The 56,514-nt window shown below is 73.3% G+C and carries 49 protein-coding genes, 1 tRNA gene and 1 pseudogene (1 of these 51 running past the window's edge); 27 read left to right on the forward strand and 24 right to left on the reverse strand.

What is annotated here, in order from left to right:
- A protein-coding gene (locus ABZ497_RS02315) for a TetR family transcriptional regulator (RefSeq protein ID WP_359802885.1) crosses the window boundary here: on the reverse strand, nucleotides 1–422 show its 5' portion. 208 nt of this gene lie to the left of the window's left edge; 422 of the gene's 630 nt are visible here — the first part of the coding sequence; its start codon is at nucleotides 420–422; its stop codon lies off the left edge, out of view.
- Nucleotides 423–533: 111 nt separating this feature from the next.
- Here ABZ497_RS02315 and ABZ497_RS02320 point away from each other — a divergent pair, with 111 nt between their 5' ends.
- The 3 genes from ABZ497_RS02320 (at nucleotide 534) to ABZ497_RS02330 (ending at nucleotide 2,161) form a co-directional block, all read left to right on the forward strand.
- A complete protein-coding gene (locus ABZ497_RS02320; protein WP_329487454.1) occupies nucleotides 534–689 on the forward strand; it encodes a hypothetical protein in 156 nt (51 codons plus the stop codon).
- Between the two features lie 41 nt (nucleotides 690–730).
- Entirely contained in the window at nucleotides 731–1,018 is a 288-nt protein-coding gene (locus ABZ497_RS02325; RefSeq protein WP_329487455.1) for a DUF4190 domain-containing protein, read from the forward strand.
- Between the two features lie 264 nt (nucleotides 1,019–1,282).
- Nucleotides 1,283–2,161 (forward strand): metallophosphoesterase, encoded by an 879-nt coding sequence (locus tag ABZ497_RS02330; RefSeq protein WP_359802886.1) that lies wholly within the window; start codon nucleotides 1,283–1,285, stop codon nucleotides 2,159–2,161.
- A 275-nt stretch (nucleotides 2,162–2,436) separates the two neighbouring features.
- Here ABZ497_RS02330 and ABZ497_RS02335 read toward each other — a convergent pair whose 3' ends face one another.
- From ABZ497_RS02335 to ABZ497_RS02365, 7 genes are all read right to left on the reverse strand, one after another.
- On the reverse strand, nucleotides 2,437–5,028 hold the full coding sequence (locus ABZ497_RS02335) for an ABC transporter permease (protein WP_359802888.1): 2,592 nt from the start codon (nucleotides 5,026–5,028) through the stop codon (nucleotides 2,437–2,439).
- Nucleotides 5,025–5,780: an ABC transporter ATP-binding protein gene (locus tag ABZ497_RS02340; RefSeq protein ID WP_359802890.1), complete on the reverse strand. Its 756-nt coding sequence runs from the start codon at nucleotides 5,778–5,780 to the stop codon at nucleotides 5,025–5,027. Before ABZ497_RS02340 ends, ABZ497_RS02335 begins: the two co-directional genes overlap by 4 nt.
- Nucleotides 5,777–6,055: an SHOCT domain-containing protein gene (locus ABZ497_RS02345; RefSeq protein WP_329487459.1), complete on the reverse strand. Its 279-nt coding sequence runs from the start codon at nucleotides 6,053–6,055 to the stop codon at nucleotides 5,777–5,779. Before ABZ497_RS02345 ends, ABZ497_RS02340 begins: the two co-directional genes overlap by 4 nt.
- Before the next feature lie 306 nt (nucleotides 6,056–6,361).
- Nucleotides 6,362–7,039: a response regulator transcription factor gene (locus tag ABZ497_RS02350; protein WP_359802891.1), complete on the reverse strand. Its 678-nt coding sequence runs from the start codon at nucleotides 7,037–7,039 to the stop codon at nucleotides 6,362–6,364.
- Nucleotides 7,036–8,235 (reverse strand): sensor histidine kinase, encoded by a 1,200-nt coding sequence (locus ABZ497_RS02355; RefSeq protein ID WP_359802893.1) that lies wholly within the window; start codon nucleotides 8,233–8,235, stop codon nucleotides 7,036–7,038. Before ABZ497_RS02355 ends, ABZ497_RS02350 begins: the two co-directional genes overlap by 4 nt.
- Nucleotides 8,236–8,488: 253 nt before the next feature.
- Entirely contained in the window at nucleotides 8,489–11,023 is a 2,535-nt protein-coding gene (locus ABZ497_RS02360; protein ID WP_359802895.1) for an ATP-dependent Clp protease ATP-binding subunit, read from the reverse strand.
- A gap of 87 nt (nucleotides 11,024–11,110) precedes the next feature.
- Nucleotides 11,111–11,857: a VIT family protein gene (locus ABZ497_RS02365; RefSeq protein WP_359802896.1), complete on the reverse strand. Its 747-nt coding sequence runs from the start codon at nucleotides 11,855–11,857 to the stop codon at nucleotides 11,111–11,113.
- Between the two features lie 121 nt (nucleotides 11,858–11,978).
- Between ABZ497_RS02365 and ABZ497_RS02370 the strand changes: the two are divergent.
- Nucleotides 11,979–12,098: pseudogene (locus ABZ497_RS02370) on the forward strand (IS5/IS1182 family transposase); the annotation flags it as partial.
- 175 nt (nucleotides 12,099–12,273) lie between these two features.
- Nucleotides 12,274–12,486 (forward strand): helix-turn-helix domain-containing protein, encoded by a 213-nt coding sequence (locus ABZ497_RS02375; RefSeq protein WP_359802897.1) that lies wholly within the window; start codon nucleotides 12,274–12,276, stop codon nucleotides 12,484–12,486.
- A 125-nt stretch (nucleotides 12,487–12,611) separates the two neighbouring features.
- Here the strand turns inward: ABZ497_RS02375 and ABZ497_RS02380 are convergent.
- A tRNA-Val gene (locus tag ABZ497_RS02380) sits at nucleotides 12,612–12,686 on the reverse strand.
- 210 nt (nucleotides 12,687–12,896) lie between these two features.
- Between ABZ497_RS02380 and ABZ497_RS02385 the strand changes: the two genes are divergently transcribed.
- Nucleotides 12,897–14,216: a hypothetical protein gene (locus ABZ497_RS02385; protein ID WP_329487464.1), complete on the forward strand. Its 1,320-nt coding sequence runs from the start codon at nucleotides 12,897–12,899 to the stop codon at nucleotides 14,214–14,216.
- A 116-nt stretch (nucleotides 14,217–14,332) separates the two neighbouring features.
- Nucleotides 14,333–14,554 (forward strand): zinc ribbon domain-containing protein, encoded by a 222-nt coding sequence (locus ABZ497_RS02390; RefSeq protein ID WP_329487465.1) that lies wholly within the window; start codon nucleotides 14,333–14,335, stop codon nucleotides 14,552–14,554.
- A 72-nt stretch (nucleotides 14,555–14,626) separates the two neighbouring features.
- Here ABZ497_RS02390 and ABZ497_RS02395 read toward each other — a convergent pair whose 3' ends face one another.
- The 3 genes from ABZ497_RS02395 to ABZ497_RS02405 form a co-directional block, all read right to left on the reverse strand.
- Nucleotides 14,627–15,640 carry an HAD family hydrolase gene (locus ABZ497_RS02395; protein ID WP_359802899.1) on the reverse strand — a complete coding sequence of 338 codons (1,014 nt, stop codon included), beginning with the start codon at nucleotides 15,638–15,640 and terminating at the stop codon, nucleotides 14,627–14,629.
- A 5-nt stretch (nucleotides 15,641–15,645) separates the two neighbouring features.
- Nucleotides 15,646–18,180, reverse strand: coding sequence for a phosphoribosyltransferase (locus ABZ497_RS02400; protein WP_359802901.1), 2,535 nt, complete (start codon nucleotides 18,178–18,180; stop codon nucleotides 15,646–15,648).
- Nucleotides 18,181–18,321: 141 nt separating this feature from the next.
- Nucleotides 18,322–19,668, reverse strand: coding sequence for an HpcH/HpaI aldolase/citrate lyase family protein (locus ABZ497_RS02405; protein WP_359802902.1), 1,347 nt, complete (start codon nucleotides 19,666–19,668; stop codon nucleotides 18,322–18,324).
- 469 nt (nucleotides 19,669–20,137) lie between these two features.
- Here ABZ497_RS02405 and ABZ497_RS02410 point away from each other — a divergent pair, with 469 nt between their 5' ends.
- Nucleotides 20,138–21,247, forward strand: a complete 1,110-nt coding sequence (locus ABZ497_RS02410) for a TerD family protein (protein WP_359802903.1) — start codon at nucleotides 20,138–20,140, stop codon at nucleotides 21,245–21,247.
- Nucleotides 21,248–21,263: 16 nt separating this feature from the next.
- On the opposite strand, the gene ABZ497_RS02415 is transcribed toward ABZ497_RS02410, so the two are convergent.
- Nucleotides 21,264–22,004, reverse strand: coding sequence for a Tellurium resistance (locus ABZ497_RS02415; RefSeq protein ID WP_329487470.1), 741 nt, complete (start codon nucleotides 22,002–22,004; stop codon nucleotides 21,264–21,266).
- A 397-nt stretch (nucleotides 22,005–22,401) separates the two neighbouring features.
- On the opposite strand from ABZ497_RS02415, the gene ABZ497_RS02420 reads away from it, so the two are divergent.
- A complete protein-coding gene (locus ABZ497_RS02420; protein ID WP_329487471.1) occupies nucleotides 22,402–23,541 on the forward strand; it encodes a DUF2637 domain-containing protein in 1,140 nt (379 codons plus the stop codon).
- 117 nt (nucleotides 23,542–23,658) lie between these two features.
- On the opposite strand, the gene ABZ497_RS02425 is transcribed toward ABZ497_RS02420, so the two are convergent.
- The 5 genes from ABZ497_RS02425 to ABZ497_RS02445 all read right to left on the reverse strand — a co-directional run bounded on the left by ABZ497_RS02425 (nucleotide 23,659) and on the right by ABZ497_RS02445 (nucleotide 27,688).
- Nucleotides 23,659–24,768 carry a DUF475 domain-containing protein gene (locus tag ABZ497_RS02425; protein ID WP_359802904.1) on the reverse strand — a complete coding sequence of 370 codons (1,110 nt, stop codon included), beginning with the start codon at nucleotides 24,766–24,768 and terminating at the stop codon, nucleotides 23,659–23,661.
- A gap of 72 nt (nucleotides 24,769–24,840) precedes the next feature.
- Nucleotides 24,841–25,416 carry a TerD family protein gene (locus ABZ497_RS02430; RefSeq protein ID WP_329487473.1) on the reverse strand — a complete coding sequence of 192 codons (576 nt, stop codon included), beginning with the start codon at nucleotides 25,414–25,416 and terminating at the stop codon, nucleotides 24,841–24,843.
- A 327-nt stretch (nucleotides 25,417–25,743) separates the two neighbouring features.
- On the reverse strand, nucleotides 25,744–26,319 hold the full coding sequence (locus tag ABZ497_RS02435) for a TerD family protein (RefSeq protein WP_329487474.1): 576 nt from the start codon (nucleotides 26,317–26,319) through the stop codon (nucleotides 25,744–25,746).
- 235 nt (nucleotides 26,320–26,554) lie between these two features.
- Nucleotides 26,555–27,013 (reverse strand): peroxiredoxin, encoded by a 459-nt coding sequence (locus tag ABZ497_RS02440; protein ID WP_329487475.1) that lies wholly within the window; start codon nucleotides 27,011–27,013, stop codon nucleotides 26,555–26,557.
- A gap of 240 nt (nucleotides 27,014–27,253) precedes the next feature.
- Nucleotides 27,254–27,688, reverse strand: coding sequence for a DUF3052 domain-containing protein (locus ABZ497_RS02445; RefSeq protein WP_359802906.1), 435 nt, complete (start codon nucleotides 27,686–27,688; stop codon nucleotides 27,254–27,256).
- 516 nt (nucleotides 27,689–28,204) lie between these two features.
- On the opposite strand from ABZ497_RS02445, the gene aceE reads away from it, so the two are divergent.
- Nucleotides 28,205–30,955 carry a pyruvate dehydrogenase (acetyl-transferring), homodimeric type gene (aceE, locus tag ABZ497_RS02450; protein ID WP_359802907.1) on the forward strand — a complete coding sequence of 917 codons (2,751 nt, stop codon included), beginning with the start codon at nucleotides 28,205–28,207 and terminating at the stop codon, nucleotides 30,953–30,955.
- A 183-nt stretch (nucleotides 30,956–31,138) separates the two neighbouring features.
- On the forward strand, nucleotides 31,139–31,585 hold the full coding sequence (locus tag ABZ497_RS02455) for a nitroreductase/quinone reductase family protein (protein WP_352289703.1): 447 nt from the start codon (nucleotides 31,139–31,141) through the stop codon (nucleotides 31,583–31,585).
- An 81-nt stretch (nucleotides 31,586–31,666) separates the two neighbouring features.
- On the opposite strand, the gene ABZ497_RS02460 is transcribed toward ABZ497_RS02455, so the two are convergent.
- Nucleotides 31,667–33,271, reverse strand: coding sequence for an MFS transporter (locus tag ABZ497_RS02460; protein ID WP_329487479.1), 1,605 nt, complete (start codon nucleotides 33,269–33,271; stop codon nucleotides 31,667–31,669).
- Between the two features lie 220 nt (nucleotides 33,272–33,491).
- Between ABZ497_RS02460 and ABZ497_RS02465 the strand changes: the two genes are divergently transcribed.
- From ABZ497_RS02465 to ABZ497_RS02505, 9 genes are all read left to right on the forward strand, one after another.
- Complete coding sequence (locus ABZ497_RS02465) at nucleotides 33,492–34,181, forward strand: TetR family transcriptional regulator (protein WP_359802909.1); 690 nt, start codon at nucleotides 33,492–33,494, stop codon at nucleotides 34,179–34,181.
- Nucleotides 34,182–34,291: 110 nt separating this feature from the next.
- Nucleotides 34,292–35,593, forward strand: a complete 1,302-nt coding sequence (locus ABZ497_RS02470) for a sensor histidine kinase (RefSeq protein ID WP_359802910.1) — start codon at nucleotides 34,292–34,294, stop codon at nucleotides 35,591–35,593.
- Nucleotides 35,590–36,264, forward strand: a complete 675-nt coding sequence (locus tag ABZ497_RS02475; RefSeq protein WP_352289714.1) for a response regulator transcription factor — start codon at nucleotides 35,590–35,592, stop codon at nucleotides 36,262–36,264. The genes ABZ497_RS02470 and ABZ497_RS02475 overlap by 4 nt, the downstream gene beginning before the upstream one ends.
- 143 nt (nucleotides 36,265–36,407) lie before the next feature.
- A complete protein-coding gene (locus ABZ497_RS02480) occupies nucleotides 36,408–37,556 on the forward strand; it encodes an alpha/beta hydrolase (protein ID WP_359802911.1) in 1,149 nt (382 codons plus the stop codon).
- Between the two features lie 28 nt (nucleotides 37,557–37,584).
- On the forward strand, nucleotides 37,585–38,811 hold the full coding sequence (locus tag ABZ497_RS02485) for an acyltransferase (protein ID WP_359802913.1): 1,227 nt from the start codon (nucleotides 37,585–37,587) through the stop codon (nucleotides 38,809–38,811).
- A gap of 220 nt (nucleotides 38,812–39,031) precedes the next feature.
- Nucleotides 39,032–40,981: a galactose oxidase early set domain-containing protein gene (locus ABZ497_RS02490; protein ID WP_359802915.1), complete on the forward strand. Its 1,950-nt coding sequence runs from the start codon at nucleotides 39,032–39,034 to the stop codon at nucleotides 40,979–40,981.
- Between the two features lie 36 nt (nucleotides 40,982–41,017).
- A complete protein-coding gene (locus ABZ497_RS02495; protein ID WP_359802917.1) occupies nucleotides 41,018–43,309 on the forward strand; it encodes a Dyp-type peroxidase in 2,292 nt (763 codons plus the stop codon).
- 72 nt (nucleotides 43,310–43,381) lie between these two features.
- The gene (locus tag ABZ497_RS02500; protein ID WP_329487489.1) at nucleotides 43,382–43,729 is read left to right on the forward strand and encodes an MmcQ/YjbR family DNA-binding protein; all 348 of its coding nucleotides are present in this window, start codon (nucleotides 43,382–43,384) and stop codon (nucleotides 43,727–43,729) included.
- A 157-nt stretch (nucleotides 43,730–43,886) separates the two neighbouring features.
- Complete coding sequence (locus ABZ497_RS02505) at nucleotides 43,887–45,098, forward strand: alpha/beta hydrolase (RefSeq protein WP_359802919.1); 1,212 nt, start codon at nucleotides 43,887–43,889, stop codon at nucleotides 45,096–45,098.
- A gap of 22 nt (nucleotides 45,099–45,120) precedes the next feature.
- On the opposite strand, the gene ABZ497_RS02510 is transcribed toward ABZ497_RS02505, so the two are convergent.
- A complete protein-coding gene (locus ABZ497_RS02510) occupies nucleotides 45,121–46,092 on the reverse strand; it encodes a YafY family protein (protein WP_359802920.1) in 972 nt (323 codons plus the stop codon).
- A gap of 101 nt (nucleotides 46,093–46,193) precedes the next feature.
- Here ABZ497_RS02510 and ABZ497_RS02515 point away from each other — a divergent pair, with 101 nt between their 5' ends.
- Nucleotides 46,194–46,772: a TIGR03086 family metal-binding protein gene (locus ABZ497_RS02515; RefSeq protein WP_352289733.1), complete on the forward strand. Its 579-nt coding sequence runs from the start codon at nucleotides 46,194–46,196 to the stop codon at nucleotides 46,770–46,772.
- Nucleotides 46,773–46,822: 50 nt separating this feature from the next.
- Here the strand turns inward: ABZ497_RS02515 and ABZ497_RS02520 are convergent, their stop codons facing one another.
- Entirely contained in the window at nucleotides 46,823–47,332 is a 510-nt protein-coding gene (locus ABZ497_RS02520; protein WP_359802922.1) for a MerR family transcriptional regulator, read from the reverse strand.
- A gap of 120 nt (nucleotides 47,333–47,452) precedes the next feature.
- On the opposite strand from ABZ497_RS02520, the gene ABZ497_RS02525 reads away from it, so the two are divergent.
- Nucleotides 47,453–48,286, forward strand: a complete 834-nt coding sequence (locus tag ABZ497_RS02525; RefSeq protein ID WP_329487495.1) for a serine hydrolase domain-containing protein — start codon at nucleotides 47,453–47,455, stop codon at nucleotides 48,284–48,286.
- A gap of 41 nt (nucleotides 48,287–48,327) precedes the next feature.
- Here ABZ497_RS02525 and ABZ497_RS02530 read toward each other — a convergent pair whose 3' ends face one another.
- Nucleotides 48,328–49,104: a pirin family protein gene (locus ABZ497_RS02530; RefSeq protein ID WP_359802923.1), complete on the reverse strand. Its 777-nt coding sequence runs from the start codon at nucleotides 49,102–49,104 to the stop codon at nucleotides 48,328–48,330.
- A gap of 297 nt (nucleotides 49,105–49,401) precedes the next feature.
- Here ABZ497_RS02530 and ABZ497_RS02535 point away from each other — a divergent pair, with 297 nt between their 5' ends.
- The 5 genes from ABZ497_RS02535 to fabF all read left to right on the forward strand — a co-directional run bounded on the left by ABZ497_RS02535 (nucleotide 49,402) and on the right by fabF (nucleotide 54,396).
- On the forward strand, nucleotides 49,402–50,598 hold the full coding sequence (locus tag ABZ497_RS02535; RefSeq protein WP_329492090.1) for a helix-turn-helix domain-containing protein: 1,197 nt from the start codon (nucleotides 49,402–49,404) through the stop codon (nucleotides 50,596–50,598).
- 90 nt (nucleotides 50,599–50,688) lie between these two features.
- Nucleotides 50,689–51,639: an ACP S-malonyltransferase gene (locus tag ABZ497_RS02540; RefSeq protein ID WP_329487498.1), complete on the forward strand. Its 951-nt coding sequence runs from the start codon at nucleotides 50,689–50,691 to the stop codon at nucleotides 51,637–51,639.
- Nucleotides 51,636–52,667 (forward strand): beta-ketoacyl-ACP synthase III, encoded by a 1,032-nt coding sequence (locus ABZ497_RS02545; RefSeq protein ID WP_359802924.1) that lies wholly within the window; start codon nucleotides 51,636–51,638, stop codon nucleotides 52,665–52,667. The genes ABZ497_RS02540 and ABZ497_RS02545 overlap by 4 nt, the downstream gene beginning before the upstream one ends.
- Before the next feature lie 80 nt (nucleotides 52,668–52,747).
- Nucleotides 52,748–52,990: an acyl carrier protein gene (locus ABZ497_RS02550; RefSeq protein WP_329487501.1), complete on the forward strand. Its 243-nt coding sequence runs from the start codon at nucleotides 52,748–52,750 to the stop codon at nucleotides 52,988–52,990.
- A gap of 140 nt (nucleotides 52,991–53,130) precedes the next feature.
- On the forward strand, nucleotides 53,131–54,396 hold the full coding sequence (fabF, locus tag ABZ497_RS02555; RefSeq protein ID WP_359802926.1) for a beta-ketoacyl-ACP synthase II: 1,266 nt from the start codon (nucleotides 53,131–53,133) through the stop codon (nucleotides 54,394–54,396).
- A gap of 128 nt (nucleotides 54,397–54,524) precedes the next feature.
- Here fabF and ABZ497_RS02560 read toward each other — a convergent pair whose 3' ends face one another.
- Entirely contained in the window at nucleotides 54,525–55,019 is a 495-nt protein-coding gene (locus ABZ497_RS02560) for a DUF3145 domain-containing protein (RefSeq protein ID WP_329487504.1), read from the reverse strand.
- A gap of 355 nt (nucleotides 55,020–55,374) precedes the next feature.
- Nucleotides 55,375–56,400: an NADP-dependent oxidoreductase gene (locus ABZ497_RS02565; protein WP_359802928.1), complete on the reverse strand. Its 1,026-nt coding sequence runs from the start codon at nucleotides 56,398–56,400 to the stop codon at nucleotides 55,375–55,377.
- Nucleotides 56,401–56,514: the final 114 nt, after the last annotated feature.

The raw sequence follows: 56,514 nt of genomic DNA on the forward strand, positions 1-56,514 counted from the left end.
GCCGCACCCACCTCCGTGGCGAAGCGACCGAGTTCGACGTCGATCGCCTCCCGCACCTGCCGCACTCCCCCGTGCCGCTCGCGCGCCAGGAAGCGGACGTGCGGCCGATGGTCACGCACATGCTGCTCGATGACGTCCACCGTCCGGTCGATCAGCTCGTCGGACCCGCCCGCACCGGCGAGTACGGAACGGATCATCACATGGAGGCTGGCGAGCGACTCCTCGACCAGGGCCACCCCGAGGGCGGCGAGGTCCGGGAAGTGCCGGTAGAAGGCGGCCGGCGAGAGCCCCGCCTCCCGGGTGACCTCGCGAACGCCGACGCTCGCGAGGTTCTGATCGGCCAGCAGGTGCAGCCCCGCGTCCAGCAACGCGCGCCGACTCTGCTGCTTCTGGGCCTGCCTGGCCCCAACGGTGTGACTCACGCCATTCAGTAAACAATCGTTTGCCGAAAATGGCCAGCCCGCGTAGAGTGACAGAGGATTCAGCGAACACTTGTAAACCCAAGGCGGTGGAAGCCGCCGGAAGGGACCGCCATGATCCTGCTCACCGCCCTGGTCGCCATGGGCGTCCTCATCGGCGCCGCCGCGCACACCACGCTCCCGGTCTTCCTCACCGCCGCCGCTGCCATCGCCGCCTGGCTGCTCGCGTTCGGCGCCCGCGAGGGCATCGCCCGCCTGCGTCAGCGCTGACCCCCTCGCCACACCACCGTCCCGGAAGGACACCCGCCGTCATGAACACCGCCACCGCCACCAGCACCGGCGCCGCTGTTCGGCGCCACCGCACCGCCGAGGCCGACAACCTGGCCGTCGCCTCCTTCCTGCTCGGCCTGCCGGGCCTGCTGCTCTTCAACATCGTTCTCGGCCCCCTGGCCATCACCCTCGGCACGCTCGCCCTCGTCCGGGGCACCCACCGCCGTGGGCGCGCCCTGCTCGGCATCGTCCTCGGCGTCGCCGCGCTGGTCGTCCTCGCCGTCACCACCGCCACCAGCCACGGCGTGCTCTGGCAGATCGGCGACTGACCTCGGCGCCGGTCACGGCGCCCTGACAGCCCAGCGGCTCCGGCGCCCTGGCGGCCCCCTCGGCCCTCGAACGCCCTGGATGCCCTGGCCGCCCTGGCCGCTCCGGTCACTCCGGTCACTCCGGTCACTCCGGTCACTCCGGTCACCCTCGTCCCAACGGCGGAACCGAGCCGCTCGAACGACTGATCCAGCCAACCTGCGGCGCGAAGCCCGTCCGTCCCCGTACTGTGGCGGCATCGGCCGGGTGGCGACATGGGGGCTGGAGTGACGACCGAGTACCAGAGTGACGCGCAGTCGGGGCGGACGGGAGGCCCCGGACGGGCCGGCCGGCTGCTCGCCGTCAGCGATCTGCACGTCTCCTACCAGGAGAACCGCGACCTGGTGGCGAAGCTGCAACCCGACTCGCCCGACGACTGGCTGATCGTCGCCGGTGACATCGCCGAGATCAGCACCACCATCGAGTGGTCCCTGAGCCTGCTCGCCGAGCGCTTCGCCCGGGTCATCTGGGCTCCCGGCAACCACGAGCTCTGGACCCACCCCGACGACCCGGTGCAGCTGCGGGGTGTCGCCCGCTACGAGTACCTGGTGGACCTCTGCCGCCGACTCGGTGTCGTCACCCCCGAGGACCCGTACCCGGTCTGGGAGGGCGTCGGCGGACCGGTCGCCATCGCGCCGCTGTTCCTGCTGTACGACTACACCTTCCGGGCTCCCGGTACGACCACCAAGAAGGAGTCCCTGGAAGCCGCGTACAACAGCGGTGTGGTCTGCTCGGACGAGCGGATGCTCCACCCGGACCCGTTCCCCGACCGCGACTCCTGGTGCCGCGAGCGCGTCCGGCTCACCGAGAAGCGCCTGGCGGCCTGCGACCCGGAGCTGCCGCTGGTCCTGGTCAACCACTACCCGCTGGTCCGCCAGCCCACCGAGATCCTCTGGTACCCGGAGTTCGCCCAGTGGTGCGGCACCGAGCTGACGGCGGACTGGCACCGGCGCTTCAACACCGCCGCGATGATCTACGGGCACCTGCACATCCCTCGGGTGACCAACTACGACGGCGTCCGCTTCGAGGAGGTCTCGCTGGGCTACCCCCGCGAGTGGCGCCGCCGCGGCCTGCCGGACCCGCTGCTGCGTCAGGTGTTCCCCTAGCTCGACCGAGCGCCGGACCCGGCCGGGCTGGATCCGCCCGGCCGGGCACCGGGGCGACCCCGGTGCCCGCTGGACGGAACGCCGGTCGGGCCGGGGTGACCGAGCCGGCGCCGGCTCGGACCGGTGGCCGGGGGGCCAGGTGGGCCGGGTGGGCCAGGTGGGCCCACGGCGCGTGACGCCCCGTCGGCTCACCCACCCTGCGCTCACCCCGCTGCCGCCTCGGCGGCCGTCACCTCGTCGTCCTGTCACCCCGTGCCGCCTCATGCCGCACCTCCTCATTCCGTCGCGATCGCCCTGAGGATGTCGAGCCGCGCCGCCCGGCCTGCCGGGCGCAGGCCCGCGACCGCGCCCGCCGCCAGTCCGGCCACCAGCACCACCGCGAGCTGTCCCGGCGGGATCGCGAACGAGCCCGTCCCGGCACTGTCCGAGGCCCGCACCAGCGCCCAGCCGAGGAACGCCCCGAGACCGAGCCCGCCGACCGTCCCGAAAGCCGCCACCAGGACGGACTCCCAGCGCACCATGCCCCGCAGCTGCGCCCTGGTCTGGCCGACCGCCCGGAGCAGCCCCAGCTCCCTGGTCCGCTCGTGCACGGCGAGGGTCAGGGTGTTGGCGATGCCGAGCAGGGCGATCAGCACCGCCAGGGCCAGCAGCGCGTAGACCACCGAGAGCATCATGTCGACCCCGCCGGCCGCGCTCGCCGCGTACTGCGCCCGGTCCTGCACCTGTGGGTTCCCGAAGGGGGCGGCGGCCTTCTCGACGGCGGCACGGCCCGCAGCGAGCGGCACGGAGGCCTTGAGCCCGACGGCGACCATGGTGTCCGCGTCCTGTCCGCGGTGCGGCGCCCAGGCCTGGCGGGTGATCAGGTAGTCCCCGGCCAGACCGCTCTCGTCGTACAGGGCGCGGATCGTGAAGGGGCCGCTCACGCCGTCCGTGAAGGCGACGGTCACGCTCTGGCCGAGCCGCCAGCCGCGCTGCTCCGCCTCGCTGCGAACCACCGCCAGGCCATCGGTGCCGAGCGCGTCGAGGGCGCCGTCGACGCGGCCGAGGTCGACGATCCCGGCCAGTCGCGCCGGGTCGGTGACGTCCAGGACCCGCCCGTGACCGTTGATCCGCGCCACGCCCCGGCCGAGGCCCACCGTCTGCCGCACCTCCGGCAGTTGGGCGAGCGCGTCCGCCAGCTTGGGGCTGACCCCGCTGCCGCCCGCACCGAAGGAGGGCGCGGTGACGGCGAGGTCACCGGCGAAGGACGAGCTCACCGTGGAATCCAGGGTGGCCTTGACCGAGGCGCCGAACACCGTGAACAGCGTGACCACCGCGACGCCGATCATCAGGGCACTCGCCGTGGCCGCCGTGCGGCGCGGGTTGCGGGCCGCGTTGCGCCGGGCGAGCGTGCCGGAAACCCCGCGCAGCCGTGGCAGCGGCGCGCCCAGCGCCCGGACGGCGAGTGCCGCGGCGACCGGACCGAGCACCACCACACCGGCCAGGACGGCCAGCCCACCCCCGGTGGTCAGGGCGACCGACGGCCCGTCCGTCGCGCCGAGAACGGTGACCGGGACACCCACCGCGACCAGCAGCCCGCCGAGCCCGACCCGAGCCCTGCCGGACCACCCCTCGGCCGCCCGATCCACTCCCGTCTCGCGCAGCGCCGCCAGCGGCGCGGTGCGCCCGGCCCGGACGGCCGGCAGGAGCGCCGAGCCGACCGCGACCAGCGTGCCCACGAGCAGCGGCAGCACGACCGCGGCCGTACTGATCACCATGCCGCCCGTCGGCAGCGAGAAGCCGAGTGCCGAGAACAGTGCCTTGAGCCCTGCGGCCACGCCGATCCCGGCGAGCAGCCCGCCGAGCGAGGCGAGCGCACCGACGACCAGCGCCTCCGCCAGGGTCGCCCCCAGCACTTGGCCCCGCACCGCCCCGAGCGCCCGCAGCAGGGCGTTCTCCCTCGTCCGCTGGGCGACCACGATCGCGAAGGTGTTGTGGATGGTGAAGGTCGCGACCAGCAGGGCGATCCCGGCGAAGACCAGCAGCAGGGTGGTGAACATCGTCAGGAACCGCCCCGAGACCATCGCGGTGCTCTCCTGGGTGGCCGCCGTACCGGTGATCGCCTCCACCCCGCCGGGCAGCTCCGGGGCGATCCTCCTCACCAGCTTCTGCTGGGAGATCCCGTCCGCCGCCCGGACCTGGATCGAGCCGGCCTGACCGGCGCCCTTGGGAGTGAGGTGGCGTTCGGCGTCGGCCAGCGTGAGTGCGGTGAAGGTGCTCGGGCCCATCCCGTCCGCGCTGTCCCCGAAGGTGGCGATGCCGACGACGGTGACGGTCACCGGGTCGGGGGTGCGCAGCACGGTGGTGGAGCCGATGTGCAGCCCGCCGGCCTTCGCCGCACCGCGGTTGACCACGGCCTCGCCGGGCGCCTGCGGCGGGTGTCCCTCGGCGAGCCGGTAGGGGTTGAGCCGGCTGTCGGTGAGCCAGTTCCCGGCCAGGGTAGGCGGCCCCTGCCCGCCGACCGGCTTGCCGTCACTGCCGACCAGCTGGCCGGCGCCCTGGACCGACGCCTCGGCGGCGGCCACCCCGGGGACGGCCCGCAGCCGCTCGGTGAGCGCCGTGTCGACGGGTGCCCGGACACCTCCGGGCGTCCCGGGGGAGTCCAGGACGTCGGCGCTGCGGACCACCACGTCGGTGCCGGCGTTGGCGTCGGCGAACAGCGTGTCGAAGTTGGAGCGCAGGGTGTCGCCAAGCACCATCGTCCCGGCCAGGAAGGCGACCCCGAGCAGGATCGAGAGGAAGGTGCCGACCAGGCGCCGCTTGTGCGCTCCCAGCGAGCGCAGGCTGAGCCGGGCGGCAGCGGTCGCGGCGGCCGTCGTGGAACTCATGACCGCCCCCGTTCGAAGGCCTTCATCCGGTCCAGCACCCGGTCGGCGTTCGGCTGTTCCATCCGGTCGACCAGCCGGCCGTCGGCGAGGAACAGGGCCTGGTCGGCGTACCCCGCCGCGGTCGGGTCGTGGGTGACCATGACGACGGCCTGCCCCATCTCGTCGACCGCCCGGCGCAGCAGGCCGAGCACCTCGCCGCCGGTGCGGGAGTCGAGGTTGCCGGTCGGCTCGTCGGCGAAGACCACCTGGGGCCGCCCGGCGAGCGCCCGGGCCACGGCGACGCGCTGCTGCTGGCCACCGGAGAGTTCGCTCGGGCGGTGGTGCAGCCGGTCGCCGAGGCCGACGATGTCGATCAGCGCGTCCAGCCAGCCCCGGTCGGGTGCGGCGCCGGCCAGGTCGAGCGGAAGGGTGATGTTCTCCCGGACGGTCAGTGTGGGTACCAGGTTGAACGCCTGGAAGACGAAGCCGATCCGCTCCCGGCGCAGCAGGGTGAGGCGCCGGTCGCCGAGCGGGCCGAGCTCGGTACCGCCGATGTAGGCCCGGCCCGCGGTGAGGGTGTCGAGGCCCGCCGCGCAGTGCATCAGGGTGGACTTGCCCGAACCGGACGGCCCCATGATCGCGGTGAACCCCCCGGCCGGGAAGTCGACCGTGACGTGGTCCAGCGCCCGGACCACGGTGTCGCCGACGCCGTAGACCTTCACGGCGTCGACGACCCGCGCGGCGGTGTCGCGTACGACATCGAGTGTGCTCACTTCCCCGCGCCCCCTCGGCCCTGCTCGCGCCCGCGCCGGCTCTCGGTGAGGACGGCCCGCTTGGCGCGGTACTCCTCCGCGTCGATGGCGCCCTCGGCGTACCGGCGGCCGAGGACGGCCAGCGGGTGGTCCGCCCCGGCACCGCAGCCGCGGCGCCAGACCGTCCGGCGCAGCACGACGATCACAAGGAACACCACGGCGGCCCAGGCGAGCGGGATCAGCAGGATCCAGGGACCGGGCCAATGCCCGTCGTGGTCGGCCAGCAGCGTGTACATGGTGGTTCATCTCCTCGGCGGTGGGCTTCAGCCGCTTCGGGGTGCGTCCCGAAACACCTAGAGCGTCCCGCCGGGGAGCCTGCTCCCGCGTCCTCCGGGCAGCGGCCGTTGAAGTACTCCCGCGGGAGTACGGACGGCCCGGCAGCCGCGCGTGGGAAGTAGCGGACAGGCACGGGGTAGGGGTGTACGACGTGCCGGCCCAGGGCGTGCGGGACGGCCCAGGGCATACGAGAGGCCCGGGGCGTACGAGAAGGCCCGGGCCGGGACGTCGTCCAGACCCGTGCCCCCACCCGCCGGAAGCCGCGCTCAGCCCAGCCAGCCGGGCCGGACCAGCCCCGACTCGTAGGCCAGCACGACGAGTTGCGCCCGGTCCCGCACACCGAGCTTCACCATCGCCCGGCTGACGTGCGTCTTGGCGGTCAGCGGGCTGACCACCAGTCGGCGGGCGATGTCCGCGTTGGACAGCCCCAGACCCACCAGCGCCAGCACCTCCCGCTCCCGCTCGGTGAGCGCCGAGACGTCCGAGAGCCCCGCCGGGGTCTGCTCCGGCGCCTTGGAGCGGGCGGCGAACTCGCCGATCAGACGGCGCGTCACCCCCGGCGAGAGCAGCGCGTCCCCCGCGGCCGCGACCCGGACGGCACGCAGCAGCTCGGCCGGCTCGGTGTCCTTGACCAGGAAGCCGGCCGCCCCCGATCGCAGGGCCTCGAAGACGTACTCGTCCAGCTCGAAGGTGGTCAGCACGACCACCCGCACCTCGGTCAGGGCCGGATCGGCGGCGATCCGCCGGGTCGCCTCCAGCCCGTCCGTGCGAGGCATCCGGATGTCCATCAGGACGACGTCCGGGCGGAGTTCGCGGGCGAGCCGGACGGCGGCGTCGCCGTCGTCCGCCTCACCGACCACCGTGAGGTCGTCCTGCTGGTCGAGCAGCGCCCGGAAGCCCGCCCGCACCAGCAACTGGTCGTCCGCCAGCAGTACCCGGATCACTCGTCCTCCGCACCGGTCGTGGGCAGCGTCGCCCGGACCCGGAATCCGCCGCCGACCAGCGGCCCCGCCGTGATGGCGCCGCCGAACGCGGCGGCCCGCTCCCGCATGCCGATGAGCCCGCTGCCGGTGCCACCCGCGTCGCCGAGCGCGGCCGGACCGGGGTCGTCGACCGTGACGACCAGCGCGGTCGGGTCCGACCAGTCCAGACCGACCGTGGCCCGCCGGGCCACCGAGTGCCGGATCACGTTGGTCAACGCCTCCTGGACGATCCGGAACGCCGTGAGGTCGACGCCGGCGGCCGGTGCGCGCCGGTCACCCGTCTCGCGCACCTCGACGGCCAGCCCGGCCCGCTGCGCCTGCTCGGTCAGCTCGTCGAGCCGGGCCAGCCCGGGCGCCGGACCGCGCGGCGCGGCCGTACCCGGCCCGCGCAGCGTCCCCAGCACCTGGCGGACCTCGCCGAGGGCCTCCTTGCTGGTCGCCTTGATCGTCGTGAGCGCCGTACGGGCCTGCTCCGGCCTGCTGTCGATCAGTTCCAGCGCGACCCCGGCCTGGACCGTGATCAGCGACAGGCTGTGCGCCAGGATGTCGTGCAACTCGCGCGCCATCCGCAGCCGTTCCTCGTCCGCCCGGCGCTGCTCCTGCTGCTGGCGGTACTCGCGGTGGGCGGCGAGCTGCTCCCGCCGGAACCGGACGATCTCGGCCACCGACAGCACCAGCAGCAGCCAGGCCACCAGCCCGAGCTCCTGCCACCAGGCGATCTGCTGCGGCTCCGTACGCAGCCAGTCGGCCGGCACCACGAAGGTGATCAGCACATGGGCGAGGTAGACCCCGCCGAGGCCCGCCCAGGCGGCCTGCCGGTGCCCGGAGGCGACCGCCACGCAGCAGGCGATCACCCAGCTGGCGAAGACCGGCCCGTACGGATAGCCGGCGGCCAGGTACAGCACCGTGACGGCCGAGCTGCCCGTCACCGCCGCCACCGGCCACCGGCGGCGCAGCACCAGCAACGCGGGCCCGAGGAGCAGCAGCAGGTAGCCGAACGGGTCCAGCTGGACCCGTCCGCTCTGGTGGCCGGCGGCCGCCGTGGACCCCACCACCTGCACCGCCGCGACGACCAGCGCGGTGGCGACCGGCCAGCCGGCCTTCGCCGCCCGCACCCACGGCGGGCGCCAGGGCTCGGCCCGCCCGCCCTCGGGCATGGCGGACCCCGGCCGGGGATGCTCTCCCGCCCCAGGGGGCATTCCCGACACGGGCGGCACCTCCGACGACGACGGCCCGGGGTGCGCCCGCGACGGCTTGGGTGTACGCGGCGTCATGCCCGGAAGGCTAGACCCCGGGCCCGGCCCACCGCGTCACCCCGGGGTGGCGTTCGGGCGTACTCCAGCGGGAGTACGCCCGAACCTCGCTGACCGGTCCGACCTGGTCCGCACCGGCAAAGCCGACCGCACCGCGCTACTGCGGATCGGCGGCCTTCGCCCAGGCGTCCTCCGCCTTCGCCGACGGCTCCGGCCGGACCAGCGCCACCACCAGCTCGCCCGCGTCCACCTCCGCGATCAGCGTGTCCCCCTCCCGGACCGTGCCGTCCAGCAGCAGGTTGGAGATCCGGTTGTCCAGCTCGGACTGGATGGTGCGGCGCAGCGGCCGCGCCCCGAACTCCGGCTGGTAGCCCCGGTTGACCAGCCACTCCTTGGCCCCGTCGGTGATCTCCAGGTCGATGTTCTGCGCCTTCAGCCGGCGCCGGCTCCGCTCCAGCATCAGGTCGACCACCTTGAGGAGGTCCTTGCGGGAGAGCGCGTGGAAGACGATCACCTCGTCGATCCGGTTGAGGAACTCCGGCCGGAAGTGCGTCCGCAGGTCCCCCATCAGGTCGTCCCTGATCTCGTCCACGTCGCCCGCGTGCTCCAGGATCCGCTGCGAGCCGATGTTGCTGGTCATGATCACCACGGTGTTGCGGAAGTCGACCGTACGCCCCTGGGCGTCCGTCAGCCGCCCGTCGTCCAGCACCTGGAGCAGCAGGTTGAAGACGTCCGGATGCGCCTTCTCCACCTCGTCGAAGAGCAGCACGCTGTACGGCTTGCGGCGGACCGCCTCGGTGAGCTGCCCCGCCTCGTCGTAGCCGACGTACCCGGGCGGCGAGCCGACCAGCCGGGAGACGGTGTGCTTCTCCTGGAACTCGCTCATGTCGAAGCGGATCATGCGGTCCGGGTCACCGAACAGCAGCTCGGCCAGCGCCTTCGCGAGTTCGGTCTTGCCGACGCCGGTCGGCCCGAGGAACAGGAAGGACCCGGTCGGCCGCTCCGGGTCGCCCATCCCGGCCCGGCCGCGCCGCACCGCCTGGGCGACCGCCGTGACGGCCTGGTCCTGCCCGATCACCTTCCGGTGCAGGTGCTCCTCCAGCTGGAGCAGCCGCTCGCGCTCGGTCGCGTTCAGCTCCGCGACCGGGATGCCCGTCCGGCCCGAGAGCACCTGCGCGATGTCCTCCGCGGTGACCGCGACGACCTCCTCGCGCGACTCCCTGACCGCGGCCAGCTCGTCCTCGGTCTGCCGCAGCTCGGTCTTGAGGTTGGCGGCCCGCACGAACTCCTCGTCCGCGACGGCCTCCTCCAGCTCCCGGCGCAGCTTGGTGATCCGGTCCTGCACCGGCATCGCCTCGGTGGAGCCGCTCAGGCTGCGCAGCCGCACCCGCGCACCGGCCTGGTCCAGCAGGTCGATCGCCTTGTCGGGCAGGAAGCGGTCGCTCACGTAGCGGTCGGAGAGGCTCGCGGCGGCGTCCAGCGCCTCGTCGGTGAACCGCACCTGGTGGTGCGCCTCGTAGGCGTCACGCAGCCCGTGCAGGATCTCGACCGTCTCCTCGACGCTCGGCTCCGGCACCAGCACCGGCTGGAAGCGGCGCTCCAACGCGGCGTCCTTCTCCACGTGCTTGCGGTACTCGTCGAGGGTGGTGGCGCCCACCACGCTCAGTTCGCCGCGGGCCAGCGCCGGCTTGAGGATGTTGCCCGCGTCCATCGAACCCTCGCCGCCACCGCCCGCGCCGACCACGGTGTGCAGCTCGTCCAGGAAGAGGATCACGCTCTTCTCGGCCGCCGTGACCTCGTCGATCACGCTCTTCAGCCGTTCCTCGAACTCGCCCCGGTACTTGGAACCCGCCACCAGCCCGGTGAGGTCGAGGGCGACCACCCGCTTCTCGCGCAGGCTCTGCGGCACGTCCCCGGAGACGATCCGCTGCGCCAGACCCTCCACGATGGCGGTCTTGCCGACGCCGGGTTCGCCGATCAGCACCGGGTTGTTCTTGGTCCGGCGGGAGAGGATCTCGACGGTCTGCTCGATCTCCTCGGCCCGGCCGACCACCGGATCCAGCCTGCCCGCCCGCGCCTCCTCGGTCAGGTCCCGGCCGTACTCGTCCAGCGTGGGCGTCTGGCTCGGGCGCGCGCCGGTGCCGCTGCGCTCACCACCCGTCCCGCGCCCTTCCATCACCGTGCGCAGCGCCTCCGGCGAGGGCGCCGCGTTGCGCAGCGCCGTGCCGGCGCCGGAGCGCTCCTCGTCCAGCAGCGCGCTGAGGATGTGCTCCGGCCCGATGTACGACGCGCCGGCCTCTTGGGAACGGGCGTGCGCGGCGAGCAGCGCGCGCTTGGCGGACGGCGTGAGCGCCGGGCGGCCGCCCGGCGTCTGCGCCCTGCCCCCGGACGGCAGTTCCCCGCCCAGGTCCTCGGCGAGCTGCTCGGGGTCGATGCCGGCACGCTCCAGCATCCGCCGCGAGGCCTCCACCTTGGTGGCGGCCCAGACCAGATGAGCGGTGTCGAGGTCGCTGCTCCCGTCCTCGGTGGCGCGTCGCGCGGCGAGCGCCAGCAACTCCTGCGAGGACTCGCTCAGCAGCCGCCCGATCGGCACCCGCTGCACGGCGGGCGGGGAGGCCGTCGGACTCATGCCGAAGAACCGGCTGAGCAGGTCGGAGAACGGATCGCTCGATCCGAACGGGGGCATGGTCACCGTGGTTCACCTCTCCCAAGCAGTCTGCGCTCACACAAACACAGGCTCCCTGGCCCCGCACCCGCTCGGACGCCGGTCAGGTGCCGGTCAGCCGCCCGTCACGCGGTCGAGCAGGACACCGCCGCTGTAGGTGACGACCATCGCCAGCGAGCCGCCCGCCACGTTCCGCAGCACTGCCCGCAGCGGCCCCGCGCCGCCCAGCCGGGCGCTCACCCAGCCCGACGCGGTGAGCGCCAGCAGGACGGCCGCCACCGTCACGCCCAGCCGCCAGGACTCCGGCGGCAACAGCACGGCGAGCAACGGCACCAGCGCCCCCAGCGTGAACGCGGCGGCGCTGGCGAACGCCGCCTGCCAGGGGTTGGTGAGCGCCTCCGGGTCGATCCCCAGCTCGGTGTGCGCGTGCGCCGCCAGCGCGTCCCGCTCGGTGAGCTCCACGGCCACCCGACGGGCCAGGCCGTCGTCGAGCCCGGCGCCCCGGAAGAAGTCGGTCAACTCGTCCAGCTCCCCCTCCGGATCCTCCGCCAGCTCGCGCCGCTCCTTCGCCAACGCGGCCTGCTCGGTGTCCCGTTGCGTGCTGACCGAGACGTACTCCCCGGCCGCCATCGACATCGCCCCGGCCAGCAGACCCGCCACCCCCGCCACCACCAGCGCCGTCCGCGAACCCGACGCCCCGGCGACACCGGTCACGATTCCCGCCGTCGAGACCACACCGTCATTGGCCCCGAGAACGGCCGCCCGCAACCAGTTCAGCCGCGACGACAGCTCGGCCCGAGTCTCACCCTGCGCCGGCCCGTCGGCCTCCCCGGCCACCTCGGCCGAAGTCTGTCCGCCCATCAGCGATCACCTCCGATCATGCCCCGGGGCTACCCGCTCCTCCGATGATCAATCCGCCCACCCGCCCGCTCCCCGCAAACGCCTGCGGCCCAGACCAGAACAACCGTCCCGACCTGGGCCGACGATCGTCCGGGCCCACCCCGAGTCGTCCGGACTGGCCGCGAGAGCCGGACTCGGCCACTCCCGGGGCGGGTTGAGCAGCAAGGTCCATGCCGCTGTCGACTCCGCGGGCCGACCGGTGGATCGCGACATCTGCACCGGCGACCAGAAAGGCCTTGGCAGGGACTCCACGATGACGTCGCTTCCCTCTGAAGCCGCGCTGGTGGAGGAGTACTCCGTCGCCCGCACCACGGTGAAGCGCGCGCTCGATGTTCTGGCTGTTCTGGCTGCCAAGGGCCTGATCCGATCGCAGCCCGGTGTCAGTCGGGTTGTCGCGGGCGCCGAGCCCAAGGTGCCCCGGTGCTCGACCAACTCACCGCGATCGCTCAGACACTCGACTCGCCCAGAGGACCGGTGCCGCTCGGGAAACTGTCCGGCGCGCGCTCGCGCAGCTGGAAGGGGCCGGCGTTCTCGATGTACGCCATGGGAAGGGCGGGCGAGTCCGGACTCTTCCCGCCAACCTCACCTGATCACGTGGCCCAGGACACCCAGCGCGAGGCGCTCGGGAACATGGACCGGCTGCTCTAGCGTCGTCACTGATGCCGGTCTGAGATGTCAAATGCCCCGGACCATGATCGGTCCGGGGCATCTCTGCTGGTGGGCGCGGACGGTTTCGAACCGCCGACATCTGCTTTGTAAGAGCAGCGCTCTACCACTGAGCTACGCGCCCCCCGTCGCGGCCCGGTGGGGGCACGACGACTGCCTAGAGTACCTGGTCCCGGGGGGTGGTGTGGTGCGGGTGCTCGGGGAGTGGGACGGGTGGGGGTGCCGGTGTGGTGGGGCGATCGGGAACAATGGGCAGTGGATCAGCGGTCGGAACAGGGAGCGCGCAGTGAGGGTGGCCGACGGGAGTGGGTGGGGGCGGCGGCCGGGGAGTGCGGTGGCCGAGGCCCTGGTGTTGCCGCTGGTGATCGCGGGCGCGCTGGGCGCCGCCGGGGCGGCGTCGTTCGGTACGGGCGGGGGCTGGTGGGGCCGGCGCGGCGGCGAGGGGGTGCGGGCGGACGCGAAGGCGGCCCGGGACGCGGCGCAGCAGGCGTTCTACGAGTTGGACTCCACCCAGCGCGAGGTGCGGCTGGCGGTGGAGACGGTGCGCGCGGCGGAGGACGGCGCGACGGCGCAGCGGGCGGCGGCGGATTTCGAGGCGATCTCCGGCCGGGTGGACCAGGTGACCGTGAACTACCTGGCGGCGCTGGACGCGCACGATCTGGATGCCGAGGAGCTGGAGTCCGGTGCCGCGGCGCGGGCCCGGCACCAGTTGCAGGACGTGAAGGGGCAGCTCGGGTCGGCGCAGGCTGAGCTGGACGGCTTCCTGCAGCGGTTGCAGCCGGTGCTGCAGCACGCCGAGTCGCAGCTGATGCGGGTGACCCCGGCGGTGGAGGGGGCGAAGCGGTCGTTGCTGACCGCGACCACCACGCTGGAGGCGGTGCGCGGCGCGGGGCTGAAGGCGGACGACCTGGCGGCCCGGTTGGCGGAGCTGAGCCCGGAGTTGGGCCGCCTGAACGAGGGCGCGGGCCGGCACGGGGTGGCGGCGACGCTGCAGCGCGCGGAGCGGGTGAAGGAGCGGGCCGACGCGATCACGGCGGACGCGGAGCACCTGCCGGAGCGGGCCCGGGAGATCGACCGGCGGGTGGCCAGCCTGCGGACCCGGATCCAGGCGCTGGAGACCAAGGCCGGCACGGTGGAGCCGGCCCTGAGCGAGCTGCGGCGGCGGTTCGCCACGGCGTGCTGGCAGGACCTCCAGCGGGTGCCGGACCAGGTGGCGGAGGCGGGGCGGGCGGCGGAGCAGAAGCTCGCCGAGGCGGCGCGGGCGCGCGACGAGCAGCGCTGGCCGGACGCGACCGGCGCGCTCGGCACGGTGCGCGCGCTGCTGGACACCGCGGACGGCTCGGTGGTCGCCGTGAACGAGCGGCTGCGGCAGCTGAACGAGGTGCAGCACGATCCGAACCGGGAGATCGAGCGGACCCGCTTCGCGCTCCGGGACGCCCAGCGGCTCGCGATGGCGGGGCGGCAGGCGCCGGACCCGCGGCACGCGGCTCCGCTGGACGCGGCGGTCGGCCGGCTGGACCGGGCGGTCGAGGCGCTGGAGACGGCCGGCCGGCACCCCGACTACTGGCACTTCCTGACCGAGCTGGCGGCGGTGCGGGAGACGGCGGCGCAGGTGGTGGAGCTGATCCGCGAGGACCTGGGCGGCCACCGGTAGCGCGAGCCGCCCCCGGCCACCCGGCCGGCGGCCTGGCGACCCCGCCGACCCCGCCGACCCCCACCGATCGTGCGGGCCCCCTGCACCGCCGGCCCGCGCCGGGCTACCCTGCGGGTATGCCACGCTACGACTTCCGCTGCCGCTCCTGCGGGGCCACCTTCGAACTCCGCCGCACGATGGCGCAGGCCAACGACCCCGCGGTCTGCCCCCAGGGGCACGAGGACACCGTGAAGCTGCTGTCGGCCGTCGCCGTCACCGGCGGCGCGTCCGGCGGCGCCGCGCAGCAGGCCCCGTCCGGGGGCGGGGGCGGCTGCTGCGGCGGCGGTTGCTGCGGCTGACCTGAGCGCGGAACGGCCGGCGGGCACGGGGAGCGGCTGACCTGAGCGCGGACCGGCCGGCGGCGCCGGGCCTCAGCCCTTGGCCACGGACTCCAGCGAGCCGGCCTCCGGCCCGCCGTCCGAGTCGGCGGTCCGCAAGATCTCCGCACCGACGGTCCGCGGGTCCTCCGTACCGACGGTCCGCGGGTCCTCCGTACCGACGGCCCGCGGAACCTCCGGGCCCGCAGCCGCACCCACACCCACACCCACACCTGCCCCGCCCCGGACACGGGCCAGGAACTGACGGATGATCTCCTCCCCCGCCGCCACGCCCACCTGGTCGAGCGCGGTGACCCCGGGGGCCGTCCAGCCGCTGTCGGCGAGTTCGCCGTGCCCGGGGCGCCAGGCGGCGTCGGCGGCCAGCAGCAGGTCCGCGTCGAGCAGCGAGTCGCCGGCGGCCAGCACGGTGGCGCCGCCGACGCGCCGCTCGACCTCGGCCAGCGCCGCGCTCTTGCTCAGCGGCGCCGGGACGGCGTAGACCTTGCGGCCCTGCAGCGAGACCGTCCACCCGCGCTCGGCGCACCAACCGGTGAGTTCGTCGAGCCAGCCGGCCGGCAGCTCGGCGCGTTCGACGACCAGGTAGGCGAAGAGCTCGTCGGCGACCCGGCGCTTGTGGGTCCACTCCGGGTCCGCGCAGAGCGCCAGGTGTTCGACCACCTCGGCCAGCGGCACCGACGCGGTGGCCAGCCGGCCGGCCACCTCGGCCTGCCAGTCCTCGTCCGGGACGCCGTCGACGAGCAGCCGGCCGCCGTTGCTGCAGATCGCGTAGGCGGGGATCCAACCGGGCGTCGGGCCGGGCAGGTTGACCCGTTCGTACTGCGTCCTGGTCCGGGTGGTGGCGGGGACGAGCAGGGCTTCGCGGGCGAGTTCGACGAGCAGCCCGGCGGCCTGCTCGGTCATGAACGAGAGCGCCTTGCCGTCGTGCACCTCGACGGAGAGCAACCGCGGTGCGAGCCGGTCGGGCACGTCCAGGGCGAGGGCGCGGTTGCTGTAGATCAGGGTGCGGTCGAGGTCGCTCGCGACCAGGAAACCACTGGGGCTGCTCATCGGGTTCAGGACTCCTTCACCAGGACGGCCGTGCCGGAGGCGCCGGTCGCTCCCCGGCTGTAGCGGGGGTGGATCAGGCCGACGCACGAGTACGGCAGGTCGTCGACCTCCTCGACGGGGATGCCGCGCTGGGCGGCGAGCAGACGGACGTGGTCGAGGTCGGCGCCGGTGCCGCGGCGGGCCAGCACCCGCCAGGGGACACGGCGCAGCATGACCCGGGTGGTCTCGCCGACGCCGGGCTTCACCAGGTTGACGTTGTCGATGCCGTACTCGGTGCTGATCCGCTCGACGGCGGCCCAGCCGGCCCAGTCGGGGGTGCGGTCCTCGGCGGCGAGCCGGTCGGCCGCCGTCCGCACCTCGTCGAGGACCTCGGCGAAGTGGTCGGCGACGGTGTCCAGGAAGGCGCCGGAGACGTCCCCGCCGGCCAGTTCGGTGTAGTGCTTGGCGCCGTGGAAGTCGTCCGGGCCGATCAGGTCGGTGCGCAGCACGGTGCGGGAGACCAGGCCGGAGACGGTCGAGTTGAGGCAGGCGGAGGGGATGAGGAAGTCGTCCCGGGTGCCGTAGGTGCGCACGCAGCGGCCGGGGTCGGCCAGGACGGCCAGTTCGGGGTCGAAGGCGGTGCCGGCCAGGGCCTCGGCGAGTTCGCGGGTGATCGCGCCCTTGCCGGTCCAGCCGTCCACGAACACCACGTCGGGGGCGTGGTGGTGGGCGTCCAGGTAGCGGACGGCGACCGGGTCCAGGCCGCGGCCGCGGATGATCGAGACCGCGTAGTGCGGGGTGTCCAGGTCGTGTGCGAAGGCCAGCCAGCGGCGGATCAGGACGCCCACCGGGGTGCCGGCCCGGGCCAGCGAGGCGAGCACCAGGCCGCGGCCGCGCTCGCGGAGCAGCGTCTCCGCGACGGTGCCGACGGCGAGCGCGATCCGGCGGGCGGAGATCCGCAGGGCCTGGTGGAACAGCTCCTGGTACTCGGGGCTGGGCTGGTACTCCACCGGCAGGGACTCCGCGTAGTGGGCGCCGCCGTTCTGGACGGCCTCCTCGCGCTCCTCGGTCGGGGCCTCCAGCGGGACGTCGGAGAGGTCCTTGAGCAGCCAGGAGACCTCGTCGGCGCGGTAGGAGGAGAACTCCGGGCCGTGCAGCGGCGCGGGCAGCGCGCTCCGCTCCGGCCGGACGGCCGGGACCGGCCGGTGCGAGGGCAGCACGGCGAGCACCACCCGGTCGGTGACCTGCCGCAGCTGGGCGAGCAGGGAGCCTTCGCCGTCGTGCAGTTCGGGGGTGTCGGCCACGTCGTCGACCACCAGCACCACCGCGTCGAAGCGGCGGGCCGGGTCGGCGCCGGGGGCGACGTTGTAGACGAAGCGCTCGCGTGACCCGCCGTCCTGCGGATCGTCGTGGGCGGGGAAGGAGAGTCGGGTGCGGATGGCGTAGCCCGGGTCGTCCACCGCGAGGACGGGCGAGCGGGTGGTGGTGGAGTAGCGGACCCGCTCCTCGCCGTCGGGGAGGTGGTCCGCGAGGGCGCCGGCGAGGCGCAGCGGCGCGTACATCAGCTCCTCGCAGCCGAGGACCAGCACCCGGCCGGAGCCGGCCGCGCCGGACTCCCGGCCCTCGCCCGCCGCCGGGCCCTCTCCCGCCACTGGGCCCTCTCCCGCCGCTGGGCCGGTGTCGCCCGGCTCCAGCGCGGCGGCCAGCTGGGACGCCAACTGCGGGAGCGCCTCTTCGAGTTGTGCCCGGTGCGCGGCGCTGAAGCCGTGCCGTCCGCCGTCCGGCAGGCCCGCGGGCCAGTCGAGGGCGACCCGGATCAGCGGGGCGGGGGCGGCCGGGGGCGGCTCCGGCGCGGGGCCGACCTCGGCGATCAGCTCGGCGGCGCGGGCGAGGATGTCGGCCGGCAACTCGACGCCGCCGCCGGCCGCGGCGACCAGGTCGAGCCGGGTGCCGAGTTCGGCGGCGGTGTCGACCAGTCGGCGGCGGTCGCTCTCGTCGCGCAGGTCGACCAGGGCGACCACGACGTAGTGGGCGCGCGGGTGGCGCGCGTGCAGCTCGCGGATGGTGTTGAGCACGGTGTTGCCGGTGGAGAACTCGTCGTCCACCAGGACCAGCGGGCCGTCACCGGCCAGCAGCGCGGGGTCGGCGGGCAGCAGCAGGTGGGAGGTGGCGTGCGAGTGCTCCTCCTCGAAGCCGCCGACCGGGGTCAGCCCGGCCACCGGGCGGCGCGTGGAGTGCAGGTAGGGGGCGTCCAGGGCGTCGGCGACGCTGTGGCCCAGGCCGGTGGCGGTCTCGGCGTAGCCGAGCACCACGGCACGGGCGGCCGCCTCCTCGCCCAGCAGCTCGCGCACCAGGCGGCCGAGGTCGAGACCGGCGCCGTGCACCACGGACGGGCGCTGCGGGACGTGCTTGCCGAGCACGGTGGAGACCAGCAGGTGGGCGCGCTTGGGGTTCTCGCGCAGGGCGAGGCCGACCAGGTCGGGGAGGCGGTCCGAGCCGGTCAGACCGACGCCTGCCCGGTCGGCCACCCAGCGACCGGTCCACTCTTGCTGTGCTGTCACTACTGGTCCTGCCTTCGATGGTGCGAGTCGTGCGGTCGGTCCGAGAGGTACGAGAGGTACAAGAAGTGCGGGTAGTGCGAGTAGCGCAGGCGGTACGAGAAGCGGAAGAGACCCGAAGCCACGAGCCACGAGCCCCCGCGGTCAGCCGCAGAGGCAGGCCGAGAGCAGCTCCGCGAAGCTGACGTCCTCCCTCGCCACCCCGAACACCTCGGCGCGCAGCATCACCCGCTCGGCCCAGGCCCGGTGCGGCTTGGCCTCGTTCATCTTGTTGGTGTACGCCGAACGCAGCACTCCGCCGCCGCCGCGCTCCTGGTCCAGGATGTCCCGCGCGTCGCTGTACTCCTCATGGGTGACCACGGAGAGCGCGTGCACGGCGGGGACGTGGCTGGGGTGGATGCAGGTCTTGCCGAGCAGTCCGTTGGCCCGGTCGAGCTCGATCTCGCGGATCAGGCCGTCCAGGTCGTGGTCGATGATCCGCTGGCGCACGGCCACCCCGGAGGGCTCCGCCTCGGCGAACGGGGTGCGGCGCAGCTGCGGCTTGAACATCCGCTCCTGGACGGGGAAGTACTCCCAGACCGGACCGGTCACGGTGAACCCGGTGCCGTCGGCCCGGCCGAGCACGTTGACCACGTCCCCGATCACCGACGCGACCAGCGCGACGTCGTACGCGGTCAGGTCGGGCGAGCGGCGCAGCCCGTACGCGGAGCAGAGGTCGGTGACTCCGAGCCGGACGGCGAGGACGCGCTCGCGGTGCTTGTCGAGCAGCCGGGCGATGCCGAACAGCTGCTCGCGGCGGGTCTCCAGGTGGGCCAGTTCGGGGGACTCCAGGACGGGCATGGCGAACAGCCGGCGGCCGGTGGCCGCCTCGGCGCCGGCGAGCGCTTCCAGGAACTCGCCGCCGCTCTCGTCGGTGAACTTCGGCAGGACGAAACCGGTGAGCAGCCCGATCGCCGGGCCGAGCCGGCCGGCCAGGTCGGTGATCTGGGAGGCGGCTCGGACCCTGATGAAGAGGAGGGGCAGATCCTGTGTGCGAGCGGTGGAGGTTTCGGTGGCCTCGACCGGCTCGGACGTCACTCCCCGCACCTCCCCGAGCCACCCGCCGGGCATCTCCGGACGCACTTCGCCGCGCGCCCGCAGGTCGTCGCGGACCGCCGCCTCCCCGGCCGCGCCGGGCGCCCCGCCCCGCGACGGAAGCCCGCCGTGCGGCTCCGCGAAGAGCTCGCCGAGCTGCACCACCAGGTTGGCCTCGGCCGCGGTCACCTCGTGGTCGGCGATCGCGTCCTCCAGGCAGAGCACCATCGAGACCACGCCCCGACCCGCCTGCTTGCGGATGTCCTCACCCAGCGTGGGCCGGGTGGCGGGGCTGTAGAGGGTCGCGCCCAGCGCGATGGCGAGGACGGCCGCGTCGCTCTCCGCCGAGAAGGCCCTGGGCTGTTCGAGGAAGAGCCGGCCGCGTACGTCGTCGGCGAGGTGGCCGAAATGGCGCATGGTGCTCTCCTCAGGGGTTGCGGCCGCCGGTCCCGGCGGGGTTCGTGCTCAGGGGCGTGCGGGGTTCGTGCTCAGGGAGGTGCGGGCGGTGCTCGGGGGTGCGGAAGGGGGCCGGGAGGGGTGCGGAGGAGGCTCGGGGGGTGCCGCGATCAGGTGGGGAGTCGGGCTGCGGGAGGTCGGAGTGCGGCCGTCGGGCACCGTTGCGGGGTGCGGGGCGTCACGATGGTTAACCGGTCCACCGGGCCCGGTGGTTCCCGGGCGCGCGCTGCTGATCCCCCTCGCCGAACCCCCCGGGGCCCTCTGGCCGCCTATCGTACGGACGACTTCCGGTCGAATGCGATTCGGAAACATCGAATTCTCGGAAGATTACCCTCCGCTTCACAAACCGCAAGCATTGGCAAAGTCCGACGGCCGCGCCCCCTCCGGTCACGTTGTCCGAAGGGGTGGCGAACAGGCAGGATGGTCCGCTATGACGCACGTGATGGCCAAGGGCGCCAACATCGCACTGCCGGTGGCGGCGGTCCGCGCCGTGCTGCGCTGGAGCGCCACGCCCGGTGCGCCGGACGTGGACGCCTCCGCGCTGCTCCTCGGCGCCGAGGGCAGGGTTCGTTCGGATGCCGACTTCGTCTTCTACAACCAGCCGAGGCACCCGTCGGGCCTGGTGCGCCACCTGCCCAAGCAGCAGACCGCCGCCGGCGCCGAGATCGCCGACACCGTGGAGGCGGAGCTCGCCAAGCTGCCGCCCGAGGTGGACCGGGTGGTGCTGGCCGGCTCCTCCGAGGGCGGATCGTTCCGCTCCGTGACCGGGCTGCGCCTGCTGCTCTTCGACGCCGGCGCCGGAGAGGGCGCCGCCGCTCTCGCCGAGTTCGCGATGCCCGAGAACGACGACGTCACCGCGCTGGTCGCCGGCGAGCTCTACCGCCGGGCCGGGTCGTGGAAGTTCCGGGCCGTCGGCCAGGGCTACGCGTCCGGGCTGATCGGCCTGGCCACCGACTTCGGGATCACCGTCGAGGACGGCGCGGCGGACGCCCGCGGCGCCGGTCCGGCCGACCCGCGCGCCGCCGTGCCGGACCCGCGCCCCGTCGCCCGCCCCGAGCCGGGCACGTACACCCTGGCGCCCGCCGTCCCGCTCGGTGCCGCACAGGCCGCCGCCCCGCAGCCGCCCGCGTCGGCCCCGGCCGTACCCGCCCACGCTCCCCCGCCGCCGCAGGCGCCGCCCGCGATGCCGACCACCGCGCCGACCGTCCCGCCCGCGCCCCCGGCCCGGCAGCCGGGGTACGGGTACCCGCAGCCCGGCCCCCAGCAGGGCGGCTACGGCTATCCCCAGCAGGCCCCGCGCCCCGGGTACGGCTACCCGCAGCCGGCCCACCAGGCACCGCAGCAGCCCTACCCGCAGCAGCAGGGCACCTACGGGTACCCGCCGCAGCCCGCACCGCAGCAGCAGGGCGGCTACGGCTACCCCCAGTCGGCCACCGCGCCGCCGTCCCAGCAGCCGTCCCAGCAGCAGGCCCCGCAGCCCCCGGCCGCCCCCGAGGAGTTCGCGCTGCCGCCGCAGGGCCCGCAGTTCCAGCCCCGCTGACCGCCGCGCGGGGCCGCTACTCCGGCCCGGACGGGCCCTTGTACCCGCGCTGCCACTGCATCCCGAAGCCGTACAGCCGGTCGATGTCCGCCTGGAAACCGTTGACGTAGCGCACCTCGCGGCGCACCGTCAGCTGGTTGTCCCCGGAGTTCTCGATCAGCACCACCGCGCAGGAACGGGCGGCCGGGGCGCGTTCCTCCAGCTTGATCTCGATCCGCGGACCGGTCTGCGGCACGATCGTCACCACCGCGTTGGCCTGCTCGAACGCGGGTGTGCCGTCGTAGATGTAGACGAAGATGAGCAGCCGCTTGAACTGGTCCTTCTTCTCCAGGTTCACGTACATCGTCTCGCCGGACGGCGCCCCGTACTGGTCGTCGCCGCTGAGCTTGACGAAGGGCGCGCGCTGGAGGTCCCCGAAGTAGCCGCCGAGCGGTTGCACCACGCCCCGGCTGCCGTCGGACAGTTCGTACATGCAGGCCAGGTCGAGGTCGACGTTGAGCTGGGCGCCCTGCTGCGTGTCCGGCTCCACCGGGCTGAGGATGCGCGGGCTGAACCAGCGCTTGAGCGCGTCCCGGCCGGAGGAGCGCGGCGCTCCTATCCGGGTGGTCCAGTGCAGGTTGACGTAGAGGTAGCCGGTGGTGGCCGCGGCCCCGGTGATCGCGTGCTGCGGCGTCGACTTGGTGAGTGTGATCTTGTGCTGCCCGCCCGGGTCCAGGGTGTTCCGCTCCCCGCGCAGGTACTCCCAAATCGAGGCCATCCCAGTCCTCCCCCAGGGCCGCCGGTCGGTCCGGCGGTCCGTCGCTCAATGATCCGGCATCAGCCCGCCCGCCGGGTACCCGAACTGCTTACCCAGCCACGTGAACCGGACACCGACGGTGCACCGGCGGGACACCGGCCGACCACCGGCCGACCACCCGACGGCGGCCGGGAGCCGACGGCGGGTCGGCTGGCGGGGCGAAGGTCCCCTCCCGTAACATGCCGCCCCTTCGGACGCGATATCGTCTAGCCGCACAGGTGTCCCGACCGCCCCTGCCCGGGCGCGGTGGGCGCCCGGCGGCAAGGACGCACCGTCAGGCCCTGTCCCGGCGACGGGATCTGATCGTCTGTGTCGCACTGTGACCTGTCCCCTGCGGAAACCCGAGGCCCGACCCGCAATGAACCTGACCTCCATACAGCTGGTCTGGACCGTCATCGGCGGCGCAGCCCTGCTGTTCACCGCCATCCTGGTGGCGACGCTGCGCTTCAAGAACACGACCAAGAACGAGGACTCGGGTGACTCCTGGGAGCGCACCGAGGAGCGCCGCCGGCGCAAGGAGATGATCTACGGAATCTCCTCCTACGTCCTGCTGTTCTGCTGCGCCGGAGTCGCCGCCGCGCTCTCGTTCCACGGCCTGGTGGGCTTCGGCAAGGAGAACCTGGGCCTGTCCAACGGCTGGGAGTACCTCGTCCCGTTCGGCCTGGACGGCGCCGCGATGTTCTGCTCCGTGCTCGCCGTGCGCGAGGCCAGCCACGGTGACGCGGCGCTCGGTTCGCGCCTGCTGGTCTGGGTGTTCGCGATCGCCTCGGCCTGGTTCAACTGGGTGCACGCCCCGCGCGGCGTGTCCCACGACGGCGCCCCGCAGTTCTTCTCCGGGATGTCCATCTCGGCCGCGATCCTGTTCGACCGGGCGCTGAAGCAGACCCGCAAGGCCGCGCTGCGCGAGCAGGGCCTCGTCCCGCGTCCGCTGCCGCAGATCCGGATCGTCCGCTGGCTGCGCGCCCCCCGCGAGACCTACGCCGCCTGGTCGCTGATGCTGCTGGAGAACGTCCGCAGCCTGGACGAGGCGGTCGAGGAGGTCCGCGAGGAGCGCCAGACGAAGGAGGCCGCCAAGCTGCGTGCCCGCAGCGCCGACCGCCGCGAGCGCGCCGAGCTCAAGGCCATCTCCCGCCAGAGCGGGATGCTGGCCCGGGCCCGCGGCGGCCGTCAGGTGCCCGCGCTCACCGCTGCCGGAGACGGCCCGAACGCTTCGGAGCCTGCCCTAGCCGCTGACGCCGACGCCACCTCCCAGACCGGCCGCTCCGTGCTGGAGCCCGCTTCGCTGAGCGCCCTGGAGGCCGGCCGCCGCCCGCGGGCCGCCGTCGGGTCCTCCTCGACCGACCCGTTCGGCGACTCGTCCTACCTCGGCAGCGGCTCCTCGTCGTCCTCCTACCGCAGCTCGACCATCGACCTGACGGCCGACGACGACACCCTGTCGATGCCCAAGCTGGACTCGCTGGAGCGCAAGCTGCGCGCCATCGAGCAGCAGCTCGGCTGACCCTCCCGCAGCGGGGACAACCGAACCGAGCACCACGCACGCAGAACGGCCGCCCCCTCACCGGAGGGGGCGGCCGTTCTCGTCGGGCCCCGGGGCGACGGCCCCGGGTGCGGAGCGCTACTTGCCGGCGCTCGCCAGTTCGTGGTCGTCCCCGCCGCCGCCCGCGGCGGCCTCCTTGCGGTTGCGCAGGATCGACGAGCCGAGGGCGAGGCCGATGAAGGCGACACCGATCAGGCCGGTGACGATCTCCGGGATGTGGTACTCGATGCCGACCAGCAGGATCACCGAGAGCGCGCCGATCGCGTAGTGCGCGCCGTGCTCCAGGTAGACGTAGTCGTCGAGGGTGCCCTGACGGACCAGGTAGACGGTCAGCGAGCGGATGTACATCGCGCCGATGCCGAGGCCCAGGGTGATCTGGAAGATGTCGCTGGAGATCGCGAACGCGCCGACCACGCCGTCGAAGGAGAACGACGCGTCCAGCACCTCCAGGTACATGAAGAGGAAGAACGCGGCCTTGCCGCCCACCTGGACGATGGACTTCCCGGACTTGCCGGACTTCTCCTCCTCCTCCTCGGCCTCCTCCTCCAGGCCCGCCTCGAAGATCGAGGAGAGCCCGTTGACGGAGAGGTAGGTGACCAGGCCGAGCACTCCGGCGAGCAGCACCGTCTCGGCGTGCTCCCCGGCGAAGAAGTTGGACGCCAGCAACAGCGTGACCAGCGCGACGACCGTCGAGAAGGCCTCCAGCTTGCCGACCTTCTCCAGCGGACGCTCGATCCAGGCCAGCCAGTTGTAGTCCTTCTCCTCGAAGATGAAGTCGAGGAAGATCATCAGCAGGAAGACGCCACCGAACGCCGCGATGGCCGGGTTGGCGGCCTCCAGGTACTGGGCGTAGGTGGAACCCTCGTAGGTCTTGTCGGAGTTGAGCGCGAGGTCGATGACGGTCGCGGGGCTGAGGTGCGCGGTGAGGCCGACGACCAGCAGCGGGAAGATCAGCCGCATACCGAAGACGGCGATCAGCACGCCGACGGTGAGGAAGATCTTCTGCCAGTACGGGTTCATCCGCTTCAGCACCGTGGCGTTGACCACCGCGTTGTCGAACGACAGGGAGATCTCCAGGATGGAGAGGATCAGCACGATGCCGAATCCTTCAGCTCCCCAGAGCAGGCCGGCTGCGATCAGCCCGATGACGGTGATCGCGAATGACCAGCCGAAGGTGCGGAGGAACACGGGACTTGGTTACCTTTCGAGTTCATGGCGCCGAGGACGTCGACCGCGTCGGACGCGGGTCTCGGGCCGCCGTTACTGTACGTTCACGCCGAAATCGAGGGCAATGCCGCGCAGACCCGAGGCGTACCCCTGGCCCACCGCGCGGAACTTCCACTCGCCCGCGTAGCGGTACAGCTCGCCGAAGATCATCGCGGTCTCGCTGGAGGCGTCCTCGGTCAGGTCGTACCGCGCGATCTCCTGCCCGTCCAGGGAGTTGACCACCCGGATGTAGGCGTTGCGCACCTGACCGAAGTTCTGCAGGCGCGACTCGGCGTCGTAGATCGACACCGGGAAGGCCACCTTGTCCACCTGCGGGGGGACGAGGTCCAGGTTGACCAGCACGACCTCGTCGTCGCCGTCGCCGTCGCCGGTGAGGTTGTCACCGGTGTGCTCGACCGAGCCCTCGGGGCTCTTCAGGTTGTTGTAGAAGACGAAGTACTCGTCACCGAGCACCCGGCCTCCCGAGCACAGCAGCGCGCTCGCGTCGAGGTCGAACGGCGCACCGGTGGTCGAGCGGGCGTCCCAGCCGAGGCCGATCTGGACCTGCGTCAGATTCGGCGCGGCCTTGGTGAGCGAGACGTTTCCACCCTTGGCGAGCGTGACACTCATGGCTGTCCTTCCTCCCTTTTCCTCCCGGGGCGCATCTCAAGGTCTATTCCCCCGTGGCCCCGCCCGGCCGCCTTCGGCCGGCTGAACTTCCTGAACTCCTATCCTTCCAGTGCGCCGGACCGGCTCGAAGCCGGGGCGCACGAACCGGTGACCCCCCGGCCGGGCCCCGCCCGCCGCCCGCCCCGGGCGCCACGAAGCCGCGCAGCACGAACCCGAGCGACACGGCCCCGGACAGCACGAAGCCGGGGCGGCCGCCGACGCCCTCGCGTCCGCGGCCGGCCCCGGCCCGGTGGTACTCCGTCAGGCCCGGCGGGCCCGCCGCCCGGCTCAGACGTTGACGCCGAAGTCCTGGGCGATGCCGCGCAGGCCGGAGGCGTACCCCTGGCCGATGGCGCGGAACTTCCACTCGGCGCCGTTGCGGTACAGCTCGCCGAAGACCATCGCGGTCTCGGTCGAGGCGTCCTCGGAGAGGTCGTACCGGGCCAGCTCCTTGTTGTCGGCCTGGTTCACCACGCGGATGAACGCGTTGCGGACCTGGCCGAAGTTCTGGGTCCGGTTCTCGGCGTCGTAGATCGACACCGGGAAGACGATCTTCTGCACATCGGCCGGCACGGTCGCCAGGTCGACCTTGATGGCCTCGTCGTCGCCCTCGCCGGCACCGGTCAGGTTGTCGCCGGTGTGCTCGACCGAGCCCTCGGGGCTCTTCAGGTTGTTGAAGAAGACGAAGTTGCCGTCCTTGTCGACCTTGCCCTGGTCGTTGCAGAGCAGGGCGCTGGCGTCCAGGTCGAAGTCCGTGCCGGTGGTGGTACGGACGTCCCAGCCAAGGCCGATGACCACGGCGGTCAGGCCGGGGGCTTCCTTGGTGAGCGAGACATTGCCGCCCTTGCTCAGGCTGACACCCACTTGTCCTCCAAGATTCGGGAGGCACGCACTGGTGCCCCCGTGGTGCGGTCGGAGGTGCGGCGAGGATTGCGCCGAGCCTCTGACCAGCCAACGGACCGATCGTAGTGCCGGGTTCCCGTCCTGGGCGGAGAACGGGCCCGGCGTGGCTGTTCGAATCCGCGCGGGGGCCCGCCCCGCGGTCCGTCCGCAGCCCGCCGGGCCCGTCGGGCGCCCCCGGGAAGGGGCGCGCGGGGCCTCAGAGCGCGCCGAGGACCTTCAGGTACTCCTGCTCGTCACGGGCGTCCGGCAGGTCGTTGACGACGCTCCAGCGGACCACGCCGGCCTTGTCGATCACGAAGGTGCCGCGCACCGCGCAGCCCTTCTCCTCGTTGAAGACGCCGTAGGCGCGGGAGACCTCGCCGTGCGGCCAGAAGTCGGAGAGCAGCGGGTACTCCAGGCCCTCCTGCTCGGCGAAGACGCGCTGGGTGAACGGCGAGTCGTTGGAGACGCCGAGCACCTGGACCTCGTCGTTCTGCAGGCGCGGCAGCTCCTTCTGGATCGCGCAGACCTCGCCGGTGCAGACGCCGGTGAAGGAGAACGGGTAGAAGACCAGGACGACGTTCTTCTCGCCCCGGAAGTCGGAGAGCCTGACCAGCTCGCCGTGCTGGTTCTTCAGCTCGAAGTCCGGAGCCTCGGTGCCGACCTCGATGGCCATGGTGGGACCTTTCTGACGCGACAGGGCCGCGCGGCGGGCGCGGCGAGCGCCATCCTTGCATTCGCCGACCCCGATTCGGCCGAACGGGTGAGGCGGCCGGCGCTCGGGGCGCCTCCTTTCGCCCTCGGCGAACGCCACCCCCGGCAGGGGATCCAGCCCGGAACGCGAAACGGCCGGGCCCCGCTGGAGGAAGCTCCAACGGGGCCCGGCCCTGGATCGCGGCTCAGGCGCGAGGGGCGCTCAGCGCTTGCCCGCCTTGGCGGCCTTGGTCGCCAACCGGGTGGCGGCCCAGTCCTTGGCGATGGCGATCGAGCTGGTCTGCGAGAGGCCGGCGGTCCGGGCCGCGTCGGCGATGTCGGACGCCTCGATGTGGCCGTCCCGGCCGGTCTTGGGCGTCAGAAGCCAGATCAGGCCGCCCTCGGCCAGGTATTCCAGGGCGTCGACGAGGGTGTCGGTGAGATCGCCGTCGTCGTCGCGGTGCCACAGCAGGACGGCGTCGGCGACGTCGTCGTAGTCCTCGTCGACGAGATCTGTCCCGGTGATCTCCTCGATGCCCTCGCGGAGTTCCTGGTCACTGTCTTCGTCGTACCCCAGCTCCTGGATGATCTGGTCCTTCTCGAATCCGAGACGGTGGGCCGGGTTGGACTTGTCCGCGGGGTCCGCGGTCGCGCTCACGGGAATAACCTCCAGTATTCGGCTCGGCATCCATGCCGAGGCTGTGGCCGTAGTCCACACGGGCGCGGCGGTTCGCGCAAGTACCCGACCCCCGATCCCCTCCAAAGGTTGACGTGCCACAGGGGGACACGCCGGTCGACGTGTCGTGAATCACACCGATTTGCCCTTCTCTGCATGGGACAAGGATGCTTCGGGTGACCCCGGTCCACAGGCCGTACGCGTGCCCGAGATGCGAACGGCATTCGGGTCCGCGCGTGCGCGGGCGTAGAGTCTCCTGTTGGCCCTCACCCCGACCGCCCGCCATCGGACGATCGGGCAACCAGGTCGGACCACCTCTGTTCGTAACACCCGGTGGTGCGGGGCGCAGGCAATAGCGCCTGCTCCGCGCGCCGCCAGACCGCTCCGCCTACCGGGCGCAGCGGTTACCGATCGGTAGAGATGACGGATCTCCGAGCGCGGTAGCACGATGGAGGCGGCGCGACACACCTCAGTTTCGACCGACAGTGAAGGAACAGCGTGGCTTCCGGATCCGATCGCAACCCGATCATCATTGGCGGCCTTCCGAGTCAGGTCCCGGACTTCGATCCCGAGGAGACCGCGGAATGGCTGGAGTCGCTTGACGCGGCCATCGACGAGCGGGGGCGCGAGCGTGCCCGCTACCTGATGCTCCGCTTGATCGAGCGCGCCCGCGAGAAGCGTGTCGCCGTGCCCGAGATGCGCAGCACGGACTACATCAACACCATCGCCACCAAGGACGAGCCGTTCTTCCCCGGCAACGAGGAGATCGAGCGCAAGGTCCTCAACGCGACCCGCTGGAATGCGGCCGTCATGGTCTCCCGGGCGCAGCGTCCGGGCATCGGCGTCGGCGGCCACATCGCCACCTTCGCCTCCTCCGCGTCGCTCTACGACGTGGGCTTCAACTACTTCTTCCGCGGCAAGGACGCCGAGGGCGAGTCCGGCGACCAGATCTTCTTCCAGGGGCACGCCTCCCCCGGCATCTACGCCCGCGCCTTCCTCCTGGACCGACTGTCCGAGCAGCAGCTCGACGCCTTCCGCCAGGAGAAGTCGAAGGCCCCGTACGGCCTCTCCAGCTACCCCCACCCGCGGCTGATGCCGGACTTCTGGGAGTTCCCGACCGTCTCGATGGGCCTCGGCCCGCTCGGCGCGATCTACCAGGCCCGGATGAACCGCTACCTGGAGCACCGGGGCATCAAGGACACCTCCGCCTCGCACGTGTACGCCTTCCTCGGCGACGGCGAGATGGACGAGCCGGAGTCGCTGGGCCAGCTGTCGCTCGCCGCGCGTGAGGGCCTGGACAACCTGACCTTCGTGGTCAACTGCAACCTGCAGCGCCTGGATGGCCCGGTCCGCGGCAACGGCAAGATCATCCAGGAGCTGGAGTCCCAGTTCCGGGGCGCCGGCTGGAACGTCATCAAGCTGGTCTGGGACCGCAGCTGGGACCCGCTGCTCGCACAGGACCGCGACGGCGTCCTGGTGAACAAGCTGAACACCACGGTCGACGGCCAGTTCCAGACGTACGCCACCGAGACCGGCGCGTACATCCGCGAGAACTTCTTCGGCGGCGACCTGCGGCTGCGCAAGATGGTCGAGAGCATGACCGACCAGCAGATCCAGCACCTGGGCCGCGGCGGCCACGACCACGCCAAGGTCTACGCGGCGTTCAAGGCGGCCCGCGAGCACACGGGCCAGCCGACGGTCATCCTGGCCCAGACGGTCAAGGGCTGGACGCTCGGCCCCAACTTCGAGGGCCGCAACGCGACGCACCAGATGAAGAAGCTGACGGTCGAGGACCTGAAGCGCTTCCGCGACCGCCTGCACATCCCGATCACGGACAAGCAGCTGGAGGAGGGCTACCCGCCCTACTACCACCCGGGCCGTGACTCGGAGGAGATCCAGTACATGCACGACCGCCGCAAGGAGCTGGGCGGCTACGTGCCGACCCGCAAGGTGCGGCCGCGTCAGCTGGAGCTGCCGGGCGACGACGCGTACAAGGCGGTCAAGAAGGGTTCGGGCAACCAGACCATCGCCACCACCATGGCGTTCGTCCGGGTGCTCAAGGACCTGATGCGGGACAAGGGCATCGGCAACCGCTTCGTGCCGATCGCGCCCGACGAGTACCGCACCTTCGGCATGGACTCGCTGTTCCCGTCGGCGAAGATCTACAACCCGCTGGGCCAGACCTACGAGTCGGTCGACCGCGAGCTGCTGCTGGCGTACAAGGAGTCCCCGACCGGCCAGATGCTGCACGACGGCATCTCCGAGGCGGGCTGCACGGCCTCGCTGATCGCCGCGGGCTCCTCCTACGCCACCCACGGCGAGCCGCTGATCCCGGTCTACGTCTTCTACTCGATGTTCGGGTTCCAGCGCACCGGTGACCAGTTCTGGCAGATGGCCGACCAGCTGGCCCGCGGCTTCGTGATCGGCGCCACCGCCGGCCGGACCACGCTGACCGGCGAGGGCCTGCAGCACGCGGACGGCCACTCGCACCTGCTGGCCTCGACCAACCCGGGCGTCGTCGCGTACGACCCCGCGTACGGCTTCGAGATCGCGCACATCGTCCAGGACGGCCTGCGGCGGATGTACGGCTCGTCGGCGGAGTTCCCGCACGGCGAGGACGTCTTCTACTACATGACCGTCTACAACGAGCCGATCAAGATGCCGGCCGAGCCGGAGAACGTCGACGTCGAGGGCATCCTCAAGGGTCTGCACCGGTACGCCCCGGCGACCGCCGGGCAGATCCCGGCCCAGATCCTCGCCTCCGGCGTGGCGGTGCCGTGGGCCCTGGAGGCCCAGCGCGTCCTCGCCGAGGAGTGGAACGTCAAGGCCGACGTCTGGTCCGCGACCTCCTGGAACGAGCTGCGCCGCGACGCGGTGGAGGCCGAGGAGTTCAACCTCCTGCACCCGGAGGAGCAGCAGCGCGTCCCCTACGTGACGCAGAAGCTGCAGGGCGCCGAGGGCCCGTTCGTCGCCGTCTCCGACTGGATGCGCGCGGTGCCGGACCAGATCTCGCGCTGGGTGCCGGGGCAGTACCAGTCGCTGGGTGCCGACGGCTTCGGCTTCGCCGACACCCGTGGCGCGGCCCGTCGCTTCTTCCACATCGACGCGCAGTCGGTCGTCCTGGGCGTGCTCACCGAGCTCGCCAAGCAGGGCAAGATCGACCGCAGCGCCCTGAAGGACGCGATCGACCGCTACCAGCTGCTGGACGTGGCCGCGGCCGACCCGGGTGCCGCCGGCGGCGACGCCTGAGCGCTCGGTGAGCCGGTGAACCGGTGAACCCAGGGGCCGGACCTCCTCCGTGGAGGTCCGGCCCTTCGCCGTTCCCGCCGCCGGATCCCCGGCGTGACCTCCGTCACATCCCCTTGAACCTCACACAGGTGTGAGCTCCTAGGGTCGTTCCCAGACGAACCGGACCACCCCAGGAGGTCTCCCATGAACGCCGTCCACCCCGAGCCCGCCGCCGGCGGCAACGCGTACAACCGCGGTGTGATCACCGAGTTCCGGGCCTCGGCCGGCGCGGTCGGCGGCTCCTTCGCGGGCACCCCGCTGCTGCTGCTCACCACCTGGGGCCGGCGCAGCGGCGAGCCGCGCACCACCCCGCTGGTCCATCTGACGGAGGGCGGCCGACCCGTCGTCTTCGCCTCGAACGGCGGCGCCCCGGCCGATCCGGACTGGTACCGCAACCTGGCCGCCCGCCCCGAGGTCACCGTCGAGCTCGGCGCCGAGCGCTACCCGGCGCTGGCCGTCCCGGTGACCGGCGGCGAGCGGTACGAGGCCCTCTGGGCGGCCCAGATCGCCGCCCAGCCGGCGTTCGCCGCCTACCGGGCGCGGGCCGGGCGCGTAGTGCCGCTGGTGGAGCTGCGCCGCGCGGCGGGCTGACCCGGAAGTCCGACGCGCGAAGCCGGTGGCCCCGGACTCCCTCGGGAGTCCGGGGCCACCGGCTTCGCGGTGCGCGGGCGGTCAGATGTGGACGGCCGGGCCGGCCTCGCCCTTGCCCCGGCGGGCGAGCAGCCCGAGCAGGGCGGCGGCGAAGGCCACCACGGACGCCACCGCGAAGGCGAGCGACATCCCGCTGAGGAAGGACTGGTGGACGGCGCCGGCCATCGCGTCGACCACCTCGGCCGGGGTCCCCTCCGGGGCGGGCGGGGCGAAGCCGAGCTGGGCCGCCTGCTTGAGGCCCTCGGCCTCGGCGCCCTGGACCGGCGGCAGGCCGGCCTCGGCCCACTTGCCGGGCAGCACGTCGCCGACCTTGGCGGCCATCAGGGCGCCCAGCGCCGCGGTGCCGAGGCTGCCGCCGACCTGCATCGCGGCCTGCTGGAGGCCGCCGGCCACGCCGGAGAGCTCCATCGGCGCGTTGCCGACGATCACCTCGGTGGCGCCGACCATGACCGGGCTCATGCCCAGGCCCATCAGAACGAACCACAGCGACATCACCCCGGCGCCGGAGCCCTCGTCCAGGGTGGACATCCCGAACATCGCCACGGTGGTGATCAGCATGCCGGCCACGATCGGGACCCGCGGGCCGAGCCGGCCGATGGCCAGCCCCGCCACCGGCGAGCCGATGATCATCATGCCGGTCATCGGCAGCAGGTGGACGCCGGCCTCGACCGGCGCCATCCCGTGGACGTTCTGCAGGTAGAAGGTCACGAAGAAGATCGCGCCGAAGAACGAGAAGGCCATCAGCACCATCAGCAGCGTGGCGGCCGACAGCGGGACGGAGCGGAACAGGCTGAGCGGGATCAGCGGCTCGCGGGCGACCCGCTGCCAGAGCGCGAAGGCCGTCATCAGGACCAGCGCGCCGCCCAGGAAGAGCAGGGTGCTGGTGTCGCCCCAGCCCCACTCGGGCGCCTTGATGATGCCGAAGACCAGCGCGAACATCGCCAGCGAGAGCAGCACGATGCCGGGGACGTCGAAGGATTTGGCCGCCTTCTCGGCCCGGACGTCCCGCAGGATCCAGATGCCGAGGGCCAGCGTGAGCAGGCCGACCGGGATGTTGATGAAGAACACCGACTGCCAGCTGACGTGCTCGACCAGCAGACCGCCGACGATCGGACCGGCCGCCGAGGACGCGCCGATCACCCCGCCCCAGATGCCGATCGCCATGTTGAGCTTCTCGACCGGGAAGGCCCCGCGCAGCAGGCCGAGCGCGGCCGGCTGGAGCAGCGCGCCGAACAGGCCCTGCAGGACGCGGCAGGCGATCACCGTCTCGATGTTGCCCGCGAAGGCGATCGCGGCCGAGGTGGCGGCGAAGCCGGCCGCGCCGACCAGGAAGGTCCGCTTGTGGCCGAAGCGGTCGCCGATCTTGCCGGCGGTGATCAGGAAGACCGCGAGGGCGAGCAGGTAACCGCTGGTCACCCACTGGATCTCGGACGGCGCGGCCTTGAGGTCGGCCTGGATGACGGGGTTCGCGATCGCGACGATCGTGCCGTCCAGCGCGACCATCATCACGCCGACGGCGACGGTCAGCAGGGTCAGCCAGGGATGCCCCTTCAGGCCGCCCCCGGAGGACGAGTCGGGCTGCGGCGGGTCGTCCGCCTTGGTGCTCTTGACGACGGACTGGCTCATCTGGGGCCCTCCGGGGGCATGGCAGCGAACAGACGTGGTCGTGGCGCCCCGGGCCCACCCGTCCCCACGAGTTACCCGGCCTGGGGGCGCCACGCTCCGGAGATTATGTCAGCAACTGACATTTGGCAAACTCTGCCTTGTTGCGGGGACTGACATTTGTCAGACCGCTACAGTTGTGCACCAGTACCCCCCTCCGCCTCGCCGTCCGGAAGGCCCCGCCATGGCCGCTCAGCGCTCGCCCCTCGCCACCGCCCCGGCCCTCCGGCCGGCCGAGGGCGCCGGTCCCGGCCTGCGCGAGCGCAAGAAGCAGCGCACCCGGGACGCCCTGATCGAGGCCGCCCACCGGCTCTTCCTCAGCCAGGGGTTCGCCGGCACGACGGTGGACGAGATCGCCGCCGCCGTCGACGTCTCGCAGCGCACCTTCTTCCGCTACTTCGCCAACAAGGACGAGGTCGCCCTCGCCGTCATGGCCGACGCCGAGGACTACTTCATCGACCGGCTACGGGCCCGCCCCGCCGACGAGAACCCGCTGCAGGCTCTGCGGGCCGCGATCGTCGAGTCCTGGCACGACCTCGGCTCCCGGCACCGGACCGGCCCGGGCTCGGTGACCAGCGCGCTGGAACTGATGCAGATGATCGAGGACACCCCCACACTGCTCGCCGCCCACCTGCGCCGGGTCACCGAGCAGGAGCGGGTGGTGGTCCAGGTGCTGGCCGCCCGCGAGGGCCTCGACCCGGCCGAGGACCTGCGCCCCACCGTGATGGCCGCGGTCTTCGGCAGCGTGCTGCGCGCGGCCCACCTGTCCTGGAGCGCCGACCACGAGGCGTCCGGCCTGGAGGGCATGATCGCGCTGATCACCCGTCACTTCGACCAGCTCGGCCCCGCCCTGGCCGGCGACTGGCGGCACTAGCACCCCGTCCGGGAGCGGCCCCGGCGGCCACCGGGTCATACCGGAGTACTACGGCGGAGTCCGGTCCCCGGTCCGACGCCCGTCGGCACGGGCCGCCCTAGGCTGACGGGATGATCGATCCGCCCACCGGGCCGGCCCGGGGCGGCCTGCTCCCCGGTCTGCTCGCCCCGCTCGCCCGCCCGTCCACCGACCACACCCCGCTGCTGGCCCACGCCGCCGCCCGCTGGGTCCGCTGGCTGCCGTACGTCCTCGCGCTGGCCGCGATCAGCTCCCTGCTGCCCAGCGCGACCAACGTCCTGGCCACCGACTACGGCCTCAACGTCGGCCTCGCGGCGGCCCTCTCGATCGCCCAGACCGTGCCGCTGCTGCTCGCCGTGAGCCGCCCGCTGCCCGCCTGGTGGATGATCGGCGCCGCCGACCTGCTGACCTCCCTGCTGATCCTCACCACCGGCCGGGACACCTCCTCCTCCTGGCCGTGGCCGGCCCCCGGCGTGGTCGGCTACCTGCTGCTGATGCTGCCGCTCGCGCTGCGCGAACGGCGCCGCACCCTGCTCTCCGTCTGGCTGGCCACCACCGCCACGAGCCTCGCGCTGTCGCTGCTCGGCATCGGCGCGGACGTCGGCAGCGACAACAGCCTGCTCGCGGTGGCCCTGACCGGGGCCGTCCTGGTCCTGGGCGGCGCCCTGCGGGAACGGGCCGAGGCCCAGCGGCTGCTCGCCGAGCAGGAGCACATCAGCGAGGCCGAGCGCGAGCGCCGCACCCTGCTGGAGGAGCGCGCCCGGATCGCCCGCGAGCTGCACGACGTGGTCGCCCACCACATGTCGGTGATCGCCGTCCAGGCCGCCAGCGCCCCGTACCGGATCGCCGACGTGCCGCCCGAGGCGGCCGAGGAGTTCGGCGCCATCGCCGGCACCGCCCGCGACTCGCTGTCCGAGATGCGGCGGCTGCTCGGGGTGCTGCGCAGCGAGGAGTCCGGCACCGAGAAGGCGCCCCAGCCCGGGATCGCGCACCTGGCCCAGCTGGTCGAGACGGTCGGCCGGGCCGGGGTGCCGGCCGAGCTGGCGGTGCTCCCGGAGCTGGTCGACGCCCTGCCGCAGGCCGTCGACCTCTCCGTCTACCGGATCGTCCAGGAGGCGCTGGCCAACGTCGTCCGGCACGCGCCCGGCGCCGAGGCCTGGGTGTCGCTGGCCGTCGACGGCCCGGCCCTGCTGGTCACCGTGGTGAACGGGGCCCCGCCCGCGCGCGCCGCGTCGCTGGAGGCCGCCGCCGAGGGCACCGGTCACGGGCTGGTCGGCATGCGGGAACGCGTGCGGCTGCTGGATGGGAAGCTGGACACCGGCCCGCTGCCCGACGGTGGCTACAAGGTGGCCGCCGTCCTGCCGATCGACACCCCCCGGGAGCCCACCGCATGACCATCCGCGTGATCATCGTCGACGACCAGGCGATGGTGCGGGCGGGCTTCGCCGCCCTGCTCGGCGTCCAGAGCGACATCGACGTGGTGGGCGACGCGGCGGACGGCGCGCAGGCCCTGGAGGTCTGCGGCCGCACCCACCCCGACGTCGTGCTGATGGACGTCCGGATGCCCGTGATGGACGGCCTGGAGGCGGCCCGCCGACTGCTCGACCCGGCCGTCCCCGGGGCCCACCGGCCGAAGGTGCTGATGCTGACCACCTTCGACGTGGACGACTACGTGTACGAGGCGCTGCGAGCCGGGGCCAGCGGCTTCCTGCTCAAGGACGCGCCGCCCGCCGACCTGATCGCCGCCGTGCGGGTGGTGGCGGCCGGCGACGCGCTGCTCGCCCCCTCGGTCACCCGCCGGCTGATCGAGGACTTCGCCCGGACCAGGCCGGCCCGGCGCCGCGACCCCAAGCTGCGGCTGAACGGCCTGACCCCCCGGGAGACCGAGGTGCTGGAGCTGATCGCCCGCGGCCTGTCCAACCAGGAGATCGCCGCCGGCCTGGTGCTCGCCGAACAGACCGTCAAGACCCACATCGGCCGGATCCTCGCCAAGCTCGACCTGCGCGACCGCGCCCAGGCGGTGGTCCTGGCCTACGAGTCCGGCCTGGTGACGCCGGGTCAGTGAACGGCCCGGCCCCGGCCGGTCCCGTTCCCCTCCTGCTACCCGGGTAGTACCCGGGAGTTGGCCCCGCGGAGTGACGTCCGCGGGGCCGCCGCGTTTCTACCTTCCTCTCCGTCGACACCCGACGGACAAGGGAGAACACGCACATGCGGCAGCCTCGCACCGAGCACCGACCCCGGCCCCGGCGCTTCGCCCGCACGGTCGCCGCCGCCGCGGTCGCCCTGGCCGCCGTACTGGGCGCCGGGGGCTGGGCCTGCGACACCCAGCACCCGGTCACCGGCCCACCGCCCGGCACCGCCGGCTGGGTCGCCGACACCACCCTCGGCCTCCGGCTGCCCGACCCGGCCACCGCCTCCCCCGCCGCGGTGGCCGCCTTCTTCACCGAACTGCCGACCGCCCGTCAGGACGCGCTGGCCGTCCGCCACCCGCTGGTGGTCGGCAACCTCGACGGCGCCCCCGTCGGCCTCCGCTACCGGGCCAACGCCCTGGCCCTGGCCGAGGAGCGCGGCCGCGAACTCGCCCGCGCCGCCGACCCGGCGCTCACCCCGCAGGACCGAACCACCGCCCGCGAACGCGCCGAGCGCTACCGCACCCTGCTGGACGGCGACCGGCGGATCCTCGCCTTCGACCCGCGCGGACGCGGCCAGGTCGCCGAAGTCCTCGGCGACCTGGCCACCGCACCCCGGACGGCCCTCGTCGTGCCCGGCTCGGACATCGACCTGCGGAGCTTCGACCGGCCCACCGACCCGTACGGGACGCCGGCCGGGATGGCCCGCGCCCTGTACGAGGCCACCGGCCGGCAGACCGCCGTGATCGCCTGGGCCGGCTACACCACCCCGGTCGGCCTCGGCCCGGACGCCGCCACCGAGACCCTCGCCCGGGCCGGCGCCCGGCGGCTCACCCGGCTGCTGGACGGGCTCGCCGTCACCACCCGGCCGGCCGCGCCCGCCACGGTGTTCTGCCACAGCTACGGCTCGGTGGTCTGCGGCCTGGCCCGCCCCGGGCCGGAGCAGGCCGCCGCCCTGGTGGTGCTCGGCTCCCCCGGCATGGGCGTCGGCTCGGCCGCCGACCTCGACCCCCGGGTACCGCTCTGGGCCACCCGGCGCAACGGCTCCGACTGGATCGGCGACGTGCCCAACGTCTCGCTCCTCGGCCTCGGCCACGGCGCCGATCCGACCGGTCCCGCGTTCGGCGCCCGCCCGCTGCCCGCCACCGGATCCCACGGCCACACCGGCTACTTCACCCCGGGCACCGCCTCGCTCGCCGCCTACGCCGCCCTCACGCTCGGCCGCTGAGCCCCACCACCTCCCGAGGAGCAACGCCATGCCCCACCCGCTGACCGCCCTGCGCCGCGCCGCGCACCAGGTCGACACCCGTACCCCCGAGACCCGCGACCGCGCCCTGGACGGGCTGCGCGCCCTCGCCCTGCTCGCCGTCCCCGTCGGCCACTGGCTGCTCGGCGGCTTCACCCTCTCCGCCGACGGCGCCCTGCACAACGCCAGCCCGCTCGGCTCGCTCGGCTTCCTCGCCCCGGCCAGCTGGGTGCTCCAGATGCTCGGAGTGTTCTTCCTGGTCGGCGGCCACTCCTCGGTCCGCTCGCTGGAGCGGGCCCGCGCCCGCGGGGTCGGCCACGCCGGCTGGCTGCGGGCCCGCTCGGTGCGGCTGCTGCGCCCGGTCCTCGGGGTGGCGGCGGTCTGGGCGCTGCTGATCCCGCTGCTGGGCCGGCTCGGCGTCCCCGGCGACACCGTCCGGACCGGCTCGGTGCTGGTGGTGCAGCCGCTCTGGTACATCGGCGTCTACCTGGGGCTGACCGCGCTGACCCCGCTCTGCGTGGCCGCCGCCCGGCGGCTGCGCGGCTGGTCGGCGGGCGTCCTGGCGGCCGTGGTCGCGGTGGTCGACCTGCTGCGCTACGGCCCGTGGGCGGACGCGGTGCCGTCCTGGGTCGGGCTGCTGAACATCCTGCCGGGCTGGCTCTTCGGCTATCAGCTGGGCGTGCTCTGGGCCCACGGGCGGCTCGGCCGTCCGGCCGCGCGCCTGCTGCTGCTCGGCGGCGGCGCGCTGTTCACCGCGCTGCTGCTGGTCTTCCACTACCCCGCCAGCATGGTCGGCGTGCCCGGCGCCGGCCGGACCAACTCGCACCCGCCGTCGCTGCTGGTCCTGGCGCTGGCGGCGGTGCAGATCGGCGCCGCGGTGCTGCTGCGCGAGCGGCTCGGCCGGCTGCTGCGCCGCCCGCTCCTCTGGCTGCCGGTGGTGGCGGTCAACCTCTCGGCGATGACGATCTTCTGCTGGCACCAGAGCGCGATGCTGGCCGTCGCGGTACCGGGCGCGGCCGTCCTCGGCACCGTGCCCGGCCTGACCGGCGCCCCGGACTCGCTGGCCTGGGCGGCCGCCCGGGTGGCGCTGCTACCGCTGTTCGGCGCCGTCCTGGTCGCGATCGGGTGGTTCACCCGCCGCTTCGACGGCCCCTGGACGGCGTTCTCCCGCCCCTGGAAGACGGTGGCCGGCGCCGCCGCGGCGCTGTTCGCCGCGTACGCGCTGGGCGTGGTGTGAGCCGGTCGGCGCAGCCGGGGAACTGACGGGACGTGAGCCGCACGGGCCCACGCCCCGTCCGTCGGCGACACGCACCCGGCCGGGGGATGGATCCGCATGCGAACCGACACGCACTGTGATGTCCTGTGACGGTCGGCGACGATCGGTCGCCCCCGCCCGCCCACGGCCGGGCCGTCCGCACCCGCCGGCTTCTCCCCCACACCCCCTTCCGAGGAGTCCCATGTCCCTGTCCCGACCACGGCCGAGATCCGGCCGCCGGCTCGCCGCCGTCGCCACCGCCGTCGTCTGCGCGCTGACCACCGGCACCGTCCTGACGGCCGCCACCCCCGCCGTCGCCCTGGTCCTCGCCCACGGCGGCGGCCACGACGAGGCCGCGGTCCCGGCCGACACCGTCCCGCACATCACCGCGCCCCGGGTGCTGGCCGAGATGCGCGACGACGAGGTCGCCGCGCTCGGCCCGGAGCACGCCGAGGAGCACGCCCGGATGCGCGCGGCCGTCCGCGGCGTCGGCGACTACCCGCAGACCACCCGGACCAACCGGCTGAAGGCGCTGACGGACTCCCAGACCGCCGCCAACGCCGGCTTCGACCCGGCGACCTTCGGCGCGTTCAAGGCGTACTTCCCCTCCCCCGACTTCGGCGACCACATCGCCCTGCTACCGACCGGCAAGGTGCTGCTGTTCTCCTTCGAACGGATCGAGACCAACCCGGAGAAGGAGCCGGCCCCCACCCAGACCATCGGCCGGGAGAACGCCGGCCGGGCCTTCCTCTGGGACCCGGCCAAGGGCACCGGCACCGCCGCCTTCAAGCAGGTCACGCCGCCGGTCGTCGACATGCCGGACGGCCTCGGCCAGGAGCGCCCGGCGCCGTTCTTCTGCGCCGGGCACTCCTACCTGCCCAACGGCATGCTGGGCGTCTTCGGCGGCAACCTGGGCGGCAACGGCGGCACCGGCGCCAAGCTCTCGCTGATCTTCGACCCGTGGACCGAGACCTGGACCCGCAACCCCGACATGTCGGTCGGCCGCTGGTACCCCTCGGTGGTCACCGGCGCCGACGGCCGGCAGCTGATCATGTCCGGCCAGTCCGAGCTCGGCTGGGGCACCCCGACCCCGGTCGTCGAGCGCTTCCCCGCCAAGGGCCACCCGGTGCCGCACCTGAAGACCGAGACGCCGAGGAACACCCCGGTGGACCGGTTCAAGGCGGACGCGCCGTTCACCCTGGACTACCCGCACCTGTTCTCGCTCAACGACGGCAACATCTACGGCTTCGGCCGCCAGGCCGGCGAGCAGTGGAAGTTCGACCCGGTCAACGAGACCCGCAGCGACCTGACCGCCCGCCCGGACGGCCGCAAGCGCAACTACGGCTCGGCCGTCATGCTGCCCGGCGGCGTCAACGGCCCGGACTCCGCCCTCGTCCTCGGCGGGGACCGCGACAACCCGAGCACCCTGCGCTTCTCCAACGGCAGTTGGACCGCCGAGAAGTCCCGCGCCTTCGGCCGCACCCAGGACGACACCATCCTGCTGCCCGACGGCAAGCTGATGACCGTCAACGGCGCCTACGACATCCGGGACTACGGCAACGGCCCCTACAACCCGAACGCCGACCTCAAGTACCGCCAGGTCGAACTCCGCGACGACCAGGGCAACTGGAAGCTCGGCCCGGTCCAGCGGCTGCCGCGCGGCTACCACTCCAACGCCGTCGTGCTGCCCGACGGACGGGTCATGGTGACCGGCGACGAGCTGCAGCAGATCGCCAACAACCCGGACATCGACGGCACGGTGAGCGGCATCCCCGGCACGACCGGACCCGTCACCATGAACGGCACCATCGAGATCTACGAGCCCGCCTACCTGCACCAGGCCGACCGCCCCTCGCTCGACCGGGGGCCCACCTCCCCGGTCGGCTACGACAAGAAGTTCCTGGTCACCACCTCGACCCCGGAACGGGCCGCCAAGGCCGTCCTGCTGGCGCCGACCACCGCCACCCACTCGGTCAACACCAGCCAGCGCCAGATCGAACTGCGGCTCAGCAGCCGGGCCGGCAACCGGCTGGAGTTCCAGGCGCCGCCGGACGCCAAGGCCGCGCCCCCCGGCTGGTACATGCTCTTCCTGCTCAACGACAAGGGCGTGCCCAGCGTCGCGCAGTGGGTGCAGCTCGGTTCCCCGGCCTGATCCCGGCCTCCCTCACCCACCCCACGGAGGAACCCCATGGCAACGGATCTGAGACTGCGCCGGAGCGAGGAGATCCAGGGCGACATCGTCGCCGGCTTCAAGAAGGACAACGTCACCCTGCTGTTCCTGAAGTTCGAGGACGCCGCCAGGGCCCGCGACTGGCTGCGCGCGCTCGCCCCGCAGATCGCCACCACCCGGCAGGTCGCCGAGTTCAACGCGGCGTTCAGCGAGGCCCGCAAGAGCTCGGGCGGCGACGACCCCAAGACCCTCAAGGCCACCTGGCTGGGCCTCAGCCTCACCTACGAGGGCATGCGCCAGCTCTCCGCCACCGACCCGTTCGAACAGGCCCCGCCGGTCGGCAGCGGCCTGGAGGCGTTCAAGGAGGGCTCGGCCAAGCGGGCCGGCGCGCTCGGTGACACCGGCGACAACTCCCCGGAGAACTGGCTCTTCGGCAACGGCAGGAACCAGCAGGTGCACGCCGTGCTGACGATCGCCTCGGACACCGAGCAGGACCTCACCGCCACCGTCACCGCCCAGCGCGAGGCGGCCGCCGAGGCGAAGATCGTCACCATCTTCCAGCAGAACGCCAAGACCCTGCTCGGCAGCCGCCGCGGCAAGGAGCACTTCGGCTTCAAGGACGGCATCAGCGAGCCCGGCGTCCGCTTCTTCGACCCGCCGAACCCGGCGAACGAGGAGGAGGTCGAGGGCCACCCGGGCACCCGGATCATTCCGGCCGGCGAGTTCGTCGTCGGCGAGCAGCCCGCCCCCGGCAGCTTCACCGACTTCCCCGCGTGGGCCCGAGACGGCTCCTTCCAGGTCGTCCGCCGGCTCTCCCAGGACGTCCCCGGCTGGTGGTCGCAGGTCTCGGTCAAGCTGAAGGAGCTCAAGCAGGCCAAGGCCGTCCCGGACACCGCCACCGCCGAGTGGCTGGCCGCCCGGCTGGTGGGCCGCTGGCGCTCCGGGGCGCCGGTCTGCAAGCACCAGGACCGCGACGTCCCGAACGACCCGAAGGCGTCCTCGGACAACGACTTCGACTTCCGGGACGACCTGGAGGGCCTGGTCACCCCGCTCTTCTCGCACCTGCGCAAGTCCAGCCCGCGGGCCGGGCTGCAGGCCCCCGACCCGAGCCGGCCGCCGTTCGACGCCAAGGAGCTCGACGGCCGGCGGATCATGCGGCGCGGCGCGCCCTACGGGTTCCCGTTCGACCCGGCCTCCGAGGGCCCCGGCGGGCCCGACGACCCGCGCGGCCTGCTCTTCGTCTGCTACCAGGCCGACATCGCCCGGCAGTTCGAGTTCATCCAGGCCGACTGGATCGACCAGCCGGACTTCCCGCCCGGCCGCAACCCCGTCCCCGGCAAGGACCCGGTGATCACCGAGGCCGACGACGTCGACTTCGAGAGCCGCGGCCCGGACGGCGCGGTCAAGCACACCCCGCTGCACTTCCAGCAGTTCGTGCAGACCCAGGGCTCGGTGTACGCCTTCGCGCCGTCCATCAGCACCCTCAAGGCGCTCGCCGAGGGGCGGCTCACCGGGCAGTCGCAGGGCCGGCAGGGCGGCCAGACCTCCTCGCAGCAGGACAGGGGCTACCCGTGCGACGACTTCGTCGCCGTCCCGGACCAGTGGCGCAAGGGCGGCCGGAGCCAGTTCTGGGCGTTCCACGGCCCGCAGTGCCGCCGGATCGCGGTCGAGGACGGCGCCGCGCACACCGACCACCCGGTCGAGCGCGACGCCGCGCTGACCACCTGGCCCTGCCTGCGGGGGGTCGAGCGGATCGACTGCGTCCTGCCGATGGCCGATCTGCAGAACCCGGCCGGCAAGAGCTGGTACTGGGTGTTCCACACCACCGGCGGCCGCCAGCAGTACCGGTCCGTCTCGATCACCTGCGGCGGCGGGACGTACACCGACGCCCTGGAGCGCCCGGACCGCGGCCTCTCGGCCTGGAACTCGCTCGTCGGCGTCGAGCGGATGGACTGCTTCCTCCCGGTGCCCGACCAGCAGCGGGTCGGCGGCAAGAGCTGGTACTGGGCGTTCCACACCACCGGCGGCCGCCAGCGGTACCGGCTGATCTCGGTGGCGGACGGCGCCGCGCACACCGACCTCTGCGAGCGCACCGACCGTGAACTCTCGCGGTGGAGTTCGCTGGACGGCATCACCGAGGTGGACTGCTTCCTGCCGGTGCCCGATGTCCAGCGGGTCGGCGGCCGCAGCGAGTACTGGGTGTTCCACGGCGAGAACTACCGCAAGATCTCGGTGGCCGACGGCAGCGGCCACCCGGACCGCAAGATCGCCGACGACCGCTCGTGCGACGGCTGGGCCTCCCTGGTCTGAGCCGGTCACCGCGCCCCCGCCCGTGACGCGTGCCGGGGGCGCGGTGTCGGTCCACTGCCCTACGCTGCCGCCATGGTGACGTTCGATGAGTTCCGCGCGATGGCGCTCGCCCTGCCGGAGGCCGTGCAGCAGCCGACCTGGGAGATCGAGACCCTGCGGGTCCGCACGAAGATCTTCGCGATGGGCTCGCCGGACGGCACCGGCGTCAGCGTCAAGGCCTCCCCGGAGGACCAGAGCGAGCTGCTCGCCGCCGCGCCCGAGGTGTTCTCCTACCCCCCGTACGTCGGGCGGCACGGCTGGGTCGGTGTCCGGCTCGACCTGGTCGACCCGGAGGAGCTGCGCGAGCTGCTCACCGAGGCCTGGCGCCGCACCGCTCCCAAGCGCATGGTCAGGGAGTTCGACGCGGCGCAGGACCGGTGACGCCGAAAGGACACCGCCGGTTCATGTGATCCATCCCACAGTTTGAGCGGGCCCGACACCGCGCCACGCCCCCTACGCTTACCCAGGGAAGTTGGCAGTCGTACCACCTCCGGGCCCCGCCCGCAGAACGGTCACGGGCCCCTAGGGAGTTGAGGCGATGCGCCGTCGGCGGTGGAAGCGTGTACTGATCGGTGCCTTCGCCGGATGCGCCGTGCTGGCCGACGCCGGCGCCGCCGCGGCCCAGGCCGCCGCGTCCACCGAGCAGTTGGCGATCTCCACCCCCCCGGCCGGCAGCGCCGCCTGGGTCGAGGACCACTCCTTCGACCGCACCCTGCCCGATCCGGCCCTCACCACGCCGGCCGCCGCCGCCGACTTCTTCGCCTCGCTGGCGCCCACCGAGCTGGACCGGCTGATCCAGGACTACCCGCTGGTCGTCGGCAACTTCGACGGCGCCCCGGTCGAGCTGCGCTTCCGCGCCAACCGGATCGCCCTCACCGCCGAGCGGGACCGCGCCCGGGCCCGCGCCGCCGACCGGACCCTCGACTCCGACCTGCGCGCGCTCGCCGTCTCCCGCGCCAACGACGTCGAGCACCTGCTCGCCCCCGAGCGCCAGGTGCTCGCCTTCGACCCGCGCGGCCGCGGCCTGGTCAGCGAGGTCTGGGGGGACCTCGCCGACGCCGACCGGATCTCCGTCCTCGTGCCCGGCTCCGACGCCGACCTCGGCCACTTCGACCAGGCCGCCGACCCGCTGCGCTCCCCCGCCGGGATGGCCCGCGCGCTGTACGCCGAGGAGCGGCGGCAGTCGCCCGGCACCCGGACCGCGGTGATCGCCTGGACCGGCTACGTCACGCCCTCCGGCCTCGGCCCGGACGCCGTCACCTCCCGGCTCGCCGATGTCGGCGCGCCCCGGCTGGAGCGGCTGCTCGCCGGCCTCAAGGAGACCACCCGGCCCGACGCGCCGCCGTCGCTGCTCTGCCACTCCTACGGCTCGGTGGTCTGCGGCACCGCCGCCCCCGAGATCCCCCGGGCGGCCGCCTCGCCGTCCGACACCTCCGGGATCACCGACCTGATGGTGTTCGGCAGCCCGGGCATGGGCGTGCAGAGCACTTCCGAACTGGGCGCCGGCGTACACGTCTGGGCCACCCGCAACGGCAGCGACTGGATCGGCAACGTGCCGTACCTGGAGGTCGGCGGGCTCGGCCACGGCGCCGACCCGACCTCGGCCGAGTTCGGCGCCGAGCAGATCTCCTCGGCCCGCTCCTCCGGCCACAACGGCTACTTCACCGAGGGCACCGACAGCCTGCACAACTTCGCGGCCATCTCGCTCGGCCACTACGAGGACGTGGTCCGGCCCGCTCCCGAGGCCTGACGGCCGCTCGGCCCCACCCCGGTCACTCCTGGTAGAGCCGGACCGCCTCGACGGCGGCCCGGGCCAGCTCCCGCCGGGCGGCCGGCGGCGCGAGCACCTCGGCGTCCGGCCCGAAGGAGAGCAGCGCGCGGACGGCCGGCAGCGCCGGGAAGCCCATCGCCAGCTCGACCCACTCGTCCGGGGCGCCCGCGCCCGACTCCGGCAGCGGCGCGGTGAGCCGGCTGCCGTGGATCCGGACGAACAGGTCCAGCCGCCCGCGCCGCACCCGGACCTTCACCAGCACCTCCTTCGGCAGCCGCTCCACCTGCTCGCGCAGCACCGCCCACACCTCGCCGAGCCCCAGCCCCGGGCGCCGGCGCACCGGCTCCTCGGTGGCCTCGGCCGCCAGCACCCGGTCGGCCCGGAACAGCCGGGGCTCACCGCGCAGATCGGCCACCAGGTACCAGACGGCGGCCTTGCTCACCAGGCCGTAGGGGTCGACGGTGTACTCGGCCGGGGCCGGCGCGCCGCTGTGCCGGTAGCGCAGCCGCAGCCGGCGGTCGGCGAAGACGGCGTACTGCAGCTCGCCGAGGTCGGGCCCGGCGGGTGCGCCGGCCTGGAGCCAGCGGGCCGGGTCCACCAGGATCCGCTCGCTGATCCGCTCGGCGGCCGGGCGGTGCGGGGCGGGCAGCGCGGCCATCACCTTGCGCAGCGCGGAGCCGAGCGCGCCGTCCAGCCCGAGATCGCTGTGCGCGCCCTGGGCGGAGAGCACGAACAGCGCCCGGGCCTCGTCGGCGGTCAGGCCGCTGACGTCGGTGCGGTACCCGGGCAGCAGGGCGATCCCGCCGTGCCGACCCCGCTCGGTGTACACCGGGACGCCGGCCGACGAGAGCGCCTCGACGTCGCGGTAGATGGTGCGGACCGACACCTCCAGGCGCTCGGCCAGTTCGGTGGCGGACACCAGGCCGCGGGTCTGGAGCAACAGCAGGATCGAGAGCAGGCGGTCGGCCTTCATGGCACGAGGGTTCCAGAAACCCTGACGGCAGTTGTCAGGTTTTACCGGGAGATTGCCTCCCGAGAGCCGAAACCCCTTCCACTCGACGGAGCCGATCACCGATGGACACCACCCAGGACCCCCGCCCGCAGTACCTGCTCGCGCTCGGCCAGCTGGAGAAGCTGATCGCCGAGGTGACCCCGGAGGCGCTGGACCGCCCCACCCCGTGCCCCGAGTACGACCTGCGACAGCTGCTCAGCCACGTGGTCGGCGGCGTGCACCGGCTCGCCTACATCGGCGAGGGCGGCCGGGCGGAGGACGTCGTGGCGGCCACCGGCGAGCTGGCCGACGACGCCTGGCCGGCCGCCCTCGACCGGGCCCGCGCCCGGGCCGTCGCCGCCTGGGCGGACGACGCGAAGCTGGACCGCCCCGCCGTCGCCCCCTGGGGCGAGGTGCCCGGCCGGGCCGCACTGGGCGGCTACGTGATGGAGACGGTCACCCACTCCTGGGACATCGCCCAAGCGCTCGGCAGCCGGCTCGCCCTGGACGAGCGGTTGGCGCTGACCGCGCTGGCGGTCGCCGAGGCCGTGCTGTCGCCCGAGTACCGCGGCGGCCCGGTGCCGTTCGCCGCCGTGCAGCCCGTGCCGGACGGCGCCGACACCTACACCCGGCTGGCCGCCTGGACGGGCCGCGCGGTCTGAACCCCCGCACCGGGCGGGCGGTTCGCGGCCGGCCGGCGGGCAGGGGCGGGTCAGGCGCTCCGCTTCCTCCCCCGGGGGCCGTCCGCCGGGTCCGGGGCGTCCGCGGCGGCGCCGCGGTCGGCGATCATTCCGGCGTACAGGTCGATCTTGTAGTCGATGACGGCGAGGGTGGCGTGCAGGTCGGCGATCCGCTGCCGGACCTCCTCGCGGTGGGCGAGCAGCAGCCCGCGCCGGTCCTCCAGGGTCCGCTCGCCGCGACGGGCCAGCTCCACGTACCGGAGCATGTCGGCGACCGTCATGCCGGTCAGCCGGAGCCGGCCGAGGAACGCCAGCCGGTGCAGGTCGGCGTCGCAGTAGCGGCGCTGGCCGGAGGCGGAGCGGTCGACCGGGTCGAGCAGGCCGATCCGCTCGTACCAGCGCAGGGTGTGGGCGGTCAGTCCGCTGGCCGCCGCCACCTCGCTGATCGTGTGCCGAGGAGTCCGGTTCGGCTCGCCGACCGGTGTGCTGAACACCTCGGAGCAGGTCCGCAGGTCGACGGCGACCGGTGCGAGTGTGGCCATGATCGGTACCCCCAGTGGTGAACGATGACGACGACGCTAGTGAGTTGGAGTGCACTCCAGGCAAGCCTGCCACCCGGGTGACCCGGCACCCGCCGTCGGCCGCCCGTTAGAGTCGGCGCCATGGAGAGCTTGCGGATGATCGAGACCTGGCCGGTGCCCAACGCCGCGGCGGCGGTGGTGCGGGGCGCGGACGGCGCGGTCCTGGGCGGGCACGGCCCGCGGCAGCACCTGTTCCCGCTCGCGTCGGTGACCAAGCTGCTCACCTCGTACGCGGTGCTGGTCGCGGTCGAGGAGGGCGTCTTCGAGCTGGACGACCCGGCCGGGCCGGCCGGCTCGACCGTCCGCCACCTGCTGGCGCACACCTCCGGGCTGGCCTTCGACGAGCACCGGGTGATGGCCGCGCCGGGCAACCGCCGGCTCTACTCCAACGCCGGGTTCGACGTACTGGCGCGGACCCTCCAGGAGGCCTCGGGCATCGAGTTCGGCCGCTACGCCGCCGAGGCCGTGTTCGAACCGCTCGGGATGCACTCCACGCTGATCAACACCGCGCACAAGTCCCCGGCCGGCGCCGGCGGCCTCTCCACGGTGGCGGACCTCTCGCTGTTCGCGGCCGAGCTGCAGTCGCCCAAGCTGCTGGACCCGTCCACCCTGCGCGCGGCCACCCGCGAGGTCGCCTTCCCCGGGACGAGCGGCGTGCTGCCGGGCTTCGGCCACCGCCGGCCGAACGACTGGGGCCTCGGCTTCGAGATCCGGGACGGCAAGGCGCCGCACTGGACGGGCACCGCCAACTCCCCCGCCACCTTCGGCCACTTCGGCCAGTCCGGCACCTTCCTCTGGGTGGACCCGGAAGCTGGCGTGGCCTGCGTCGCGCTCACCGACCGGGACTTCGGGCCGTGGGCCGCCGAGGTCTGGCCGGCGCTCGGCGACGCGGTGCTGGCCGAGCTGCGCGGCTGAGCCCGGCGGGCCCGGTCGGCGGCGCGCCGACCGGGCCGCCCTCAGCCGTACGAGACCGGCGAGTGCATCTCCCAGAGCAGCAGAGCGGCGCCGTCCTGGCCCGCCGTCGGGTCGGCGAAGGCCTCGCCGGTGATCCGCACACTGTCGCCGGGCACCATCGAGCGGCCGCCGCCCTGCGGTCCCGGTACCGTCCTGAAGCCCAGCGAGCCGGCCGTCAGATGGGCGTACCGCCAGGCGGCGGGCGGGAGCGCGGGCAGCGGCTGCCAGGGGTCGGCGGTCACCAGCCAGAGCGCGGCGTCGCCGCGGCGCAGCCGCAGGGCGTCCGTCCCGGCGTCCCGTGCCAGCCCGGAGGCGAGCAGCGTCAACCCGCCGTCCGCCGGTTCCACCCGGCGCAGCCCGTACGCCGGGGGCGCGTCGAAGACGTCCGGCTGGAGCCACATCTGGACGAAGCGGACCGGCCCGTCGGCGCCGCCGACGTTGCGCTCGGTGTGGCTGACGCCGGAGCCCGCGCCGAGGTACTGGAGCATCCCGGGGCGGACCACCCCGCTGTGGCCCCGGGAGTCCCGGTGGGCCAGCGCGCCCTCCAGGACCCAGGTGAGGATCTCGGTGTCCCGGTGCTTGTGCTCCTCGAACCCCGCCCCGGGGGCGAGTAGTTCCTCGTTGCAGGCGAGCAGCGCGCCGAAGTGCGTGTTCTTCGGGTCGTAGTGGCCCGAGAAGGAGAACGCGTGTCTGGTCTCGATGCCCTCGGCCGGGGTGGAGCGGTAGCGCTCGGCGGTGCGGCGCAGGTCGGCGCGGGGGCGGGCGGGGGCGTCGGTCACGGGCTTCACCGTAGCGTGGTCCGCGGCCGGTCCGCGGGCACCGCGGCCCCGGCGGCGGCGCTCCCCGGCGGGCCCGGTGGCCGGGGCGGGGCCGGCGCGCCCGCGGCGCGCGACGCCCGCCGTCGTGCCGCTCCGCCGGGGGCTGTGCACGAGCAGTCACTCCGGTGAGGCAGTCTTGTCCTTGTGCCAGCCGCCTCCGCGAACTCCAAGAACGATCCGACCGCCAAGCCCGACAAGAACGGGAAGAGCCCGACGCCCGGCTCCGGGCGGGACCGGCCCGGCCGGGCGGCGCCACGCCTGACCGCGCAGGAGCGCAGACTCGCGGCCGACCGGGCCGAACGGCGGGTCGCGACGCTGAAGCGGCTGGAGAAGTCCTCGGGCAAGCTGGCCACCGCCGCGATCGCGCGGATGGACGACCAGCTCGGCTGGTACCGGCGGATGCCGCCGGAGCACCGCTCCTGGATCGGCCTGGTCGCCCAGGCCGGCATCGCCGCCTTCACCGAGTGGTACCGCCACCCCGACGCCCCGCAGGCGATCTCCACCGACGTCTTCGGCACCGCGCCGCGCGAGCTGACCCGGGCGATCACGCTGCGCCAGACCGTCGAGCTGATCCGCACCACCATCGAGGTGATGGAGGAGGCCATCGAGGAGGTGGCCTCGCCCGGCGACGAGGCGGACATGCGCGAGTCCGTCCTGGTCTACGCCCGGGAGATCGCCTTCGCGACCGCCCAGGTGTACGCCCAGGCCGCCGAGGCTCGCGGGGCCTGGGACGCCCGGCTGGAGGCGCTGGTCGTCAACTCGCTGCTGTCCGGCGACGCGGACGAGGGCGTGCTGTCGCGGGCCGCCGCGCTCGGCTGGGGCCAGCCGAGCCAGGTCCGGGTGGTCATGGGCAGCGCGCCGGACGGCGACAGCGAGCTGGTGGTCGAGGCGATCCGCCGGGCCGCCCGCTACGCCAAGCTGCACGTCCTGACCGGGGTGCTGGGCAAGCGCCTGGTGGTGGTGGTCGGTGGCGAGAAGGAGCCGGTGCACGCGGCCCGGGCGCTGATCGGCCAGTTCGCGCCGGGGCCGGTGGTGGTCGGTCCGACCGTGCCCGACCTGCTGTCGGCGACCCGCTCGGCGCACGCCGCCGCGGCCGGCCTGCGGGCCTGCGCCGCCTGGCCCGACGCCCCGCGCCCGGCCCTGGCCGACGACCTGCTGCCCGAACGGGCGCTCGCCGGCGACCAGGCGGCGCGCCGTCAGCTGGTGGAGGAGATCTACACACCGCTCGACGAGGCCGGGTCGGCACTGCTGGAGACCTTGAGTGTCTACCTGGAGCAGGCCTCCTCCCTGGAGGGAGCCGCCCGGATGCTCTTCGTCCACCCCAACACGGTGCGCTACCGGCTCCGACGTGTGACAGACGTCACGGGCTACGCTCCCTCCGACGTACGTTCGGCCTTCACGCTGCGTATCGCACTGGCGCTGGGCCGACTCGCCGCAGCCGGGGAGCAGAGTTGACCCCGATGTAGGGAACTGACAATCCCGGATGCTTTTCTTCGTTACCGTCGCCTACCCGCCCCCGGGCGCCTGGCGAGAGAGGGTTGAACCGTGCTCGTAATCGTCGCCCCTGGACAGGGTGCCCAGTCCCCCGGTTTCCTCAGCCCCTGGCTGGAGCTCGACGGCGTCGCCGACCGCCTGCGCGGCTGGTCGGAGGTCGCCGGGCTCGACCTGGTGCACGCCGGCACAGAGGCGTCCGCCGAGGAGATCAAGGACACCGCCGTCGCCCAGCCGCTGCTGGTCGCGGCCGGTCTGGTGACCGCCCGCGCGCTGTTCCCGGACGAGGACCGCGCCCGTGCGCTGGTCGGTGCCGTGGCCGGTCACAGCGTCGGTGAGATCACCGCCGCCGCCGGCGCCGGGGTGCTGTCCGCCCACGACGCGCTGACCTTCGTCCGCGAACGCAGCCTGGCGATGGCCGAGGCCGCCGCCGCCACCGAGACCGGCATGCTCGCCGTGCTCGGCGGCGACCCCGAGGTCGTCGCCGCCAAGCTGGCGGAGCACGGCCTGACCCCGGCCAACAACAACGGCGGGGGCCAGATCGTCGCGGCCGGCACGCTGGCCCAGCTGGAGGCCCTGAAGGCCGACCCGCCGCCGGTCTCCCGGCTGATCGGGCTCAAGGTCGCCGGCGCGTTCCACACCGAGCACATGGCGCCCGGTGTCGAGCGGCTGGCGAAGCTCGCCCCGACCCTGACGGTCGCGAACCCGGAGGTCACCTACGTGTCCAACCGGGACGGCGAGGTCGTGACGGACGGCACCGAGGTGCTGGACCGGCTGGTCTCGCAGGTCTCCAACCCGGTCCGCTGGGACCTCTGCATGGAGACCCTGCAGCGGCTGGGCGCGACCGCGGTCATCGAGCTCGCGCCTGCGGGTACCCTCACCGGACTGGTCAAGCGCAACCTCAAGGGTGTGGCGACGCTTGCCCTCAAGACCCCCGCCGATCTGGACAAGGCCCGTGACCTCGTCGCGGAGCACGGCGGTCAGGATCAGGAGAACAAGGCATGAGCCAGCCCCAGATCAAGCCCGTCACCGGTGCCCGCTACTCGCGCATCCACGGCGTCGGCGGCTACCGCCCGGTCCGGGTGATCCCCAACTCCGAGGTCCTGAACTGGATCGACTCCTCGGACGAGTGGATCCGCACCCGCAGCGGGATCGCCGAGCGGCGCTGGGCCGGCCCGGAGGAGACCGTCGCCGAGATGTCGGTGCAGGCCGCCGGCAAGGCCATCGCGCAGGCCGGGATCAGCCCCGAGCAGATCGGCGGCGTGATCGTCGCCACCGTCTCGCACCTCAAGCAGACCCCCGCGATCGCCACCGAGATCGCCGAGCGGCTGGGCTGCGGCACCGCCCCGGCCTTCGACATCTCGGCCGCCTGCGCCGGCTTCGGCTACGGCCTGGGCCTGGCCGACGGCATGATCCGCGGCGGCAGCGCCGGGTACGTGCTGGTGATCGGCGTGGAGCGGCTCAGCGACCTGACCGACCAGTCGGACCGCTCGACCGCCTTCATCTTCGGTGACGGCGCCGGAGCCGCGATCGTCGGCCCGTCCGACACGCCCGGAATCGGCAAGGTCATCTGGGGCTCGGACGGCTCCCAGAAGGACGTCATCTCGCAGACCCAGGCCTGGGACACCGCCTTCGCCAAGGAGGACGCCGTCAACGGCGCCGGCGAGGAGATCAAGTGGCCGGCCCTGCGCATGGAGGGCCAGTCGGTCTTCCGCTGGGCGGTCTGGGAGATGGCCAAGGTGGCCCAGCAGGCGCTCGACGCCGCCGGGATCACGGCCGACCAGCTGGGCGCGTTCATCCCCCACCAGGCCAACATGCGCATCACCGATGCCATGATCAAGGCGCTGAAGCTGCCCGAATCGGTGCCCGTCGCACGCGACATCACCGAGACCGGCAACACCTCCGCGGCCTCCATCCCGCTGGCGATGGAACGCATGCTGGAAAGCGGTGAGGCCCGCAGCGGGGACCTCGCGCTGATCATCGGGTTCGGGGCGGGTCTGGTCTACGCGGCAGCAGTCGTTACGCTCCCCTAGGCAACTTTCGCCCCAACCCATCCACAAGCCTGCGTCCGTCCGCCGGGCGGCGCATTCAACACCGAAGAGGAGCAGCCAGTATGGCTACCAAGGACGAGGTCCTGGAAGGTCTCGCTGAGATCGTCAACGAGATCGCCGGCATCCCGACCGAGGACGTCGAGGTCGACAAGTCCTTCACCGATGACCTGGACGTCGACTCGCTCTCCATGGTCGAGGTCGTCGTGGCCGCCGAGGAGCGCTTCGACGTGAAGATCCCGGACGACGAGGTCAAGAACCTGAAGACCGTCGGCGACGCGGTGGACTACATCCTCGCCAACGCCTGAGCGTTCGACTCGTTCGACGCCTGACGTCGGCCGCCTCCAGCAGGCGGCCGACACGCCGGCCGGGACGCCCCACCGGGCGCCCGGCCGGGCCATCCACGGCTCGCCGCCGCCCCCGCACAAACGTGAGAGAAGAAGATCCAGTGACCGCTGAAAACCGTACCGTGGTCGTCACGGGTATCGGCGCCTTCACGCCGCTGGGCGGCGACGCCGCCACCACCTGGGAGAACCTGGTCGCCGGGCGCTCCGGAGTGGCTGCCCTGACCGAGGAGTGGGCCACCGAGCTGCCCGTCCGGATCGCCGCGCGCACCGCGGTCGAGCCGGGCGAGATCCTCCCCCGTCCGCTGGCCCGCCGGCTGGACCGCTCGGCGCAGTTCGCGCTGATCGCGGCCCGCGAGGCGTGGGCCGACGCCGGCTACGAGACGCCGGCCACCGACGAGTCCTCCAAGCTCGCGCCGGAGCGCCTGGGCGCCGTGATCGCCTCGGGCATCGGCGGTGTCACCACCCTGCTCGACCAGTACGACGTGCTGAAGGACAAGGGCGCCCGCAAGGTCTCCCCGCACACCGTGCCGATGCTGATGCCGAACTCCCCGGCGGCCAACGTCGGCCTGGAGGTCGGCGCCCGGGCCGGTGTGCACACCCCCGTCTCCGCCTGCGCCTCCGGCGCCGAGGCGATCGGCTACGCGATCGAGATGATCCGCAGCGGCCGCGCCGACGTCGTGGTGGCCGGTGGTACCGAGGCCGCGATCCACCCGCTGCCGATCGCCGCGTTCGCCAACATGATGGCGATGTCCAAGAACAACGACGACCCCGAGGGCGCCTCCCGCCCGTACGACAAGGGCCGCGACGGCTTCGTGCTCGGCGAGGGCGCGGGCGTGGTCGTGCTGGAGTCGGTCGAGCACGCCGAGGCCCGCGGCGCCCGGATCTACTGCGAGGCGGTGGGTCAGGGCCTCTCCTCGGACGCCCATCACATCGCCCAGCCCGAGCCCACCGGTGCCGGTGTGGCCCGTGCGCTGGCCGACCTGTTCGAGCGCAACCCGCTCGACAAGGCCGAGATCGTGCACGTCAACGCGCACGCCACCTCGACCCCGCAGGGCGACACGGCCGAGCTGAAGGCGCTGCGCAAGGAGCTCGGCGAGCACCTCGACCACATCGCCGTCTCGGCGACCAAGTCGATGACCGGCCACCTGCTGGGCGGCGCCGGCGGCATCGAGACCGTCGCCACCGTACTGGCCCTGTACAACCGGATCGCCCCGCCGACCATCAACGTCGACGAGCTGGACGACGACGTGGACGCGGACATCGTCCGGGACGAGCCGCGCAAGCTGCCCGAGGGCCGGATCGCCGCGCTGAACAACTCGTTCGGCTTCGGCGGCCACAACGTGGTGCTGGCCTTCCGCACCGTCTGAGGCCCGCTCCGACGCCCATGACGAAGGGGCCGGCGCTCGTGACGAGCGCCGGCCCCTTCGTCGTGGTCCGGGCCGGACGGCTCCGACCCGGACCACCTGGCTCGGACCACCTGGCTCGGAGCCCTGCCTCAGACCACCTGGTGCAGCCAGCGCACCGGAGCGCCCTCGCCGGCGTAGCGGAAGGGCTCCAGTTCGTCGTCCCAGGGCTTGCCGAGCAGCCGGGCGATCTCCGCCTCCAGGTCGGCCCCCTCGCTGCGGGCCCGCAGCAGGACGGCGCGGAGCCGGTCCTCGGGGATCAGGATGTCGCCGTGGATGCCCGTGACGGCGTGGAAGATGCCGAGCGCGGGTGTGCTGCTGTACCGCTCGCCCTCCGCCGTGGCGCAGGGCTCGCTGGTGACTTCGTACCGCATCAACTGCCAGCCGCGCAGCGCGGAGGCGAGCTTCGAGGCCGTACCGGTCTCTCCCTGCCAGGAGAGCTCGGCCCGCCAGTGCCCGGGCGCGGCCGGCTGGCGGATCCAGTCCAGACTCACCCGCACACCGAGCACCCCCGCGACGGCCCACTCGACGTGCGGGCACAGCGCGCGGGGCGCGGAGTGGACGTACAGGACTCCACGTGTCGTCACCGGGACCTCCAGGCTGTGGACGAGGGTCGCCTTCCCCAGCTGCCTCGCGTTCGCGCCTGTAGTTGATCCACAGTTACCCACGTTAGCCGACATTAAGCCACTAAATTGAGCAAAACGGACAGGCTTTCGCTCAATGCTAATCGAATCCCCAAGGAGGTCCACCCCTCGGTGGGATCTCTCCCCCGAACGGCCCCATCGTCAGGCGGGACCACCGTACCGCGCCGTCCCGCACCATGACTGACGCACTTTCGGATCGGGCCGGAATGCGGTAGTGCGGCCCGCCTCCCTGCGCCCGGTACGCAAACCGCCCCGCGCCCGGGGAGGGCGGCGGGGCGGTCGACGGGCCGATCCGGCGTCAGCCGTTCAGGCGGACCACCATCTTGCCGGTGTTGGCGCCGCGCAGCAGGTCCAGGAAGGCCTCGGCGGTGTTCTCGAAGCCGTCCACCACGGTCTGCTCCTCGCGCAGCTTCCCCTCCCGCAGCCAGCCGCCGACCTCGGCGACGAACTGCGGCTGGAGGGCCGCGTGGTCGCGCACCAGCATGCCCTCCAGGCGCAGCCGCTTGCCGATCGCCTGCGCCAGGTTGCGCGGGCCCGCCGGGGCGGTGGTGTCGTTGTACTGGGCGATCGCGCCGCAGAGCACCGCGCGGCCGTGCACGCCGAGCGCGCCGATCGCGGCCTCCAAGTGGTCGCCGCCGACGTTGTCGAAGTAGAGGTCGATGCCCTCCGGGGCGGCCTTGGCGAGCTGCTCGTGGACCGGGCCGTCCTTGTAGTTGAACGCGGCGTCGAAGCCGAAGTCCTCGACCAGCCGGGCGACCTTCTCCGCCGAGCCGGCCGAGCCGACCACCAGCGAGGCGCCCTTGAGCCGGGCGATCTGGCCGACGATCGAGCCCACCGCGCCGGCCGCGCCGGAGACGAAGACCCGGTCGCCCTCCTTGAGGCCGCCGACCGCGAGCAGGCCCGCGTAGGCGGTCAGACCGGTCATGCCGAGGACGCCGAGGTAGGCGGAGAGCGGTGCGGCGGCCGGGTCGACCTTCACCGCCTGCTCGGCGGGCAGGGTGGCGTACTCGCGCCAGCCCAGGCCGTGCAGCACGGCGTCGCCCGGGGCGAAGCCCTCGGCCGCGGAGGCGACCACGTAGCCGACCGCGCCGCCGTCCATCGGCGCGCCGAGCCGGAACGGCGGGGCGTAGGACTTCACGTCGTTCATCCGGCCGCGCATGTAGGGGTCGACCGAGAGGTAGGCGTTGCGCACCAGGATCTCGCCGGGGCCCGGGGTCCGGACCGGTGCCTCGACCAGGGCGAAGTCCGTCGGGACCGGCCAGCCCTGCGGGCGGGCGGCGAGGTGCCATTCGCGGGCGGTGGCGGGCGCTTCCTGCGTTGCCATCGGTGGTGCTCCTTGAGGTGTCTGGGTGGTCCCCCGGTGATGCCGCGCGACCTGAAAGGTTGAGCGACTGAAGTAACGATGGACATGAAAGGTTCAGGTTGTCAACTGTTCAGG

Source organism: Kitasatospora sp. NPDC005751, from assembly GCF_040630835.1.
In the GTDB taxonomy this organism is placed as follows: Bacteria; Actinomycetota; Actinomycetes; order Streptomycetales; family Streptomycetaceae; genus Kitasatospora.

Coding starts and splice junctions, on each gene's coding strand:
- ABZ497_RS02405 (WP_359802902.1), bottom strand. CDS start 19,668: ATGCGCCATTTCGGCCACCTCGCCGACGACGTACGCGGCCGGCTCTTC.
- ABZ497_RS02480 (WP_359802911.1), top strand. CDS start 36,408: ATGCGGCAGCCTCGCACCGAGCACCGACCCCGGCCCCGGCGCTTCGCC.
- ABZ497_RS02460 (WP_329487479.1), bottom strand. CDS start 33,271: ATGAGCCAGTCCGTCGTCAAGAGCACCAAGGCGGACGACCCGCCGCAG.
- ABZ497_RS02490 (WP_359802915.1), top strand. CDS start 39,032: ATGTCCCTGTCCCGACCACGGCCGAGATCCGGCCGCCGGCTCGCCGCC.
- ABZ497_RS02485 (WP_359802913.1), top strand. CDS start 37,585: ATGCCCCACCCGCTGACCGCCCTGCGCCGCGCCGCGCACCAGGTCGAC.
- ABZ497_RS02320 (WP_329487454.1), top strand. CDS start 534: ATGATCCTGCTCACCGCCCTGGTCGCCATGGGCGTCCTCATCGGCGCC.
- ABZ497_RS02515 (WP_352289733.1), top strand. CDS start 46,194: ATGGACACCACCCAGGACCCCCGCCCGCAGTACCTGCTCGCGCTCGGC.
- ABZ497_RS02510 (WP_359802920.1), bottom strand. CDS start 46,092: ATGAAGGCCGACCGCCTGCTCTCGATCCTGCTGTTGCTCCAGACCCGC.
- ABZ497_RS02500 (WP_329487489.1), top strand. CDS start 43,382: ATGGTGACGTTCGATGAGTTCCGCGCGATGGCGCTCGCCCTGCCGGAG.
- ABZ497_RS02395 (WP_359802899.1), bottom strand. CDS start 15,640: ATGAGCAGCCCCAGTGGTTTCCTGGTCGCGAGCGACCTCGACCGCACC.
- ABZ497_RS02415 (WP_329487470.1), bottom strand. CDS start 22,004: ATGGCCTCGATTTGGGAGTACCTGCGCGGGGAGCGGAACACCCTGGAC.
- ABZ497_RS02545 (WP_359802924.1), top strand. CDS start 51,636: ATGAGCCAGCCCCAGATCAAGCCCGTCACCGGTGCCCGCTACTCGCGC.
- ABZ497_RS02565 (WP_359802928.1), bottom strand. CDS start 56,400: ATGGCAACGCAGGAAGCGCCCGCCACCGCCCGCGAATGGCACCTCGCC.
- ABZ497_RS02550 (WP_329487501.1), top strand. CDS start 52,748: ATGGCTACCAAGGACGAGGTCCTGGAAGGTCTCGCTGAGATCGTCAAC.
- ABZ497_RS02325 (WP_329487455.1), top strand. CDS start 731: ATGAACACCGCCACCGCCACCAGCACCGGCGCCGCTGTTCGGCGCCAC.
- ABZ497_RS02465 (WP_359802909.1), top strand. CDS start 33,492: ATGGCCGCTCAGCGCTCGCCCCTCGCCACCGCCCCGGCCCTCCGGCCG.
- ABZ497_RS02520 (WP_359802922.1), bottom strand. CDS start 47,332: ATGGCCACACTCGCACCGGTCGCCGTCGACCTGCGGACCTGCTCCGAG.
- ABZ497_RS02345 (WP_329487459.1), bottom strand. CDS start 6,055: ATGTACACGCTGCTGGCCGACCACGACGGGCATTGGCCCGGTCCCTGG.
- ABZ497_RS02475 (WP_352289714.1), top strand. CDS start 35,590: ATGACCATCCGCGTGATCATCGTCGACGACCAGGCGATGGTGCGGGCG.
- ABZ497_RS02365 (WP_359802896.1), bottom strand. CDS start 11,857: ATGGGCGGACAGACTTCGGCCGAGGTGGCCGGGGAGGCCGACGGGCCG.
- ABZ497_RS02470 (WP_359802910.1), top strand. CDS start 34,292: ATGATCGATCCGCCCACCGGGCCGGCCCGGGGCGGCCTGCTCCCCGGT.
- ABZ497_RS02355 (WP_359802893.1), bottom strand. CDS start 8,235: ATGCCCGAGGGCGGGCGGGCCGAGCCCTGGCGCCCGCCGTGGGTGCGG.
- ABZ497_RS02440 (WP_329487475.1), bottom strand. CDS start 27,013: ATGGCCATCGAGGTCGGCACCGAGGCTCCGGACTTCGAGCTGAAGAAC.
- ABZ497_RS02525 (WP_329487495.1), top strand. CDS start 47,453: ATGGAGAGCTTGCGGATGATCGAGACCTGGCCGGTGCCCAACGCCGCG.
- ABZ497_RS02430 (WP_329487473.1), bottom strand. CDS start 25,416: ATGAGTGTCACGCTCGCCAAGGGTGGAAACGTCTCGCTCACCAAGGCC.
- ABZ497_RS02505 (WP_359802919.1), top strand. CDS start 43,887: ATGCGCCGTCGGCGGTGGAAGCGTGTACTGATCGGTGCCTTCGCCGGA.
- ABZ497_RS02495 (WP_359802917.1), top strand. CDS start 41,018: ATGGCAACGGATCTGAGACTGCGCCGGAGCGAGGAGATCCAGGGCGAC.
- ABZ497_RS02390 (WP_329487465.1), top strand. CDS start 14,333: ATGCCACGCTACGACTTCCGCTGCCGCTCCTGCGGGGCCACCTTCGAA.
- ABZ497_RS02410 (WP_359802903.1), top strand. CDS start 20,138: ATGACGCACGTGATGGCCAAGGGCGCCAACATCGCACTGCCGGTGGCG.
- ABZ497_RS02335 (WP_359802888.1), bottom strand. CDS start 5,028: ATGAGTTCCACGACGGCCGCCGCGACCGCTGCCGCCCGGCTCAGCCTG.
- ABZ497_RS02420 (WP_329487471.1), top strand. CDS start 22,402: ATGAACCTGACCTCCATACAGCTGGTCTGGACCGTCATCGGCGGCGCA.
- ABZ497_RS02455 (WP_352289703.1), top strand. CDS start 31,139: ATGAACGCCGTCCACCCCGAGCCCGCCGCCGGCGGCAACGCGTACAAC.